The organism is Pseudomonas sp. GD03858 (assembly GCF_029840925.1).
In the GTDB taxonomy this organism is placed as follows: Bacteria; Pseudomonadota; Gammaproteobacteria; order Pseudomonadales; family Pseudomonadaceae; genus Aquipseudomonas.
Window position 1 is genome coordinate 1 of the sequence record NZ_JAOCDM010000021.1, and the last position, 57,103, is coordinate 57,103.

Here is a 57,103-nt window from a genome sequence, read left to right on the forward strand (position 1 = left end):
TCAGGTGTAGTTCCACCCGTCGGTTGCGCGCACGGCCCTCGTCGGAGTCATTGTCCGCTACCGGCTCGCTCTCGCCACGCCCTTGGCTGGTCACCTTGCTCGGTGCCAGCCCCTGGCTGATCAGGTACTCGGCAACACCGCTGGCACGGCGCTCGGACAAGCGCTGGTTATAGTTGTCCGAACCCACGCTGTCGGTGAAGCCGATGACCTTGACACTGGCCACGCTAGGGTCGTTGAGCTTGGGCAGCAGGCCTTGCAGACGCTGCTGCGCGCCAGAGGTGAGCTCGGCGGAGTCGAAGGCGAACAGCACCTGCCCCTGGTCATCGAGGGTGATCACCTCGGGCGTCGCCGCCGGCTCCGGCTGCGGCGCGGACGACGGATACTGCGGCAACGGGCAACCCATATGATCGACCTGGGTGCCAGCCGGGGTATCCGGGCAACGGTCGCGGCGGTCGAAGACGCCATCGCCATCCTCGTCGCCGTCCTGGGCATAGCAGATCAGGCCACCGGTGATGGCTCCCAGAACGCCCGCACCGGCCGCCCAGCTGGAACTTTCGATGGCGCCCAGGCCACCACCGACCAGTCCGCCGAGCAGACTGCAGATGGGCCAGGTCCGTTGATTGAGGGGCGCGCTGCCATCGCTGTGGGTGGCGCAGCCTGCCAGCAGGCTCGTGGCCACCACCAGCGGCAGTGCCGCCTTCGACAAAACACTCATGGTGCATGCTCCTGTGTCACCGGCCGCTACCGGTCACTCAGGAGTAAAGACGCGCCCGCGCCACTTCTCAAGGCGCGGGCGTACAACGGTCAGCGTTGGATCTTGATCTCGGTACGGCGGTTCATGGCACGACCATCGGCAGTGGCGTTGTCAGCGACTGGCTGCGTCTCGCCCGCCCCTACGACCGACACGAAGCTGGCGCGCGGCACGCCGCTCTCGACCAGGTAGTTGGTCACCGACTGGGCCCGGCGCTCGGAGAGCTTCTGGTTGTAGCTGTCCGAGCCGACGCTGTCGGTGTGGCCGCTGACACTCAGGCGGGCGCTCGGCGCTTCCTGCTTGAGGCGCGTGGCAATGGTATTGAGGCGTTCCTTGTCCGCCGCGGTCAGGCGCGCCGAATCGAACTCGAAGTGCACGTCACGGATGACGATGACTTCTTCCTTCTGCACCACGACCTCCTCGACCACCGCCACCGGCTCCGGCGGGCAGCCATTGGCGTCGACCTGGACACCGCGCGGTGTGCCAGGGCATTTGTCGCGGCTGTCCGGCACGCCATCGCCGTCTTCGTCGCCATCGCCATGGGCCCAGCAGTAGCCGGCCGCCAGGCCGCCACCGAGCAAGGCGCCCCAGCCAGCCCAGCTGGAACTCTCGATGGCACCAAGGGCCGCGCCGCCCACGCCCCCGACGGCAGCACATTTCGGCCAGTCGGTTTTCTGCAAACCTGCACAACCAGTCAACACACTGGTGAGCAGAACCAGGGGTAACGCTGTGCGTACTATGCTCATCTTGTTGCTTCTCCTAGGGGAATCGGTGCAAAACCGATGCTCTGGGAGTAAAGACCGGCGATTACCGCTCTGCCAGCAATAAGCCACGACGTGGCGACGCGCCTCTTTGCCCGATCGCCTGGGACCGCTAGTCTTGAGCGACCTGTACGAGGAATGGCAATGACCAACGCTTTTTCACAACGCACGCCACAGCAGGCGCTGGCCGCGCTACTCGAGCGCTTCACTCCACGCCACCTGCTGTTGGTGGGCAGCCGCTTCCCGGCCCTGGAGGCCTTCGCCGCCGCCCATCCCGAGGCCAGGATCGAAGTAGCCATCCCCGGCCCGCTAGCGCCCGAACAGGCCGCCCGGCGCTTCGACCTGGCAGTGCTGGTCGATTGCCTGGAGCACCTGCCCAAGCGCACCGGCCTGGAGCTGCTGGGCGGCATCCGCAACCTCAACGCCAGCCGCGTCGCGGTGCTGGCGGACCTGAGCGCCTGCGGCTGGCAAGACACCGACTTCTACTCTCTGGCGCTCTCGGCCAGCGAGAAATTCCAGCGCGGTGATCAGGTACTGAGCCTGTTCACCTATGATCTGCATGACTACAAGCAGGTCCCGGACTGGCTCAATGCCAGGTTCTGGGCCAACCCTGAAAATTTCGGCAAGTACTGGTGGTGATTCAATGAGTGTCTCGGTCTGCCCATGCGGCAGCGGCAACCTGCTCGACGCCTGCTGCGGGCATTATCACAGCGGTACTGCGGCGCCAGACGCCCAGACCCTCATGCGCTCGCGCTACAGCGCCTACGTGCTGGGCCTGGTGGATTATCTGGTGGCCACCACCCTGCCCGCCCAGCAGGCCGACCTGGATCGCGCCGGCATGGCGGCCTGGAGCGCGCAGAGCACCTGGCTGGGGCTCGAGGTGGAAAGCGCCGAGGTCTTGGGCGGGCAGCCCGAACACGCCTTCGTCACCTTCACCGCACGCTGGCACGACCTGGAAGGCGATCATCAGCACCGTGAACGCTCGGCGTTCGTCCAGCACGCCGGACGCTGGTACTTCATCGATCCGACCGTGCCGCTCAAGAGCGGGCGCAACGATCCCTGCCCCTGCGCCAGCGGGCAGAAATTCAAGAAATGCTGCGCCAGTTACCTGGGTAGCTGAGCATGTCGCCCCTGGCCCGCCTGCTCTCGCTCAGCCTGCTGCTGGGCTGGCTGACGGGTTGCGTGAGCTGGGGAAGCGACAGCTGGCAGGAGCCCCAGGTACACCTGGTGAAAGTGGAACCGGTGAAGCTGCGCCTGCACCAGCAGGAATTCGTCCTTCACCTGCGCGTCGACAACCCCAACGACAGCCGCCTGTTCATCCGCAACCTCGTCTATTCGATAACGCTGGGCGACCTGCTGCTGGCCCGGGACGAAGTCAGCCTGTGGCGCAGTGTCGGCGGCCATGCCCGGCGCACCTTCAAGATCACCGCGCGGACCAACCTCTGGCAACACCTCAAGCCGCTCGCGAAACTGCTCAAGAGCGGGCAGCCGCTTGACTATCAGCTACGCGGCGAGCTGGCCACGGGGCTGATCGTCTACCGGGACCTGCACTTGTCGCGCAGGGGTGAGATAATCCCCGGTGATCTTCAACCGGAGTAACCCCGCAATGACCCAGCAACCCCATGTCCATGGCCCCGACTGCGACCACGGTCACGACCACCACCACGACCACGGCCATGTGCACGGCCCGCACTGCAACCACGGCCACCAGGAGCCGGTGCGCAACGCCCTGAAGGACGTCGGGCGCAACGACCCTTGCCCGTGCGGCAGCGAGAAGAAATTCAAGAAGTGCCACGGCGCTTGAAGCGCAGCAGATAAGCTGCAAGCTGCAAGCTGCAAGCAAGAACAGATCGGCGCAACGTGCGCTTCTCTCTCGAGGCTTGAAGCTTGCGGCTTGCCGCTGCCGACCATTCGTAAATAAAGCCTCCCGGCACCTTGCACGGCGACCGCGCGCTCACTACCTTAGCGCCTTTCAGAACCCCGCCACGCCCTGCAGGAGCCTAGCCATGGCCGCCCCCGTCCTTCCGCCCTTCCCTCTCCGCCTCGGCAAAGCTGCCACGTTGCTTGGCCTGCTCGCGCTGGGCGGCTGCCAGATGGGTGGCTACCAGGACAGCGTCCTGCCGAGCACCGGCGTGCAACCGCTCAAAGGCCTGGCGCAGAACGTCTCGGTCCGACGCAACGCCATGGGCGCGCCGCTGATCGAGAGCGGCAACTTCCACGACGCGCTGTTCAGCCTCGGCTACCTGCACGCCGCGGACCGCATCGAACAGATGGTCGCCATGCGCCTGCTGGCCCAGGGACGCCTGGCCGAACTGGCCGGGGCCGATGCCCTGGAGATGGATCGCCTGATGCGCGCCGCCAACCTCAAGCAGAGCGCCGGCCAGCTCTACGCCGACGCCTCGCCGCGCCTGAAGCGCTTCTTCGAGGTCTATGCTCGCGGGGTCAACGCCTACCTGTTCCGCTATCGCGACAAGCTGCCAGCGGAACTTGCCCGCAGCGGCTACCGCCCGGAGTACTGGAAGCCCGAGGATTCGGCGCTGATTTTCAGCCTCTATGCCTTCAGCCAGTCGGTGAACCTGCAGGAGGAACTTTCGGCGCTGACCCTGGCGCAGAAAGTCGGCATCGACAAACTGGCCTGGCTGTTGCCCGGCGCGCCCGACGAGCCATTGGCCGAGGCCGAGGCGGACAAGCTCAAGGGCCTGAACCTGGCCAGCCAGTTACCGGGCCTGGCCGCATTGGCCGCCGCCGGCCAGCAGTTGGCCGACCTCGGCGTGCTCGGCAGCCCGGGGTCCGCCAACCTGGCCCTGGCGCCCCAGCGCAGCCGTAGCGGCAAGAGCCTGCTGGCCAGCGACAGCCGCGCCACCTGGGCACTGAGCCCGGTGCAGATCCATACCGGCAAGTACCAGGTCGCAGGCCTGTCCCTGCCGGGCCTGCCGATCGTGCTGGCCGGCTACAACGGCAAGCTGGCCTGGAGCGCCAGCGCGGTGATGGCCGACAACCAGGACCTGTTCCTCGAGCAGGTCCGTCGCCAGGGCAGCCAGCTGACCTACCTCGTCGACGGCAAATGGCAGCAGGCCCGCGCGCGCAACGAGACGTTCTTCGTCCGCGGCCAGCGTCCCCAGCGCGAAGTGATGTACGACACCCGTCACGGCAGCCTGTTGCCCGGCCACGGCAGCCTTGCGCTGGCCTTGCAACTGCCGCAGTCCAAGGGCGATCGCAGCCTCGACGCGCTGTTCGACCTGACCCGTGCCAGCAATATCGAACGGGCCTTCGACAGCACCCGGGAAGTCGGCGCGGCGGCCCTCAACTTCGTGTTCGCCGAGCCTGGGCACATCGGCTGGCAGGTCAGCGGCCGCTATCCCAACCGCCGCGAAGGCCAGGGCCTGCTGCCCTCGCCGGGCTGGGACGGGCGCTACGACTGGGATGGCTACGCCGATGCCATGCTGCACCCCTACGATCAGGACCCGCCAGCCGGTTTCATCGGCCACGCCAACCAGCGCAGCCTGCCCAAAGGCTACGGCATGCAGCTGTCGAGCAGCTGGTACTATCCCGAGCGCGCCGAGCGCCTGGCCCAGCTGGCCGGGAACGGCCGTCACGACAGCCGCAGCCTGATGGCCATGCAGAACGATCAGGTCACTCTGCTGGCGACCAAGCTCAAGCAGATGTTCGAGGCCCCCGGCATGGCCCAGCCGCTCAAGCAGGCCATCGACACCTTGCCCGCCGCCCAGCGCGACAAGGCCCGCGATGCGCTGGCCCGACTCAAGGCCTTCGACGGCCGGCTGAGCCCGGTGTCAGCCGATGCCGCACTGTATGAACTGTTCCTGCAAGAGGTTACCCGGCAGACCTTCCTCGACGAGCTTGGCCCGGAATCCAGCCCGGCGTGGCAGGCGTTCACCGGTAACGCCCAGCGCTCCTACTCTGCCCAGGCCGATCATCTGCTGGGGCGCGACGACAGCCCATTCTGGGATGATCGCACCACCGCGCAGAAAGAAGACAAGGCAGCCATCCTTGCCCGCAGCCTCGCCGCCGTGGTCGACACCGGCACCGCCAGGCTCGGCGCCGATCGTCGTGCCTGGCAATGGGGCAAGCTGCACCAGTACCGTTGGCCGGCGCCGGCCTATCACGGCCTGGGCGACCGCCTCGAGCGTTCGCCCCTGGCGGCAGGCGGTGACTTCAGCACCGTGGCGCTGACCCCGTACGCTTGGGGTAGCGGCTTCGAGACCCAACTGCCGGCCTCGGCACGGATGATCGTCGATTTTGGCCAGGCCGAACCGCTGCAGGTACTGACCAGCAGCGGTCAATCCGGCAACCCGGCCAGCCGCCACCACGCCGACGGGCTGGACGCCTGGTTCAAGGGGCGCTTCATGAGCCTGCCACTGCAACCGCAGAATTTCGCCCGCGCCTATGGCAACCAGCGCTTGACGCTTACACCCGGCCGCTGAGGTGAATACTTCCTGCTGATCAACGGAGCACGGAACGGCCTAGCATCCTTACCCGCCGCACAGGTCCAGCGAGCTGCGCGGCGTTCTCTGATCGACAAGGATGCGTAATATGAGCAACGAAACCCTGAAAATGGAAATTTCCTGGCCCGAGTCTCTGACCGTGCCCGCCGGCACCACCATCAACGCCCAACTGTGGGTCGGCAACGAAACCGCCCCGTATCGCATGATTTCCGCTGGCGATTGTTCGGCACCGGCCAACGGCTCGCCAACGCTGCTGGAAATCGCCTACGCCCCACAGGAGCTGACGCCAGCCGATGCAGACACCACCTGGGGTCACTTCCACGCCTCGCCCTACCTGATGCATGAAGGCCGGCGATTGAATGTCGAAAGACTGGAAAAAATCGGTATCGAACAAGGCAAGGCGGGTGTCTGGAAGGTGAGCCTGTCCTGAGAGAGCGGTCCCTGGGGCTGTCGCACAGCCCCTTCGCGGCACCCGCAATCCTGCGCCTGCCACGTGGACGACAGGTGCGCCCGTTACGAAGTTGTGCTTCTATTCTTGATCCCGGCCCCTGTCGCAGACCGCCTCCATCAGGATCACCATGCACCACTCGACCCATGAACTGCTGTCCCCCGTCCCAGGCATCAGCCGCCAGCTACACAGTTTTCACTTCGGCCCTCGTGGCGGCGGCAAAGTGTATATCCAGGCCTCGCTGCATGCCGACGAGCTCCCGGGCATGCTGGTGGCCTGGCACCTCAAGCAGCGCCTCGTGGAGCTGGAACAGCAGGGTCGCCTGCGTCGGGAAATCATCCTGGTTCCGGTGGCCAACCCGGTCGGCCTGGAGCAGGTGCTGCTGGACGCCCCGCTGGGGCGCTTCGAATTGCAAAGCGGCGAGAACTTCAATCGCCGCTTCGTCGACCTGTCGGACAGCATCGGTGATCAGATCGAAGGGCACCTGACCCAGGACCCGGCGCACAACGTGGCACTGATCCGCGAGTACCTGCGTCGTGGCCTGGATGCCCATCCGGCGCACACGCCCCTGCAGTCCCAGCGCCTGACCCTGCAGCGCCTGGCCTGCGACGCCGACATGGTGCTCGACCTGCATTGCGACTTCGAAGCCGTCGAACACCTCTACACCACCCCGGAAGCCTGGCCCCAGGTCGAGCCTCTGGCACGCTACCTGGGCGTCCAGGCCAGCCTGCTGGCCACCGATTCGGGCGGGCAGTCGTTCGATGAGTGCTTCAGCCTGGTCTGGTGGCAGTTGCAGCAGCGCTTCGGCAAGCGTTATCCGATCCCGCTGGGCAGTTTCTCGGTGACCGTCGAGCTGCGTGGTCAGGCCGATGTCAGTCATGCCCTGGCGACACACGACTGCCAGGCGATCCTCGACTTCCTCGGCCACGCTGGCGTCATCGAAGGCCAGCCGTCGGCGCTTCCGCCACTGCGCTATCCCGCCACGCCGCTCGCCGCCGTGGAGCCTGTCACGACACCTCTGGGCGGGGTGCTGGTGTTCCACGCGAAACCTGGGCAGTACCTGGAAGCCGGGCAATTGATCGCCGAGGTGATCGATCCGATCAGCGATCGCGTCACAGCGCTGCACAATACCCAGGCCGGATTGCTCTATGCCCGCAGTATCCGGCGCATGGCCACGGCAGGCATGGTGGTCGCCCATGTCGCCGGCGAGCAGGTCTGCCGCAGCGGCTACCTGCTGGGCAACTGAATCAGGGCGGTCAGGCGACCGGAGCGGGTGGCGGCTCGTCGGGCAAGGTCGGTTCGCCCGGCTCCATGGGCGGGCGTTCGCCCGGCTCGGGAGGCTGCGGGGTGTCGGGGTCAGGTTGATGCGGCACGCCGCCCGCGCGCATCGGCAGCGGCGTGTGGATCGGCGGGTGCGCCAGCAGCGACCAGACCGGCAAGCCGATCTGGTTCGGCTGCAGGACGGCCAGCTTGGCGCTGATTGCGGGGTCGAGTTTCATGGGCGGCTCCTGAACGAGAGCCGGCATGCGTCATGCACGCCGGGACTGTTAACTCGTTGGAGTGCCGAGCGCGGAAACAATTCCCGCGTTTTGTCGGCTCAGGTACGTGGCAGCGTGACGCCGCGCTGGCCCTGGTACTTGCCACCACGGTCCTTGTAGGACACTTCGCATTCCTCGTCGGACTGCAGGAACAGCATCTGCGCCACGCCTTCATTGGCATAGATCTTCGCTGGTAGCGTGGTGGTGTTGGAGAACTCCAGGGTCACGTGGCCTTCCCACTCGGGCTCGAGCGGGGTGACGTTGACGATGATGCCGCAACGGGCATAGGTGCTCTTGCCCAGGCAGATGGTCAGCACGTCGCGTGGAATGCGGAAGTATTCGACGGTGCGGGCCAGGGCGAAGGAGTTCGGCGGAATGATGCAGACGTCGCTCTTGATGTCGACGAAGCTGCCGGCGTCGAAGTTCTTCGGGTCGACGGTGGCCGAATTGATGTTGGTGAACACCTTGAATTCGTCGGCGCAACGCACGTCGTAGCCGTAGCTGGACACGCCGAAGGAGATGACCCGGCTGTCCTGCTCGCCACGCACCTGGCGCTCGACGAACGGTTCGATCATGCCGTGTTCCTGCGCCATGCGGCGAATCCACTTGTCCGATTTGATGCTCATGGCGGGGTGTCCTGAAGAGTGCAAGGTGAAAAACGAGATGCGCATCTTACCGGTCCCGGCGTCCGGGTTAAAGTTTCGTTGTCCATCCCACGCCAGACGGGGGCTGCGCTGGCCGCCGATCCGAAATTCATCAAAGCGCTTCTTGGCCATTGGCAGGCCGTGGAAAGTGGGTTAAGGTGGCGCCACTGTGCTGCACGTGACACCGAGAATCTCTAGTTTGATGCACGATACTCATCGGCCCATCGCTGAATTTTCTGCTCTCTTTGCGCTCAGTCCCGGCCAGGGTTTTTCCTGACCGTAATCAACTTTGTCCAAGGAGACAGAAACATGTCCAACCGTCAATCCGGTGTTGTCAAGTGGTTCAACGATGAGAAGGGCTACGGCTTCATCACCCCTCAGTCGGGCGACGACCTGTTCGTGCACTTCAAAGCCATCCAAGCTGACGGCTTCAAGACCCTGAAAGAAGGCCAGGCTGTTACTTTCGTCGCTACCCGCGGCCAGAAAGGCATGCAGGCTGAAGAAGTTCAGATCGCCTAAGTCGATCTCGCTTCCTCGCTTTCAAAAAAAACCCGCCATTGGCGGGTTTTTTTGTGCCTGAAACATCGATGGTTTTGCCGGCGCGCCTGTTCGTGGGAGCGGGCTTGCCCCGCGATGGCGCCAACCCAGGTAATCATCATCGCGGGGCAAGCCCGCTCCCACGCCTCTCAGGGCCCACGCCTGGCGAGGTTCAATCCTCGCTGATGGTAATGCTCGGCATCGCCGGCGCCGCCGCTTCCTGCAGCACGATACGCGCGCCCACCTGCCGCGCCAGCTCCTGGTAGACCATGGCGATCTGGCTTTCCGGCTCGGCGATGGCGGTTGGCTTGCCGCTGTCGGCCTGCTCGCGGATCAGCATCGACAACGGCAGCGAGGCCAGCAACTCGACCCCGTACTGCGCCGCCAGCTTCTCGCCTCCACCTTCGCCGAACAGGTGCTCGGCGTGGCCGCAATTGGAGCAGATGTGCACCGCCATGTTCTCCACCACGCCCAGCACCGGGATATTGACCTTGCGGAACATTTCCACGCCCTTCTTGGCGTCCAGCAATGCCAGGTCCTGAGGCGTGGTGACGATCACCGAGCCCGCCACCGGCACTTTCTGCGCCAGGGTCAGCTGGATGTCACCGGTACCCGGCGGCATGTCGATCACCAGGTAGTCGAGATCATCCCAGGCGGTCTGGGTCACCAGTTGCAGCAATGCGCCCGAGACCATCGGCCCGCGCCAGACCATCGGCGTGTTGTCATCGGTGAGGAAGGCCATGGACATGACTTCGACGCCATGAGCCTTGATCGGCACGAACCACTTCTGCTCGCGCACCTGTGGGCGGGTGCCCTCGGCGATGCCGAACATCACGCCCTGGCTGGGGCCGTAGATGTCGGCATCGAGGATGCCGACCCGCGCACCTTCACGGGCCAGGGCCAGGGCCAGGTTGGCGGCGGTGGTCGACTTGCCCACACCGCCCTTGCCCGAGGCCACGGCAATGACGTTCTTCACGTTGGCCATGGCCGGCACCTGGGCCTGGGCCTTGTGGGTGGCGATCACGCAGTCGATGCTGACGCTGGCCGCGGCGACCCCATCGAGGTGCTCGATGGCGGTCTGCAGCACCTGCGCCCAGCCCCCCTTGAACAGGCCTGCGGCATATCCCAGCTGCAACTGCACGCTGACCTGGCCGCCCTGGATATCGATGGCGCGCACACAACCGGCGCTGACCGGGTCCAGGTTCAGGTAGGGGTCGGTGTACTGGCGAAGCACGCCTTCGACGGCGGCGCGGGTAACGGCACTCATGGAGGCTCCCATTGGCAGACTGAATACGGAACAGGCGCCTATGCTAACCCGTCAATCGTCAGTCGATGCGTCGCTGGGGTGAAATATATTTCCCAGCCCTTTATAGTGGCCGATCACCCTCATTTTTACCCGTAGCCAGATAAGTAGCCGAGCCACCATGTCCGAGCCACGCCAGATTCTCGTCACCAGCGCCCTGCCCTATGCCAATGGATCGATCCACCTTGGCCATATGCTGGAGTACATCCAGACGGACATGTGGGTGCGCTTCCAGAAGATGCGTGGCCACCAGTGCATCTACGTCTGCGCCGACGACGCCCACGGCTCGGCCATCATGCTGCGCGCCGAGAAGGAAGGCATCACTCCGGAACAGCTGATCGCCAACGTCCAGGCCGAGCACAGCGGCGACTTCGCCGACTTCCTGGTCGACTTCGACAATTTCCACTCCACGCATAGCGAGGAGAACCGCGAGCTGTCGGGAATGATCTACACCCGCCTGCGCGACGCCGGGCACATCGCCACCCGTTCCGTGACCCAGTACTACGATCCCGAAAAGGGCATGTTCCTGGCCGACCGCTTCATCAAGGGAACCTGCCCCAAGTGCGCGGCCGAAGACCAGTATGGCGACAACTGCGAAAAATGCGGCGCCACCTATGCCCCCACCGAACTGAAGAACCCCAAGTCGGCGATCTCCGGCGCCACCCCGGTGCTGCGCGACTCTCAGCACTTCTTCTTCAAGCTGCCGGACTTCCAGGCCATGCTGCAGCAGTGGACCCGTAGCGGCACCCTGCAGGACGCCGTGGCCAACAAGCTCGCCGAATGGCTGGACTCGGGCCTGCAGGAGTGGGACATCTCCCGCGACGCACCGTACTTCGGCTTCGAGATCCCGGGCGAGCCGGGCAAGTACTTCTATGTCTGGCTCGACGCGCCGATCGGCTACATGGCCAGCTTCAAGAACCTCTGCGCGCGCCGCCCGGAGCTCGACTTCGACGCGTTCTGGAATGCAGACTCCAAGGCCGAGCTGTACCACTTCATCGGCAAGGACATCGTCAATTTCCACGCCCTGTTCTGGCCAGCCATGCTCGAAGGCGCGGGTTTTCGCAAGCCAACCGCGGTCAACGTGCACGGTTACCTGACCGTCAATGGCGCGAAGATGTCCAAGTCGCGTGGCACCTTCATCAAGGCGCGCACCTATCTGGATCACCTGCAGCCGGAATACCTGCGCTACTACTACGCGGCCAAGCTGGGCCGTGGCGTCGACGACCTCGACCTGAACCTCGAGGACTTCGTGCAGAAGGTCAACTCCGACCTGGTTGGCAAGGTGGTCAACATCGCCAGCCGCTGCGCCGGTTTCATTCACAAGGGCAACGACGGCGTGATGGTTGCCGGCGATGCCGCGCCAGAGCTGACCGAGGCCTTCCTCGCCGCCGCGCCTTCGATCGCAGAGGCCTACGAAGGTCGCGACTTTGGCCGTGCCATGCGCGAGATCATGGCCCTGGCCGATCGCGCCAACGCCTGGATCGCCGACAAAGCTCCATGGTCGCTGGCCAAGCAGGAAGGCAAGCAGGACGAGGTACAGGCCATCTGCGCCCAAGGCATCAACCTGTTCCGCCAGCTGGTGGTCTTCCTCAAGCCTGTGCTGCCGGTCCTGGCGGCCGATGCCGAGGCATTCCTCAACATCGCCCCGCTGACCTGGAACGATCACCTGTCGCGCCTGGAAAACCACAAGCTCAACCCGTTCAAGGCGTTGATGAGCCGTATCGAGCCGAGCAAGGTCGAGGCCATGGTCGCCGCGAGCAAGGAAGACCTGCTCGCCGCCGAGGCCAAGGCCCCGGTCGGCAACGGCGAACTGGCCAAGGATCCGCTGTCGGCCGAAATCGAGTTCGACACCTTCGCCGCCGTCGACCTGCGCGTGGCGCTGATCGTCAAGGCCGAGGCCGTCGAAGGCGCCGACAAGCTGCTGCGCCTGACCCTGGACATCGGCGATGAGCGCCGCAACGTGTTCTCGGGCATCAAGTCGGCCTACCCTGAACCGTCCCAACTGGAGGGACGCCTGACCATGATGGTGGCCAACCTCAAGCCCCGCAAGATGCGCTTCGGCATCTCCGAAGGCATGGTCATGGCCGCCGGCCCTGGTGGCGAGGAGATCTACCTGCTCAGCCCGGACAGCGGCGCCAAGCCCGGTCAACGCATCAAGTAATGCCCACCTGCCCCGGCCAACTGGCCGGGGCATTTGCATCCAGCGCCCGCTGCCCGATAATCAAGGCATCCTCCTGTTCTCGGCTATCTCATGAGCGACTACGTCCTGGTCCTGGTCGGCGCGGCGCTGGTCAACCACCTGGTTCTGCGACCTGAACGCAAGCGCCTACAGGCGCTAGGCCTGTGCAGCGCCCTGCTGATCCTGGTCGCCTTGCCAGCCGGCGTGTTGCTCCAACTCGCGACACCACGGCTCCAGGACCTGCGCCTGTTCCTGCTGCTGCCCCTGATCGCCGTACTGGCCTGGGCAGTGCCACAGATACTGCGCAAGGCCCGCCCCAAATGGCCTGTCGATGGCCTGACCGGCATCCTGGCGGGCAATGCCGTGGTGCTAGGCTTGTCATTGCAGTTCGCGACCGACACCGATGATCTGCGGCAAGCCTTGATCCAGGGCCTGATGGGCGGACTGGGTTTCTGGCTTGCGTTGACACTGTTCGCCGATTTGCGAGCACGTAGCCAGCACCCCGATATCCCGTCGGCACTGCGCGGGCTGCCTATCGAACTGATCGGCGCCGGCCTGATGGCCATGGCGCTGTCCGGGTTCAACGGACTGTTCGCACAATGAAAACCGCCCGGTACGCCTCTTGAAGAGCCACAACCCCATGCCCGCGACCGACCCTCGCCTGCGCAGCGCCATGAACCTGGTCATGCTGGCCTGCCTCCCAGGTTTGCTGGCATTGGTCTGGTTGCAGGGCTGGGGAACACTGATCAATCTGCTGCTGTGCGCCGGCGCGGCCCTCACCACCGAAGCGCTGCTGCTGGCCTGGCGCCGACAGCCCGCAATGGAGGCCCTTGGCGACGGCAGCGCACTGGTGACCGCTGTGCTGCTCGGCGCGGCGCTTCCCAGCCAGGCGCCGTGGTGGCTGCCGGCCATCGCGGCAAGCGTCGCCATCGGCCTGGGCAAGCAAGCCTTCGGCGGCGTGGGGCGCAATCCGTTCAACCCGGCCATGGTCGGCTATGCCTTCGTCCTGCTGAGCTTTCCCCAACAGATGAATCATTGGCCCGGCGACACCCCGGGCCTGCTGGACAGCCTGCAGCGGAGTTTCGTCGACAGCACGCAGGTCGACGCCTGGGCGACACCGACAGCGCTCGACACCCTGCGCCACAACCGTAGCCTGACCATCGACGAATTGTTCGCCAGCCATTGGGCCTTCGGCCATGTGGGCGGACGTGACAGTGAGTGGGTGAATCTCGCCTTCCTGCTCGGCGGGTTGTTCCTGTTGCAGCGCAAGGTCTTCAGCTGGCATGCGCCGGTCGGCCTGCTCGGCGCCCTGTGCCTGATCAGCCTGCTGGGCTGGAACGGCTCCGGTTCGGACTCCAACGGCTCACCGCTGCTGCACCTGTTCTCGGGATCGACCATGCTGGCGGCCTTCTTCATCGCCACCGAGCCGGTCTCCGGCTGTCGGCGCCCGCTGGCGCGACTGCTGTTCGGGATCGGCACCGGCGTGCTGATCTATGTCATCCGCACCTGGGGCAGCTATGCCGATGGCACGGCGTTCGCCATCCTGTCGATGAACCTGGCCGCGCCAGCCCTGGATCGCTGGGTCGAACATCGACAGCAGGCCATGCCATGAACACTCGCTGGCGCAGCGCCTTGCTGCTGTCGCTGGTGGTCGGCCTGGCGATCGCCGCGACCCTGGCCTGGCAACGCTGGACCGCCTCCTCGATCGCCGAGGGCACACGCCAGCTGCAACAGCAGCAATGGCTCGCGGCGCTCCCTCAAGGCAGCTATGACAACCAGCCGCTGGACACGCCCCTCCCCCTGGTCGACGCCAGACTGCGGCACAGCCACCTGCTCGCCGGCTACCGCGCCAGCCTGTCTGGCTTGCCCGTCGCCGTGCTGTTGCACAGCAGTGTCCAGGGCTATGCGGCCCCCATCAGGCTAATCATTGCCATCGATATCCAGGGCCGCCTGCTGGGCGTACGGGTGCTCGAGCAGCAGGAAAGCCCCGGCCTGGGCAACCGACTGGTCGACCCGGCCCTGCACTGGCTCGATCAGTTCACCGGCAAGGCGCTGGGCGATACAGCCGAGCCACGCTGGGCGATCAAGCGTGATCATGGCGCCTTCGACCAGTTAGCCGGCGCGACCGTGACCTCTCGGGCCGTGATCGATGCCGTTCAGGATGCCCTGCGCTACTTTGACGAACATCGCGCGTCTCTGCTTGGCGAGACGAGACCATGAACAGATTCCGGCTGCTCTGCGCCGCCCTGGCCCCCGTGCTCGGCGCCACCGCCACGTTCGCCCAGGCCCTCTCGATCGCCCTCGGCGCAGTGGCACTCACGAGCGTTCATCAGCTGCTGATGACTCCGCTGCGTCATCGCCTCGAAGCCCCGGCGCGCCACTGCGCGAGCCTGGCACTGGCTTGCGCGCTCACGATTTGCCTGCAACTGGGCTTGCAGGCCTGGGCCTTGCCACTGGCACAGGCGCTGGGTCACTTTCCGGCGTTGCTGGTCCTGACCTGCCTGGCCACCGAGCAGTTGCTGCCGAACGAGCAGCGCTGGCGCACGCTGCTCACGGGGCTGAGCGCCCTGCTGACGGCCAGCCTGGCCATGGGCCTGTGCCGCCAACTGCTGGCAGAGTACCTGGGCCTGCACATCGTCCGCCTCGCTCCTGGTGCGCTGATACTGCTCGGCCTGCTGCTGGGCTTGTACAATTACCTGCGTCCCCAGCCCAATCCACCACGCCGTCAAGGAAGCCTTTGACCCCATGAATGCTGCCAAACGCCTGGAGATCTTTCGCAGGCTGCACGAAGACAATCCTGATCCAAAGACCGAGCTGGCCTACACCACCCCATTCGAACTGCTGATCGCGGTCATCCTCTCGGCCCAGGCGACCGACGTCGGGGTCAACAAGGCCACTGCCCGACTGTTTCCGGTGGCCAATACGCCAGAAGCCATTCACGCCTTGGGCGTGGACGGCTTGAGCGAATACATCAAGACCATCGGCCTCTACAACAGCAAGGCCAAGAACGTCATTGAAACCTGTCGCCTGCTGGTCGAGCAGCACGGCAGCGAGGTACCGCAAACCCGCGAAGCGCTGGAAGCATTGCCCGGCGTTGGCCGCAAGACCGCCAATGTCGTGCTCAACACAGCCTTCCGACAACTGGCCATGGCCGTCGATACGCATATCTTCAGGGTAAGCAATCGCACCGGGATCGCGCCTGGCAAGACCGTGCTGGAAGTCGAAAAGAAACTGTTGAAGTTCGTGCCCAGGGACTATCTGCTCGATGCCCACCATTGGCTGATCCTGCATGGCCGTTACGTGTGCCAGGCCCGCAAACCACGCTGTGGCAGTTGCCGCATCGAAGACTTGTGCGAGTACAGGCACAAGACGTCGGACGATTGAGGCAATAGTTGAAACCGACGTATCGCGATTGAAAAAATCTTTTTTACCCGCTCAGGGAATCCCGCTATAAGGACGGCCAATGGCCCTTTGGCTTGGAGTGACGCATGAGCACCGATAAAGAAGACCTGGCTATCGACGAAGACTTCCCGGCGACGGACGATGACGGTGAGGCGCAGCCTGAACCGGCCAAGACCAACCTCAGCAAACGCCGTACCATCGACAACATGCTCGAAGAGCGGCGCCTGAAGAAACAGCTGGCCGACTTCGACTACGACCTGTAGCGAACGTAGAAAAGCCTCCCGAGCGGAGGCTTTTTACCTTCAGGCCAACCCGTGTCGTTGCGCAAGCTCGATAAGGTCGACCAGCGAACGTGCGTTGAGCTTGAGCAACAGGCGGGTCTTGTAGGTACTTACAGTCTTGTTGCTGAGGAACATGCTATCAGCAATTTCCTTGTTGCTCTTGCCACGCGCGAGTTGCTGCAACACCATCATTTCCCGCCCGGAGAGCCGTTCGACCATCTCGATTTCCGTACCACCTCCCACACCTGAGCGCCCCTTGTGCAGCGCCTGGTTTGGGAAATAGCTGTACCCGGAAAGCACTGCCTTGATGGCACTCAACAGCTCGGTCAACTCCTGCTGTTTGCACACATATCCGGCAGCACCGGCCTGCATGCAGCGCATGGAAAAATGCCCAGGCGCCTGGGACGTCAGCACCAGCACCTTGCTTGCGGGGCTTATCAGCGTCATTCGCGCAATGACTTCAAGCCCGTCCAGCTTGGGAATCCCGATATCCAGAATGACGATGTCCGGCAGATGCTCCCGCGTAAGTTGCAAGGCGTCCACACCGTTGTCGCTCTCCGCCACTACCTCGTAGCCATGCCGTTCCATCAGCATGCGTACGGCCAGGCGAATGACCGGGTGATCATCCACGATCAGCACTTTATTCATGCGATTTCCATTGATACGTTATTTTTAATCCAATAGCCCACCATAACCGAACATAACGATTATTAATGCAACGGTTTCCCTGGCTGAACCACCGAAAGAAATGGACTACGAACTTTAAGGACTATTCCTACACAAGCCTGTTGCCCAAAAAACAATAAGCTCATGCTCTTTCACAACGACCGGAAAATTAACAGGCCCCCTCATGGGATCCAAGTACTGGTGACTTACTCTTCGTGCAGGAAAATTCAACTCCGAGCACAAGATATTGAGTACTGCCGAACCAAGGAGGATCAAGTTTCCAACCTTGGAAAAACCGCACCGTTATCCCAGCCACGCAAACAGGTTACTGATGAGCAAAGCATGCCCGGGCACTCACCATGAGCCAAGAATCCATCAGTCCACTCACCCTCATCGCTGTATTCGCCGGCGTAATCGAAGCTTCGGCACTGGCGTCGCTGCCATTCCTGAGCGATGACAGCCAGATCATCTATACATGGTTTCTGGTGGTATTCCCGTTCTTCCTGACCGTGCTGTTCTTCCTGACACTCAATTTCAATGCAGGCTCGCTGTTCGCCCCCGACAAGCACGAACCCGCCCAGACCTGTTCAGGCCCCACTGCGCTGCATGCGAACCCGGCCTCGACAACAGAAGAACACCACCCCCCTCGAGCCTCGGCAGCCGAGATACCCACCGAGCAGGATGGCAGCATCATCATCGCCATCTCAGGCCCGGACAGCCGCAGGATGATCGAGAACCACATACTGCGAATGATCGAGACCCCCCAAGCCACGGCCCGACACTGGACCTTGTACAACCTCGACACGCGTGCGTGCATCCATCTTTCGGCAGGCCCCATGGGCGAGGATTCCGAGGTGCCATTCGCCACCGATCAGGCACGCTGAATCACAGGCAAAAAAAACCCGGCCGCAGCCGGGTTCTTTCTGTGACCGAACTCAGAGCAGCGAACGCCCCTTGTTCGCCGCAATGCGCATGCGCAGAGCGTTGAGCTTGATGAAGCCGGCGGCGTCAGCCTGGTTGTAGGCACCACCATCTTCCTCGAAGGTCGCGATGTTGGCATCGAACAGAGAATCGTCCGACTTGCGACCGACAACGGTCACGTTGCCCTTGTACAGTTTCAGGCGAACGACGCCGTTCACGTTGACCTGCGAAGCGTCGATCATCTGTTGCAGCATCAGGCGCTCCGGGCTCCACCAGTAGCCGGTGTAGATCAGGCTGGCGTACTTCGGCATCAGCTCATCCTTCAGGTGAGCGACTTCGCGGTCCAGGGTGATCGACTCGATGGCACGGTGCGCCTTGAGCATGATGGTACCGCCCGGGGTCTCGTAGCAGCCGCGCGACTTCATGCCCACGTAACGGTTCTCGACGATATCCAGACGGCCGATGCCGTTGGCGCCGCCGATGCGGTTGAGATCGGCCAGTACGGTAGCCGGAGTCTTCTCGACACCGTCGATGGCGACGATATCGCCGTTGCGATAGGTCAGCTCGATGTAGGTGGCCTGGTCAGGGGCGTTCTCCGGCGAGACGCTCCAACGCCACATGTCTTCCTCGTGCTCGGTCCAGGTATCTTCCAGGACACCGCCTTCGTAGGAGATGTGCAGCAGGTTGGCGTCCATCGAGTAGGGCGATTTCTTCTTGCCGTGGCGCTCGATCGGGATACCGTGCTTCTCGGCGTAGTCCATCAGTTTCTCGCGGGACAGCAGGTCCCACTCGCGCCATGGGGCGATGACCTTGACACCCGGCTTGAGCGCGTAGGCACCCAGTTCGAAACGCACCTGGTCGTTACCCTTGCCGGTCGCACCGTGGGAAATGGCGTCAGCGCCAGTTTCGTTGGCGATCTCGATCAGGCGCTTGGCGATCAGCGGACGAGCGATGGAGGTACCCAGCAGGTACTCACCTTCATAGACGGTGTTGGCGCGGAACATCGGGAACACGAAATCACGCACGAATTCTTCGCGCAGGTCGTCGATGTAGATCTCTTTCACGCCCATCGCCTGAGCCTTGGCACGGGCCGGCTCGACCTCCTCGCCCTGACCCAGGTCAGCGGTGAAGGTCACCACTTCGCAGTTGTAGGTGTCCTGCAGCCACTTGAGAATCACCGAAGTATCAAGGCCGCCGGAATACGCCAATACGACCTTTTTTACGTCCGCCATGCCATCACTCCACGGGGTTGTACGGAAAGCCGATGATTCTACCGGCCTTGCCGAAAAATTTACAATGGGGCGACAGCTTGTGACGACAAAGCGACAGGAACTGTCGAGGGCGCGACCAGCGGTCGCACTCAGGACTTGATGGCAGGAGCCGGCTGAGCGGTGCCTGTGGCAGGGGCTGCTGGCGAGGGCGCAGGCACCGTGGGGGCAGGCAGCTTCTCGACCGGTTTCTCGATCGCAGCCACTCGATCGAGCTGAATGTTCACCCGACGATTGCGCGCGCGGTTGGCGGCCGTATTGTTCTTGGCGACGGGATAGCGCTCGCCATGGAAGCGCACGGTAATCTGCGCCTCCGGCACGCCATGGGCCGTGAAGTACTCGGCCACGGCCAATGCGCGCCGGCGCGACGTGTCGCGATTGGTCAGGCGGTTGCCGCTGTTGTCGGAATGGCCGTTCAGTTCGATGTGATTGACCGTCGGGTCGGCCTTCAGGTAGTCGAGAATCAGATCCAGACGAGCCCGCGCCGAACTGTCCAGTTCGATCCCGCCGCCTGGAAAGCCAACCTGAGTCTGGCGAATCTGGTCATAGTTCATCGGCAGCAGCTTGGCCGCGCACAGCTGATAATCGCTATAGGCCTTGGCGAAGCTGACCGGCATCACATGCACCTCCATGGGACGGCCACCTTCACCGCGGTAATTGCGCACCACCGTGCTGCGCCCGTCGAGCAGTCCGTTGATCAGGCGGCTGGCCTGGCCCTGGCTGGAGGTGAACAGCACCCCCGTGCGGGCCATCTGCACCGAACCGAGGTTGACATCCCCTCGCCCCGGCTGCCAGGGCGCCGCGGCGGCAAGCAAGGTGGCGGGGCCGGCGCCCAGGACGTTGCTGGCCGAACGCAGCTGGAAGGTCGGCTGCTCTCCCGCGCGGCGCACGAACTCGCCGCTGCCAAAGCCATCGATCGGCTGGACCAGGCGACACTCGAACTGGTCACCCTCGACTTTCCAGGCGACGTTCTCCACGCGAGTCTGGAAGGTCAGCGCCCCGGCCGGCAGGCTGGCGACAAGGGTGAACAGGGCTAGGTAACGCTGGCGCACGGGCGGCTCCACAGATTCTGACGGCTTACCTGAACGCTATCGGACGCCCGCGAGAAAACTTGATAGCCGTGCTCGAACAGGGGTTTTCCGGTAGCATTGGCTTCTGAGTTCGACCCGCCTGGAATCCCCAATGTCCGATCGCCTGACCCTCCTGCGCCCCGACGACTGGCACATCCATCTGCGCGATGGTGCCGTCCTGCCACATACCGTCGGTGACGTGGCGCGCACCTTCGCCCGCGCCATCATCATGCCCAACCTGGTTCCGCCGGTGCGCAACGCCGTCGAGGCCGCGGCCTACCGCGAGCGCATCCTTGCCGCACGCCCCGCTGGCAGCCGCTTCGAGCCGCTGATGGTGCTCTACCTTACCGACCGCACCAGCGCCGACGACGTGCGTGCCGCCAAGGCCAGCGGGATCGTGTACGCCGCCAAGCTCTACCCGGCCGGGGCCACCACCAACTCCGATTCGGGCGTGACCAGCATCGACAATATCTTCCCGGCGATCGAGGCCCTGGCCGAGACGGGCATGCCGTTGCTGGTCCACGGTGAAGTCACGCGCAGCGAGATCGACGTGTTCGACCGCGAGAAGCGCTTCATCGACGAGCACATGCGCCGCCTGGTGGAACGCTTCCCGACCCTGAAAGTGGTATTCGAGCACATCACCACCAGCGACGCCGCGCAGTTCGTCAGCGAGGCGCCGACCAACGTCGGGGCGACCATCACCGCCCAGCACCTGCTGTACAACCGCAACCACATGCTGGTCGGCGGTATCCGCCCGCACTTCTACTGCCTGCCGATCCTCAAGCGCAACACCCACCAGGTGGCACTGCTGGATGCCGCCACCAGTGGCAACGCGAAGTTCTTCCTTGGCACCGACTCGGCGCCGCATGCCAAGCATGCCAAGGAAGCCGCCTGCGGCTGCGCCGGTTGCTACACCGCGTATGCCGCCATCGAGATGTACGCCGAGGCGTTCGAGCAGCGCAACGCGCTGGACAAGCTCGAAGGCTTTGCCAGCAAGCACGGTCCGGACTTCTACGGCCTGCCGCGCAACACCGACACCATCACCCTGGTGCGCGAAGAATGGACCGCGCCGGACAGCCTGCCGTTTGGCGACAACACCGTGATTCCGCTGCGTGCCGGCGAGAAGCTGCGCTGGCGCCTGCTGGAGGACAACGCGTGAGCGAAGATATGTACGAAGACGACCAGGACAGTTCGGTCAGCAGCGGCTCGCGCCACCCGATGGCCGAGCGCTTCCGCGGTTACCTGCCGGTTGTGGTGGACGTCGAGACCGGTGGTTTCAACAGCGCCACCGACGCCCTGCTGGAAATCGCCGCGGTGACCATCGGCATGGATGAAAAGGGTTTCCTGTTCCCCGAGCACACCTACTTCTATCGGGTCGAGCCGTTCGAAGGCGCGAACATCGAACAGGCTGCGCTGGAGTTCACCGGCATCAAGCTGGACCACCCGCTGCGCATGGCGGTGAGCGAGGAAAGCGCGCTGACCGATATCTTCCGCGGCGTGCGCAAGGCACTGAAGGCCAACGGCTGCAAGCGAGCGATTCTGGTCGGGCACAACAGCAGCTTCGACCTGGGTTTCCTCAATGCGGCCGTGGCGCGCAACGATATCAAGCGCAATCCGTTCCATCCGTTCTCCAGCTTCGACACCGCCACCCTCGCCGGCCTCGCCTATGGCCAGACGGTGCTGGCACGGGCCTGTCAGAGCGCGGACATCGATTTCGACGGCAAGGAAGCGCACTCGGCGCGCTACGACACCGAAAAGACGGCCGAGCTGTTCTGCGGCATCGTCAACCGCTGGAAAGAAATGGGCGGCTGGCGCGATTTCAACGATTGAGCTGCAAGCCACAAGCTTCAAGCGACAAGGAAAAGCAGGCCGCAAGTACTTTGCTTCTTTCTTGCCGCTTGAAGCTTGAAGCAAAAAAAACCGGCCACCAGGGCCGGTTTTTTTATGCGCTTGGCAATTACAGCTTGCCAGCGTTCTCGCTCAGGTAGGCGGCAACGCCTTCCGGCGAAGCGTTCATGCCCTTGTCGCCTTTTTTCCAGTTGGCAGGGCAGACTTCGCCGTGCTCTTCGTGGAATTGCAGGGCGTCGACCAGACGCAGCAGCTCGTCCATGTTGCGACCCAGCGGCAGGTCGTTGACGATCTGCGAACGCACGACACCGTTGGTGTCGATCAGGAAGGCGCCACGGAAGGCCACGCCGCCTTCGGACTCGACGTCGTAGGCCTTGCAGATTTCGTGAGTCATGTCGGCAGCCAGGGTGTACTTGACCTGACCGATGCCGCCACTGTTGACCGGCGTGTTGCGCCAGGCGTTGTGGGTGAAGTGCGAGTCGATCGACACGCCGATCACTTCCACGTTGCGTGCCTGGAAGTCAGGGATGCGGTTGTCCAGGGCGATCAGCTCGGACGGGCAGACGAAGGTGAAGTCCAGCGGGTAGAAGAACACCAGGCCGTACTTGCCTTTGATGGCCGAGGCCAGGTTGAAGCTGTCGACGATCTCGCCGTTGCCCAGCACAGCTGGAACGGTGAAGTCAGGGGCTTTTTTGCCAACGAGTACGCTCATTCGATTTCTCCTGATGAGGGGTGAAGAACCTTGCCCGGGAGAATGCTTTCCCCCGGAATCAGCAAAGGCCGACCATCATACACAGCTTTGCGTGACAGGCCGAATTCCAACCGCCGGTCGCTCAAGGGCGGGGCTTACACAAAGTGTTTTGACAAGCATTCTCATTACCATTAATCTCCAACCCATCGACTCAACCCGTGATGGTCAGCCTTTATGTATGTGTGTCTTTGTGTCGGTGTCACCGACGGACAGATTCGCGATGCGATCTACGAAGGATGCTGCAGTTACAAGGAAGTTCGAGCCGCCACCAATGTTGCCAGCCAATGCGGCAAGTGCGCCTGCCTCGCCAAGCAGGTGGTGCGTGAAACGCTCACCGAGTTGCAGGTCAGCCAGCAGGCGGCACTGCCCTACCCCGTTGAATTCAACGCGGCCTGATTTTCCCGATTTCCAAGAACCGGACCTTGTGTCCGGTTTTTTTATGCCTGAAATTCAATCAGTTAGCGCCATAACGCGGTTCACAAACATTCTTATTCCGATTAAATTTCACTTATTATTCAACAACTTAGGTTTGACATAGGTAGTTGTCGGGCTCAGACTTGAATTCATTGGCTCAACTTCTACAGGGCAGGACCCCATCATGAAAGGCGACGTAAGCGTCATCCAGCATCTCAACAAGATCCTCGGAAACGAGCTGGTCGCGATCAACCAGTACTTCCTGCACGCACGCATGTACGAAGATTGGGGCCTGAACAAGCTCGGCAAGCACGAGTACAAGGAATCCATCGACGAGATGAAGCACGCTGACAAGCTGATCAAGCGTATTCTCTTCCTCGAAGGCATTCCCAACGTCCAGGACCTGGGCAAGCTGCTGATCGGCGAGCACACCAAGGAAATGCTCGAATGCGACCTGAAGCTCGAGAAGAAAGGCCACGCCGACCTGAAAGCGGCCATTGCCCATTGCGAGACCTCGGGCGACTTTGGCTCCCGTGAGCTGCTCGAGGACATCCTCGAGTCCGAGGAAGAGCACATCGACTGGCTGGAAACCCAGCTGGGCCTGATCGACAAGATCGGCATCGAGAACTACCTGCAATCGCAGATGGGCGAAGAGTAAGTTCTTCATCGAAGAGCATCGCCGGCTCGCCGGCATGCTTTTTCAAGGCCCAACAAAAAGCCCCGCGGATGCGGGGCTTTTGCATTCCGGCGACAACCGCGGAATCAGGCCTCGGAAGCCTTGGCCTTGGCGGCCGCTTCCTTGATCAGGGTCTGCAGCTCACCCTTCTCGAACATTTCCAGCATGATGTCGCTGCCGCCGACCAGCTCACCGGCCACCCACAGTTGCGGGAAGGTCGGCCAGTTGGCGTACTTGGGCAGGTTGGCGCGGATTTCCGGGTTCTGCAGGATGTCGACATAGGCGAACTTCTCGCCACAACCCATCACTGCCTGCGAAGCCTTGGCCGAGAAGCCACACTGCGGCGCATTCGGCGAACCTTTCATGTAAAGCAGAATGGTGTTGTTGGCAATCTGCTCTTTGATTGTATCGATGATATCCATGAAGCACCTCGGCTGAACTTTCCGACGTGGTCGTCGGCACGGTGACGCATTGTATCGGAAAGCCGAGCGGCGTGCTCGGCCTTGGCGACGCTCATGCGGCCTCGACCTGCACCGGCACGCCATTGAGCGCCGCGTTGCCCGAGACATCGTCACGCAGAAGCTCGTCGGTAAGGTCATTGGCACTCACCCCAGGCTGTGCGCTGGCGATCTGCAGTTGCGCGCCTCGACGTCCATGACCATAGCCATGCGGCAGGCTCACCACCCCCGGCATCATTTCGTCGCTGGCCTGCACCTGTACCTCCAGTACGCCGGTACGCGAGCGGATGCGCACGGTCTGGCCATCCTGCAACTGGCGTTGACGCAAGTCGTCGGGGTGCATCAACAACTGATGGCGCGGCTTGCCTTTGACCAGCCGATGGTAGTTGTGCATCCACGAGTTGTTGCTGCGCACATGGCGGCGACCGATCAACAGCAATTGACCGGGCATCGGCGGCATCTGCCGGGCAAGGCGTTGCAGGTCCGCCAGCAAGGCCGTGGGCGCCGCGGCCACTTTCCGATGCTCGGTGCGCAGGCGCGTCGCCAGGTTCGGGCGCAGTGGCCCGAGATCCAGGCCATGGGGATGCTCATCGAGGGTCTCGACCGACAGTTTCCAGGCCGACTCATCGCCGTAGGCCCCTTTACGCAGGGCGAAATCGATCATCCGAGCAGGTGACAGGGTCGCCTTGAGTTCGACCTGCGCCCGCCTTGCATAAGCCTGCGCCAGCCCGACGAAAATCTCCCAGTCGTGCAGCGCACCCTCGGGCTTGGGCAGGATCGCGCGGTTGAAGCGGGTGACATTGCGCACCGCCAGCAGGTTGAAGGTGGAGTCGTAATGATCGTTCTCCAGCGCGGATGTCGAAGGCAGGATCAGATCGGCATGCCGGGTGGTCTCGTTGATGTACAGGTCAATGCTGAGCATGAAGTCCAACCCGTCCAGCGCTTGATCCAGACGCCGCCCGTTGGGGGTGGACAACACCGGATTGCCAGCGACGGTCACCAGTGCCCGCACCTGCCCCTCGCCAGGCACAAGGACTTCTTCGGCCAAGGCCGAGACCGGCAGCTCACCGCCATACTCCGGCAGCCCCGAGACCCGACTGCGCCAGCGGTTGAAATGTCCACCGGAGGTCGAGGCGACCAGGTCCACCGCGGGTTCCGTGCACAAGGCACCGCCCTCGCGATCGAGGTTGCCGGTAACCAGGTTGATCAGTTGCACCAGCCAATGGCACAGCGAACCAAAGGCCTGGGTCGACACCCCCATCCGGCCATAGCACACGGCCTTGTCGGCAGCGGCAAAATCACGGGCCAGCTGGCGAATGTCCTGTGCGGCAATACCGCAGATCCCGCTCATCGCCTCGGCATCGAACGGCAGCAGCGCTTCACGCACCTGCTCCAGCCCGTCGACCGGCAGGTGCGAACCCCGGGCGAGGTCCTCGGCGAACAAGGTATGCAGCAGGCCGCACAGCAACGCCGCATCCCCACCGGGGCGGATGAACAGATGCAGGTCGGCGATGGCGGCCGTTTCGCTGCGCCTGGGATCCACCACCACAAGGCGCCCGCCTCTGGCCTTGAGCGCTTTCAGGCGCTTTTCCACATCCGGCACGGTCATGATGCTGCCGTTGGAGGCCAGCGGATTGCCGCCGAGGATAAGCATGAAACCGGTGTGGTCGATGTCGGGGATCGGCAGCAACAGCCCGTGCCCGTACATCAGATGGCTGGTCAGGTGCTGGGGCAGTTGGTCCACGGAAGTCGCGGAGAAGCGGTTGCGCGTCTTCAGCAGGCCGAGGAAGTAGTTGCTGTGGGTCATCAGCCCGTAGTTGTGCACGCTCGGATTGCCCTGGTACACCGCCACGGCATCGCGACCGTGGGCTTGCTGAACTGCCCACAAGCGCTCGGCGGCAAGCTCGAAGGCCTCGTCCCAGCCAATGGCCTGCCACTGCTCGCCGATGCGCCGATGCGGCTGACGCAAGCGATCCGGATCTTCCTGGATATCCTGCAGGGCGACCGCCTTGGGGCAGATATGGCCACGGCTGAACGGATCCTGCGGGTCGCCCTTGATCGAACCGATACGCGCCCGACCGTCGGTCTCATGGGTGACTTCGATGTTCAGGCCACAGATGGCCTCGCACAGGTGACAGGCACGGTGATGCAGGGTCTTGGTCATGGCCGCCTCTGCTTGTTGTTCTGGACGTTCGACTATGGGCCTGCACGACCTGGCCTGGCCAGTGACGTTCGCGGCGTGAATCGGGCGACATCAGGCGGGCGATTCGCGACAGCGGGTTTGCCAAAGGCGCGCCCAGCCGTGTACAACCGCTGTAGCAAATAAAAAACAGCTGCCCGCCAATGGCTTACGACACCCTTTGACACAGAGGCGCTGTTTCCCCTCTTGGTTTGAGGCGACATTTAATTATAGTATTGCGCCTTTCCCTATTTCGTCCGCCCCGTGCGGCTTACGCCGCAGGTCACCCCCGTTGTCAACAAAAACCATACGGTCGACCTGCATACCGTTGCAGATAAGGTAGTCAATCATGAGCGCAAGGCACTTTCTCTCCCTGCTGGACTTCACCACCGACGAACTGCTCGGGGTGATCCGCCGAGGCATCGAGCTGAAGGACCTGCGCAAGCGCGGCGTGCTGTTCGAACCGCTGAAGAATCGCGTACTGGGCATGATCTTCGAGAAATCCTCGACCCGTACCCGGGTGTCGTTCGAAGCCGGCATGATCCAGCTCGGCGGTCAGGCCATCTTCCTGTCGCCCCGTGACACCCAGCTGGGCCGCGGCGAGCCGATCGCCGACAGCGCCATCGTGCTCTCGAGCATGGTCGATGCGGTGATGATCCGGACCCACGCCCACAGCACCCTCACCGAGTTCGCCGCCCACTCGAAGGTGCCGGTGATCAACGGCCTGTCCGACGAATCGCACCCCTGCCAGTTGCTGGCCGACATGCAGACGTTCTTCGAACACCGTGGCTCGATCCAGGGCAAGACCGTGGCCTGGGTCGGCGACGGCTTCAACATGTGCAACTCCTATATCGAAGCTGCCCGCCAGTTCGATTTCCAACTGCGCATCACCTGCCCTGAAGGCTACGAGCCTGATCAACGCTTCCTGGCACTGGGCGGTGACCGCGTGCAGATCATCCGTGATCCGCAGGAAGCCGTGCGCGGCGCCCACCTGGTGACCACGGATGTCTGGACTTCCATGGGCCAGGAGGAGGAAACTGCACGGCGCCTGGCGCATTTCGCGCCTTACCAGGTCACCCGCGAACTGCTCGACCTGGCGGCACCCGACGCCCTGTTCATGCACTGCCTGCCCGCCCACCGTGGCGAGGAAATCAGCCAGGATCTGCTCGACGACCCTCGTTCGGTCGCCTGGGACGAAGCTGAGAACCGCTTGCATGCACAGAAGGCCCTCCTGGAATTCCTTGTAGAACCGGCTTACCACCACGCATGAGTCAACAGCTACTGCTCAACCTGCGCAACCTGGCCTGCGGCTACGGCGACCAGCGCATCGTCCAGAACCTCAACCTGCACCTGAACGCAGGCGACATCGGTTGCCTGCTGGGGTCCTCCGGTTGCGGCAAGACCACCACACTGCGGGCTATCGCCGGCTTCGAACCAGTTCACGAAGGCGAGATCCAGCTGGCCGGCGAAGTCATCTCCCGCGCCGGGTTCACCCTGGCGCCGGAGAAACGCCGAATCGGCATGGTGTTCCAGGACTATGCGCTGTTCCCGCACCTCACCGTGGCGCAGAACATCGCCTTCGGCATCGGCAAGCACCCTGAACAAGCGGCGGTGGTCGAGGAGATGCTCGAGCTGGTCAAGCTCGGCGGCCTGGGCGGGCGCTACCCGCACGAGCTGTCCGGTGGCCAGCAGCAGCGGGTTGCCCTGGCCCGGGCACTGGCGCCGGAGCCGCAGTTGCTGCTGCTCGACGAGCCGTTCTCCAACCTCGACGTGGAACTGCGCCGGCGCCTGAGCCACGAAGTCCGCGACATTCTCAAGAGTCGGGGCACCAGCGCCATCCTCGTTACCCACGACCAGGAGGAGGCCTTCGCCGTCAGCGATCACGTCGGCGTGTTCAAGGAGGGCCGCCTGGAGCAGTGGGATACACCCTACAACCTCTATCACGAGCCGCAGACCCCCTTCGTTGCCAGCTTCATCGGCCAGGGCTACTTCATTCGTGGCCAGATGAGCAGCCATGAAGCGGTAGCCACGGAACTGGGCGAACTGCGTGGCAACCGCGCCTACACCATGGCCCTGGGAAGTTCGGTTGACGTATTGCTGCGCCCCGATGACATCATCCACGCACCCGACAGCGCCCTGCGCGCGCGGATCGTCGGCAAGAGCTTCCTCGGCGCCTCCACGCTCTATCGCCTGCAGCTGCCCACTGGCAGCCAGCTCGAGGCGATCTTCCCCAGCCACAACGACCATCAGGTCGGCCAGGACGTCGGCATCGCGGTAGCGGCGGACCACCTGGTGCTGTTCGCGGTACCCGGCAGCGTCGCCGCGCAGCTGGCCAGCCATGAGCAAGGCGTGCGGCGGGTCAGTTCCGCCCATTGATGGGTAGGCAGTACCTGGTCTGACAGCCCCGCGATCGCGGGACAAACCCGCTCTCATGGGAAAAACCATAACTCATTGATTTAGTTCGACTCGGTGGGAGCGGGCTTGCCCGCGAACACCGGCGAAGCCGGTGCCAGGCACCGTGGTGCCTGCTTCGCGGGCAAGCCCGCTCCCACAGGGATAACAGTTCCCTGCGCGACAGCGCAGCCCCAAAGGGCTGGGCGATCTCCTATAAAGATCTCATGGTCACAACAGCAGCGTGCCGCTGGCCACGCGCCGGGCCTGGCCACCGATCTTCACCCGCTGCCCCTCCAGCCGACAGAACAGCTCACCGCCCCGCGCCGAGCGCTGGAACGCACGCAGCTCGGTCTTGTCCAGGCGTTCGGCCCAGTAGGGAATCAACGAACAATGGGTCGAACCGGTCACCGGATCCTCGGGGATGCCAATGCCCGGAGCGAAGTAGCGCGAGACGAAATCATGCTCGCGCCCCGGCGCGGTGACGATCACGCCCAACCCAGGCAAGCGTGCCACCGCCGCCATGTCCGGCGCGCAGTCAAGCACCACCTGCTCGGACCGCAGCACCACGAACAGTTCCTTGGTCCGGTATACCTCGACCACCTCGCAGCCCAGCGCCGCGGCCACCGCCAACGGCTCTACCAACGGCTGCGGGTCGATACGCGGAAAGTCGAGCCACAAGCGATCACCTTCACGGCTGACGCTCAGCAATCCAGACTGGCTATGAAAGTCCAGGCGCGCCCTGGTCTCGCCATACACCTCGAACAGCACATGGGCACTGGCCAGGGTGGCGTGACCGCACAAGGGCACTTCGGTGCTCGGGGTGAACCAGCGGATCCGATAGTCCTCGCCCTGGGCCACTACGAAGGCTGTTTCGGCGAGGTTGTGCTCGGCGGCGATGCGCTGCATCAGCGCTTCGTCGAGCCACTGCTCCAACAGGTAGACCATGGCGGGATTGCCGGCGAACGGTCGATCACTGAAAGCATCGACCTGATGGAAGTGCAACTGCATGACCCGATCCCTCTGTCTTGTCGGAAAGCGGCCGAGCATGGGGCATGGCAGACTGACCGTACAGTGACAGACCGGTGGATTTTCCCACCATACAGATGCTCAGCCGCGACCGATCTCGGCAAACTGTGCCTGGGTATGGGCAGCGAGTACCGAAGCGGCGAGTTCAACTTCGAGTCCACGGCGTCCGGCGCTGACATGAATCGTTTCATGTTGTTGCGCCGACTGGTCGATGAACGTACGCAGGCGCTTCTTCTGGCCCAGCGGGCTGATGCCACCGACCAGGTAACCCGTGGCGCGCTGGGCGACCTGCGGGTCGGCCATTTCGCATTTCTTCACCCCTGCCGCGTGGGCCAAGGCCTTCAGATCGAGGGTGCCGACCACCGGTACCACCGCCACCAGCAGCTCGCCCTTCTCGCTGCTGGCCAGCAGCGTCTTGAACACGCGTAATGGCTCAAGGCCCAGCTTTTCGGCTGCTTCCAGGCCATAGGAGGCGGTCTTGGGATCATGTTCGTAACTGTGCACGCGGTGCTCGGCGCGCGCCTTCTTCAGCAGGTCCAGGGCGGGGGTCATGCAGGGCTCCAGTCGATCACGTTTCGGCGGCTACTTTAGGGCAAATGCCACCTTCCAGCCAGCGCAGCCCCCAGGCCAGAGCAGCGGCCGCCGATTCGGCGATGGGCCTGACTGTCAGATTGTGACCGGGCGTTCATTTTCGACCTTTGACATCAGCGTTTCTTGTCTATATTTTTTCGTTTATGAATAAATGGTGCACCTATAAGGTGCACTTCCTGTATCCGCCCGGCGTCAATGGGGATCGACTCCGGGCTTTTTGCTGTCGAGCGCCCAGCGCCTCACAACAACAAGAACCGAGGTCAAACATGACGACTGCTCTACGACAACCGACGCTTTACGCCCAATGCCTGGCCGAATTCCTCGGCACCGCCCTGCTCATCTTCTTCGGTACCGGTTGCGTCGCCGCGCTCAAGGTCGCCGGCGCCAGCTTCGGCCTGTGGGAGATCAGCATCATCTGGGGGGTCGGCGTGAGCATGGCGATCTACCTCAGCGCCGGCGTCTCCGGCGCGCACCTGAACCCGGCCGTGAGCATCGCCCTCGCCGTGTTCGCCGGCTTCGACAAGCGCAAGCTGCCGTTCTACATCCTCGCCCAGGTAGGCGGCGCCTTCTGCGGCGCGGCGCTGGTGTACTTCCTGTACAGCAACCTGTTCTTCGATTTCGAACAAAGCCACGCCATGCTGCGCGGCAGCCAGGCCAGCCTGGAGCTGGCCTCGGTGTTCTCGACGTATCCGCACCCGGCGCTGTCCACCGGCCAGGCGTTTCTCGTCGAAGTGATCATCACCGCCATCCTGATGGCCGTGATCATGGCCCTGACCGACGACAACAACGGCCTGCCCCGTGGCGCCACCGCCCCGCTGCTGATCGGCCTGCTGATTGCCGTGATCGGCAGCGCCATGGGCCCGCTGACCGGCTTCGCGATGAACCCGGCACGGGATTTCGGTCCCAAACTCATGACATTTTTCGCCGGCTGGGGCGAAATCGCCTTCACCGGCGGTCGCGACATCCCCTATTTCCTGGTGCCCGTCTTCGCACCGATCCTCGGCGCCAGCCTCGGCGCGGCCCTGTACCGTGGCCTGATCGCCCGCAACCTGCCGACCGCGCAAGCCGAGAACCCGCAGACAGACGATAATCCTCAGGGCGACACCCAGGTTTCCTGATGCCAGCGCCGGGCCCAGGCTGAGACGCCGGGCCCGCCACGCCCTGACCTACTCCCTTATTCGTGCAAGGCCATCGACATGACAGACACCCTGGACAAGAACTACATCATCGCCCTGGACCAGGGCACCACCAGTTCGCGCGCCATCATCTTCGATCGCGATGCCAATGTGGTCGGCACCTCGCAGCGCGAATTCGCCCAGCACTACCCGCAGGCGGGCTGGGTCGAGCACGACCCGATGGAAATCTTCGCCACCCAGAGCGCGACCATGGTCGAGGCCCTGGCCCAGGCCGGCATCAGCCACGCCCAGGTCGCCGCCATCGGCATCACCAACCAGCGCGAAACCACCGTCGTCTGGGACAAGGAAACCGGTCGCCCGGTGTACAACGCCATCGTCTGGCAATGCCGGCGCAGCACCGACATCTGTGCCCAGCTCAAACGCGACGGCCATGAACAGTACATCCGCGAAGCCACCGGCCTGGTCACCGACCCGTACTTCTCCGGCACCAAGCTCAAGTGGATCCTCGACAATGTCGAGGGCGCCCGCGAGCGCGCCGAGCGTGGCGAGCTGCTGTTCGGCACCATCGATACCTGGCTGATCTGGAAGTTCTCCGGCGGCAAGGTGCACGTCACCGACTACACCAACGCCTCGCGCACGCTGATGTTCAACATCCATACGCTGCAGTGGGACGAGAAGCTGCTCGATATCCTTGGCATTCCACGCCAGATGCTGCCTGAGGTACGCCCGTCGTCCGAAGTCTATGGCAAGACCAAGAGCGGCATCGACATCGCCGGTATCGCCGGCGACCAGCAATCGGCGCTGTTCGGCCAGATGTGCGTCGAGCCGGGCCAGGCCAAGAACACCTACGGCACCGGCTGCTTCCTGCTGATGAACACCGGCGACAAGGCCGTCCAGTCGTCCCACGGCCTGCTCACCACCATCGCCTGCGGCCCGCGCGGCGAAGTGGCGTACGCTCTCGAGGGCGCGGTGTTCAACGGTGGCTCCACCGTGCAGTGGCTGCGCGACGAACTGAAGATCGTCAACGACGCCTACGACACCGAATACTTCGCCAGCAAGGTCAAGGACAGCAATGGCGTGTACCTGGTCCCGGCCTTCACTGGCCTGGGCGCCCCCTACTGGGATCCGTATGCCCGCGGCGCGCTGTTCGGCCTGACCCGCGGCGTCAAGGTCGACCACATCATCCGCGCGGCGCTGGAGTCCATCGCCTATCAGACCCGCGATGTGCTCGACGCCATGCAGCAAGACTGCGGCCAACGCCTCTCCGAGCTGCGCGTGGACGGTGGCGCGGTGGCCAACAACTTCCTGATGCAGTTCCAGGCGGACATCCTCGGCACCTGCGTCGAGCGCCCGAAGATGCGCGAAACCACGGCCCTGGGCGCCGCCTACCTGGCAGGCCTGGCCTGCGGTTTCTGGAGCGGCCTGGACGAACTGCGCGACAAGGCGATCATCGAACGCGAGTTCAGCCCGCAGCTGGATGAGGCGGCGAAAGAGAAACTGTACAAGGGCTGGCGTAAAGCAGTAGATCGCACCCGCGACTGGGAAGATCACGACGCCTGATCCCACAAGCATCGCGGGGCAAGCCCACTCCCACGATCAAGCGCCGCCAAGCAGCGCTTTTCGTGGGAGCGGGCTCGCCCCGCGATGGGCTCTTGCGCAATAACCAGGCTGGTCCTACACCACGACCTACGGCATCATTGCAGAATTTGTCCGGCAGCCCCAAAGGACCGCCCATGAATCTGCCCCCACGCCAACAACAAATCCTCGAACTGGTTCGCGAACGCGGCTATGTCAGCATCGAGGAAATGGCGCAGCTGTTCGTCGTCACCCCGCAGACCATCCGCCGCGATATCAACCAGTTGGCCGAGGCCAACCTGTTGCGGCGCTACCATGGCGGCGCAGCCTATGACTCGAGCATCGAGAACACCGCCTACGCCATGCGCGCCGACCAGATGCGCGATGAAAAGCAGCGCATTGCCGAAGCCGTGGCCCGGCAGATCCCCGACCATGCCTCGCTGTTCATCAACATCGGCACCACCACCGAATCCATCGCCCGGGCCCTGCTCAACCACAATCACCTGAAGATCATCACCAACAACCTGCACGTGGCGGCCATCCTTGGCGCCAAGGACGATTTCGAGGTGCTGGTGGCTGGCGGCACGGTGCGCCGCGACGGTGGCGTGGTCGGCCAGGCCAGCGTCGACTTCATCAGCCAGTTCAAGGTCGACTTCGCCGTGGTGGGCATCAGCGGCATCGACGAAGACGGTAGCCTGCTGGACTTCGACTACCAGGAAGTGCGCGTGTCCCAGGCGATCATTGCCAACGCCCGCCAGGTGATCCTCGCCGCTGACTCGAGCAAGTTCGGCCGTAACGCCATGGTTCGCCTGGGCTCGATCAGCCTGATCGACTGCCTGGTGACCGACCAGGCACCGTCCCCTGCCCTCACCCAGCTGCTCAATCAACACAAGATCCGTCTCGACGTGGTTTGAGCGCTACAAGCTTCAAGCGCTTAGCCGCAAGAAAAAGCCGGACCGCGACAGGCTGTCAGTTGCAGTCCGGCTTTTTCTTGCAACGTGAAACATGCAGCTTGCTCATCACTTTCGTTTTTGTTCATTTCCTTGCCATTCGATCAGTATTTTCTATGAAGACTGACTGGCGACCGCTGGTTCATTGCGCTAATATTTTCGAATTCGAACATAGATGTTCATATTCGATGTGAACAGCCCAGGAGGCCTTGCCGTGTCCCAGCCCGTTTCGCCCCAAACCATCGACTGCTATGACCTCGCCGTGATCGGCGGTGGCATCAATGGCGTGGGCATCGCAGCCGATGCCGCCGGGCGTGGCCTCAAGGTGTTCCTTTGCGAAAAGGACGATCTGGCCCAGCACACTTCATCGGCCAGCAGCAAGCTGATCCACGGCGGCCTGCGCTACCTCGAACACTACGAATTTCGCCTGGTGCGCGAAGCCCTGGCCGAGCGCGAAGTCCTGCTGGCCAAGGCGCCACACATCGTCAAGCCGATGCGCTTCGTCCTGCCGCACCGCCCGCACCTGCGCCCGACCTGGATGATCCGCGCCGGCCTGTTCCTCTATGACCACCTGGGCAAGCGCAAGCGCCTGGGCGCCTCGCGCAGCCTGCGCTTCGGGCCGGGCTACCCGCTCAAGCCAGCCATCACCCGCGGCTTCGAGTATGCCGACTGCGCCGTGGACGACGCCCGCCTGGTGGTGCTCAACGCCATGGCCGCACGCGAGAAAGGCGCGCACATCCACACCCGCACCCGTTGCCTGCGCGCCGAACGTATCGATGGCCTGTGGCAGGTGGAACTGCAGCACGCCGACGGCAGCCTGCAAAGCATTCGTGCCCGCGCCCTGGTCAACGCCGCCGGCCCCTGGGTGGCCAGCTTCATCAAGGATGACCTCAAACTCGATGCGCCGTACGGCATCCGCCTGATCCAGGGCAGCCACCTCATCGTGCCGCGCCTGTACGAAGGCGAGCATGCCTACATCCTGCAGAACGAAGACCAGCGCATCGTCTTCTGCATTCCGTACCTGGAACGCTTCACCCTGATCGGCACCACCGACCGCGAATACAGTGGCGATCCGGCCAAGGTGGCGATCACCGAGCAGGAAACCGACTACCTGCTCAAGGTGGTCAACGAGCACTTCAACCACCAGCTCAGCCGTGCCGACATCCTGCACACCTACTCCGGCGTGCGCCCGTTGTGCAACGACGAGTCGGACAACCCATCGGCGGTGACCCGCGACTACACTCTGGCGCTGTCCGCCAGCGAGGGCCAGGCTCCGCTGCTGTCGGTATTCGGCGGCAAGCTGACCACCTACCGCAAGCTGGCCGAATCGGCCATGGCCGAGCTGCACCCGTTCTTCACCCAGATGCGCGGCAGCTGGACCGCCGCCGCCCCGCTGCCAGGCGGCGAGAGCATGACCAGCGCGCAGGCCCTGGTCGAAGCGCTGGTGGCGCGCCATGCCTGGCTGCCGCTGGATATCGCCAGGCGCTGGGCGAGCACTTATGGCAGCCGTGTCTGGCGCCTGCTCGAAGGCGTCAACGGCCCTGAAGACCTCGGCCAGTCGATTGGTGGTGGCCTGTTCACCCGCGAGGTCGACTACCTGTGCAGCGAAGAATGGGCCAGCAGCGCCGACGACATTCTCTGGCGCCGCACCAAGCTGGGCCTGTTCACCAGCGTGGTCGAGCAACAGGCACTGGCCGATTACTTGCAGCAGGCCCTGGCCAACCGCGTGCAGGCGGCCTGAGGCCAAACCGGTAAGACTCAATGGGGCCGCTGTGCGGCCCCATTGCGTCAGACTGACGCCCCTGCGCGCAGTCATTCGTTCGGATTCCCGAACGATCCGCTCGCACCCTTTCGGAAAGCCGTACGACACATACTGTCGTAAAGGCATCAAAAAAGATTAATTCCCAGTATTTTCGCGGCGTTATGATCAATGTCGGGGCTTGGCACGAGTCATGCTCTACACTTGGGAGCCGAATGCACCACGCTTCATGCTGTATTCGTTGAACGAAAGAGTCCGCCAACGGCTCCATAAAAAAAACAAACACGTCGAGGAAAATTTGATGCGCATCGTTCGTCAATTGCTGGGCGCCGCCATCGCGGCAGCGGTCATCTCGTCGCCGGTCATGGCCGAAGAGCTGACCGGCACCCTGAAGAAGATCAAGGACTCCGGCACCATCACCCTGGGCCATCGCGACTCCTCCATCCCGTTCTCCTACCTGGCCGGCAAACCGGAACCAGTAGGCTACTCCCACGACATCCAGCTGGCCGTCGTCGAAGCCCTGAAAAAGCAACTGGGCACCGACATCAAGGTCAAGTACAACCTGGTCACCTCGCAGACTCGCATCCCGCTGGTGCAGAACGGCACCGTGGACCTGGAGTGCGGCTCCACCACCAACAACGTCGAGCGCCAGCAGCAGGTCGGCTTCTCGGTGGGCATCTTCGAAGTCGGCACCCGCCTGCTGACCAAGGTCAAGGATGGCCAGCCGTCCTATAAAGACTTCGCCGACCTGGCCGGCAAGAACGTGGTGACCACCGCCGGCACCACCTCCGAGCGCATCCTCAAGGCGATGAACGCCGACAAGCAGATGAAGATGAACGTGATCTCCGCCAAGGACCACGGCGAAGCCTTCAACATGCTCGAAAGCGGCCGCGCCGTGGCGTTCATGATGGACGACGCCCTGCTGGCCGGTGAAATGGCCAAGGCACGCAAGCCGTCCGACTGGGTCATCACCGGCACCCCGCAATCGTACGAGATCTACGGTTGCATGGTGCGCAAGGACGATCCGGCCTTCAAGAAAGCGGTCGACGAGGCCATCGTCGCCTACTTCAAGTCGGGTGAAGTCAACAAGAGCTATGACAAGTGGTTCCAGCAGCCGATTCCGCCAAAAGGCCTGAACCTGCAGTTCCCGATGAGCGACGAGCTGAAGAAGCTGATCGCCGAGCCGACCGACAAGGCGGCGGACGAGAAGAAGTCCTGATCTTCCATAGCCATGGATAGTGGCCTGTAGCGCATCCGCGCGATTCGATCGAACAGGCCACCCATTAGTGTCTACCCTTTCATCCGAGGGCGTTCAACGCCCTTGGATGCTCGAAGGTGCCCGTGAAACAACCGTCTGAGGGGAAATCCCGATGAATTACAACTGGGACTGGGGCGTGTTCTTCAAGTCCACCGGCGTGGGCAGCGAGACCTATCTGGACTGGTACATCACCGGTCTGGGCTGGACCATCGCCATCGCCATCTCCGCCTGGATCATCGCCTTGCTGCTGGGCTCGCTGCTCGGCGTGATGCGTACCGTGCCCAACCGTCTGGTGTCAGGGATCGCCACCGCCTACGTCGAACTGTTCCGCAATGTGCCGCTGCTGGTACAGCTGTTCATCTGGTACTTCCTGGTGCCGGACCTGCTGCCCGAAGGCCTGCAGGAATGGTTCAAGCAGGACCTCAACCCGACCACCTCGGCGCTGATCAGCGTGGTCATCTGCCTGGGCCTGTTCACCGCCGCCCGTGTCTGCGAGCAGGTGCGCACCGGCATCCAGGCGCTGCCCCGTGGCCAGGAGGCGGCCGGGCGCGCGATGGGCTTCAGCCTGCCGCAGATCTACATGAACGTGCTGCTGCCCCAGGCCTACCGGATCATCATTCCACCGCTCACCTCGGAGTTCCTGAACGTGTTCAAGAACTCCTCGGTGGCCTCGCTGATCGGCCTGATGGAGCTGCTGGCGCAGACCAAGCAGACCGCCGAATTCTCGGCCAACCTGTTCGAGGCCTTCACCCTGGCCACCCTGATCTACTTCACCCTGAACATGGGCCTGATGCTGCTCATGCGCGCTGTCGAGAAAAAAGTCGCCGTACCGGGCCTGATTTCCGTGGGAGGCAAGTAAATGGACATGGATTTCAGCGAAATCATCCCCGCCCTGCCCGCCCTCTGGGAAGGCATGGTCATGACCCTCAAGCTGATGGTCATGGGCGTGGTCGGCGGTATCGCCCTGGGCACCATCCTGGCCCTGATGCGCCTGTCGTCGAACAAGCTGCTGTCGAACGTGGCCGGCGCCTACGTCAACTACTTCCGCTCGATCCCGCTGCTGCTGGTGATCACCTGGTTCTACCTGGCGGTGCCGTTCGTGCTGCGCTGGATCACCGGCCAGGACACACCGGTGGGCGCGTTCACCTCCTGCGTCGTGGCCTTCATGATGTTCGAGGCGGCCTACTTCTGCGAGATCGTGCGGGCCGGCGTGCAGTCGATCTCCAAGGGCCAGATGGGCGCCGCGCAGGCGCTGGGCATGAGCTACGGCCAGTGCATGCGCCTGATCATCCTGCCTCAGGCGTTTCGCAAGATGACCCCGCTGCTGCTGCAGCAGAGCATCATCCTGTTCCAGGACACCTCGCTGGTCTACACCGTCGGCCTGGTCGACTTCCTCAACTCGGCCCGCTCCAACGGCGACATCATCGGGCGCTCCCACGAGTTCCTGATCTTCGCCGGTGTCGTCTACTTCCTCATCAGCTTCTCCGCTTCCTGGCTGGTCAAGCGCCTGCAAAAAAGGATCACCGTATGATTTCCATCAAGAACGTCAACAAGTGGTACGGGGACTTCCAGGTACTGACCGACTGCAGCACCGAGGTCAAGAAGGGTGAAGTGGTGGTGGTCTGCGGCCCGTCCGGCTCGGGCAAGTCCACCCTGATCAAGTGCGTCAACGCGCTGGAGCCGTTCCAGAAGGGCGACATCGTGGTCGACGGCACCTCCATCGCCGATCCGAAGACCAACCTGCCCAAGCTGCGTTCGCGAGTGGGCATGGTGTTCCAGCACTTCGAGCTGTTCCCGCACCTGTCGATCACCGAGAACCTGACCATCGCCCAGCGCAAGGTGCTCGGTCGCAGCGAGGCGGAAGCCACCAAGAAGGGCCTGGCCCTGCTCGACCGTGTGGGCCTCGGCGCCCACGCCAAAAAACACCCCGGCCAGCTGTCCGGTGGCCAGCAGCAGCGCGTGGCGATCGCCCGCGCCCTGTCGATGGACCCGATCGTCATGCTGTTCGACGAACCGACCTCGGCGCTGGACCCGGAAATGGTCAACGAAGTACTGGACGTGATGGTCGAGCTGGCCCACGAAGGCATGACCATGATGTGCGTGACCCACGAGATGGGCTTCGCGCGCAAGGTCGCCAACCGGGTGATCTTCATGGACAAGGGCAACATCATCGAGGACTGCCAGAAGGAAGACTTCTTCGGCAGCCCGGAGAAGCGTCACGAACGCACCCAGCACTTCCTCAGCAAGATCCTGCAGCACTGAGCAGGTACGGATTCCGCTGCCCTGACGGGCAGCGGAAGCTGGTCGTGACAAGGCCACTGTGATGAAATGCGACCCTTCGCTCCTTCGCCCTGCCCAGCCCGCCGTGAAATCCCGTCTGATCCGTCAACTGCTCGTCCCGCCCCTGGTCATCCTGCTGATGGTCGGGCTCGGCCTGGCCGGCTATCTGATCAGCGAGAGCAACGGCATTCGCAGCCTCAGCGAGAACGGCGAGCGCCAGCTGGAGCTGCATGCCCGTACCGTCGAAAGCGAAATCAGCAAGTACACCTACCTGCCCAGCCTGCTGGAGCTGGAGGACAGCGTCTCGCGCCTGCTCACCGACCCCGAGGCCGGTGACCGCCAGGCCGTCAACGAATACCTCGAAGGCCTGAACCGGCGCAGCCGCAGCCGGGCGATCTTCGTCCTCGACACCAATGGCCGGGTCCAGGCCACCAGCAACTGGCGCGATGCCGACTCCTTCCTCGGCGAGGACCTGGCCTTCCGTGCCTATTTCCAGACCGCCGTGCGTGGCGAGCCCGGGCGCTTCTATGGCATCGGCAGCACCACCGGCGAGGCCGGCTACTACCTGGCCCATGGCCTGGAGGAGCACGGCAAGATCATTGGCGTGGCGGTGATCAAGGTGCGCCTGGACACCCTCGAGGAACGCTGGCAGCGTGCCCGCCTGGAAGCCTTCGTCAGCGACGAGAACGGCATCATCATCCTTTCCAGCGACCCATCCCGGCGCCTGAAATCGGTGCGTCCGCTCAACCCGCAGATCAAGGAGCGCCTGGCGCGCAGCCTGCAGTACTACTGGTGGCCGCTCAACGAGCTGCAACCGCTGGCCCGCGAGACCCTGGCCGACGGCGTGGAAAAGCTCACCTTCCCGGCCAACAGCGAGACCGACAAGGGCAAGCAGCGCGAAGTCGCGTACCTGGCCCAGACCCGGCGCCTGGCCGACACGCCGTGGCATTTCACCCTGCTCACCCCGCTGCAGGACCTGCGCCGCGAATCGATGGTGCAGGGCATCCTGGTGGGCGTGGCCTTCGCCCTGCTGGCGATCCTGGCCATCGCCTGGAACGAGCGGCGCAAGGTGATCGCCACCCGCCTGGCCGCCCGCGAGGCACTGGAAGAAGCCAACAGCCAGCTGGAGCGCAAGATCACCGAGCGCACCGCCGACCTGCGCGCCAGCAACGAACGGCTCAAGGGCCAGATTCGCGAACGCCGCCACGCCGAGCAGACCCTGCGCCATGCCCAGGACGAACTGGTCCAGGCCGGCAAGCTGGCGGCCATCGGGCAGATGTCCACCAGCATCGCCCATGAGCTCAACCAACCCCTGGCGGCCTTGCGCACCCTATCCGGCAACACCGTGCGCTTCCTCGAACGCGGCGCGCTGGAAACCGCCAGCGCCAACCTGCGCACCATGAACGACCTGATCGACCGCATGGGCCGCATCACCGCCAGCCTGCGCTCGTTCGCCCGACGTGGCGACGACAGCGGCCAGGCCTCACTGGAAAAGGCCGTGCAAGCCTCCTTGCAAGTGCTGGCCAACCGCATCAGCGCCTGCCACCTGCAACTGCACCGGCAGTTCGACGACCAGCTGCTGGCCATCGACCAGACCCGCCTGGAGCAGATTCTGGTCAACCTGATCGGCAACGCCCTCGACGCCATGGCCACCCAACCCCTGCCGCAACTGTGGCTGGAAGGTGAGGTGCAGGGCGACAAGTACCGCCTGCGGGTGCTCGACAACGGCCACGGCATCGATGCCGAAGCGCGCAAGCACCTGTTCGAACCCTTCTTCACCACCAAACCGGGCGAGCATGGCCTGGGCCTGGGCCTGACCTTGTCGGCGAGCCTGGCCGCCGCCGCCAAGGGTACACTGAGCGTCGAACACCCTGCCGGCGGCGGTACCGCGTTCGTCCTTGCCCTGCCCCTGGTCACGCCCCCTAGCGAATTGGCTGAGCCTCTATGAAACAAGCACCTCTCACCGTCCTGATCGTCGAAGACGACCCGCACGTGCTGCTCGGCTGCCAGCAGGCGCTGGCCCTGGAAGACATCGCCTGCGAAGGCGTCGGCAGCGCCGAACAGGCCCTGGAGCGCATCGGCGACGATTTCGCCGGCATCGTCGTCAGCGACATCCGCCTGCCGGGCATCGATGGCCTGGAACTGCTCAACCGCCTCAAGGCCCGCGACCGCAGCCTGCCGGTGGTGCTGATCACCGGCCACGGCGACATCGACATGGCGGTCGGCGCCATGCGCAACGGCGCCTACGACTTCATGGAGAAGCCCTTCTCACCGGAACGTCTGGTCGACGTGGTACGCCGGGCGCTGGAACAGCGCGGCCTGTCCCGCGAGGTATTCGCCCTGCGTCGCCAGTTGGCCGAACAGAGCAGCCTGGAGGGACGCATCATTGGCCGCTCGCCGGCCATGGAGCACCTGCGCGAACTGATCGCCAACGTCGCCGATACCTCGGCCAACGTGCTGATCGAAGGCGAAACCGGCACCGGCAAGGAGCTGGTCGCACGCTGCCTGCACGACTTCAGCCGGCGCCAGGGCCAGCCGTTCGTGGCGCTGAACTGCGGCGGCCTGCCGGAGAACCTGTTCGAAAGCGAGATCTTCGGCCACGAGGCCAACGCCTTCACCGGCGCCGGCAAACGCCGCATCGGCAAGATCGAGCACGCCAACGGCGGCACGCTGTTCCTCGACGAAGTCGAGAGCATGCCAATCAACCTGCAGATCAAGCTGCTGCGCGTGCTGCAGGAGCGCACCCTGGAGCGCCTGGGCTCGAACCAGAGCATCGCGGTGGACTGCCGGGTGATCGCCGCGACCAAGGCCGACCTTGCCACGCTCGGCCAGAGCGGCCAGTTCCGCAGCGACCTGTACTACCGCCTCAATGTCGTCACCCTGGAGCTGCCGCCGCTGCGTGAGCGCCGCGAAGACATCCTGCAACTGTTCGAGCACTTCCTGCAGCAATCGGCCCTGCGCTTCGACCGCGAGGCACCGGAGCTGGACAGCCAGACCTTGTCGCGGCTGATGGCCCACGACTGGCCGGGCAACGTGCGCGAACTGCGCAACGTCGCCGAGCGTCATGCCCTGGGCCTGCCCGCGTTCAAGAAAGGCTCCAGCGGCGGCGCCAGCCAGGGCCTGGGCTTTGCCGAGGCGGTGGAGGCGTTCGAACGCAACCTGCTCGGCGACGCCCTGCAGCGCACCGGCGGCAACCTCAGCCAGGCCAGCCAGGAGCTGGGCATGGCCAAGACCACGCTGTTCGACAAAGTGAAGAAGTACGGCCTCGGCTGAATCAGCAACCCTATCCTGGAAGTTCAACGTGGACCTGGTATTCAAAGCGGCCCTGGGCGCCGGCGTGGTGGTGCTCCTGGCGATCCTGTCGAAGACCCGCAACTACTACATCGCAGGGTTGGTGCCGCTGTTTCCCACCTTTGCCCTGATCGCCCACTACATCGTCGGCAAGGGTCGCTCGCTGGAAGACCTGAAGACCACCATCCTGTTCGGGATGTGGTCGATCATTCCCTATTTCGTCTACCTGGCGACGCTGTATGTGCTGGTCGAGCGCATGCGCCTGGAGGCGTCACTGGCCCTGGCCACGGTGGCCTGGCTGGTGGCGGCGACGGTGCTGGTGAGCGTTTGGGTGCGGATGCATTGAACGAATCGCGGGGCAAGCCCGCTCCCACGAATGTTGCGCAGGGCTATCGTGGGGGCGGGCTTGCCCCGCGATGTGCTCTAGAGCCGGGCGATGTGCGTGACATCCTGCCGATGCGCCTGCAGGTAGGGTAGGACCGCCCCCAGCAACGGCGCCTTGAACGGTTCCTGGAAGCGATGCGCCAACCCCGGGATCAGCCGCAGCTGACTGCCCTGGATGTGCGCCGCCAGATGCACTCCATGCATCACCGGCAGCAGTGGATCGGCCGTGCCATGCACCACCAGCGTCGGCACCCGTAGCTGGTTGAGCAACTCGACCCGGCTTGGCTCGGCGAGAATCGCCATGATCTGGCGCTTCACCCCCTCCGGATTGAACGCCCGGTCATAGGCCACTGCCGCCTGCTGCCGCAGGACGGCCCGGTCATCGTGCACGTCAGGACTGCCCAGAGCCGCCAGCAGATCGGCCTGCTGCTCGATGGCCACCTCACGGCTCGGAGCGCCACGCCGCGCCAGCAGCTGCAGCAACGCCGGATCCGGTGTCGGCAAGCCGGCAGCGCCCGAACTGGACATCACCAGCGTCAGACTCCGCACTCGCTCTGGGGCCATGGCCGCCAGGTGCTGGGCGATCATGCCGCCCATGCTCACGCCCAGCACATGGAACTGGCGGATCCCCAGGGCATCCATCAGGCGCAAGCCGTCACCGGCCATGTCGGTGAGGGTATAGGGCGCCGACACCGGCAGGCCCAGCTTGTAGCGCAGCAGTTCGACGCTCAGGTTGGCCGAGGCCGGCAACTGGTTCCAGCGCGACAACCCGACATCGCGGTTGTCATAGCGGATCACCCGAAACCCCTGGAGGCACAGGGCCTCGACCACATCGTCCGGCCAATGGATAAGCTGCCCGCCCAGGCCCATGACCAGCAGCAAGGCCGGATCGCGCGGGGCGCCGACGCTCTGGTAGACCAGGCTCAGCTCACCCAGCTCGGCCCGTTGCACCGGCACGTGAACGTCGCAGCGGCCATCGGCGAAGCTCGCCGGCACGCTGACCAACAGAAAGAAGAAAAGTAGAAAAGCCCGCATGAAAAGAAACACCAGAATGCAGATCCCCAGTAGAGCGCGAGTCTGATGAAATTCGTTCGGGCGCGCTGCCACAAAACCGTGACAGTTTCGTGAACCTTGCCGAGCGGTCGCGCACATCCATCTGTCGACAGCACAGGGCAACATGAGGGAAACTCAACGCCACCTAGTTTTAGACCACAGAATGCTCACGGAGCCGTCGTGCTGGAAATCCGCCACCTGAAAACCCTTCATGCCCTACGCGAAGCCGACAGCCTGGTGGAGGCCGCCGAGCGGCTGCACCTGACCCAGTCAGCGCTGTCGCACCAGTTCAAGGAGCTGGAGGAACGCCTGGGCCTGGCGCTGTTCGTGCGCAAGACCAAACCCATCCGCTTCACCAGCGCCGGCTTGCGCCTGCTGCAACTGGCCGACGCCACCCTGCCGCTGCTGCGCGGCGCCGAACGCGACATCGCCCGCCTGGCCGGTGGCACCGCCGGGCGCCTGCACATGGCCATCGAATGCCACAGCTGCTTCCAGTGGCTGATGCCGACCATCGACCAGTTTCGCGACGCCTGGCCGGAGGTGGAGCTGGACCTGGCCTCGGGCTTCGCCTTCGCCCCACTGCCGGCCCTGGCCCGTGGCGACCTGGACCTGGTGGTGACCTCCGACCCGGTGGACCTGGCCGGCATCACCTACGTGCCGCTGTTCACCTACGAGGCCATGCTCGCGGTGGCCAACCAGCACCCGCTGGCCGGCAAGCCGTACATCGTGCCCCAGGACCTGCTCGACCAGACCCTGATCACCTACCCGGTGGAACGTGACCGCCTGGACATCTTCACCCGCTTCCTGGAACCGGCCGACATCGAGCCGGCCGCGGTGCGCACCTCGGAGCTGACGGTGATGATGATGCAACTGGTGGCCAGCGGCCGGGGCGTGTGCGGCATGCCGCACTGGGCATTGCACGAGTACAGCTCGCGGGGCTACGTGAAGGGCAAGCGCCTGGGCGAAAAGGGTCTGTTCGCCACGCTCTACGCGGCGGTGCGCACCGACATGCTGGATGCGCCGTACATGCGTGACTTCCTGCTGACCGCCAAGGACACCTCGTTCGCCACCCTCGACGGGGTCAGCGCGGTGCGTTGAGGCCCTCGCGCCACAGCGGCAGGATCAGGTCGCGGGTCAGGGGGGCCAGATCCAGCGTTGGCGCCTGGTCGGCGGCCAGCCAGGTCAGCTCTTCGATTTCCGCCGCCGGGGTTACCGTCTCGGCGCAATGCACGCAATACAACTCGGCCTGCACCTCGAAGCCCGGTTCGTTGGCTGCCGGGGCGCTGAAACGGCCCAGGTGAATGGCCTGGGCCGGATCGACGCGCAGGCCCAGTTCCTCGTGCAGCTCGCGCACCAGCGCCTGGACCGGTGATTCACCTGTATCGATCTTGCCACCGGGCTGCATGAACGCCTGGGTGCCACGCTTGCGCACCAGCAGGGTGCGGCCTTGCGCATCGATCAACAGGGCGGCGGCGATGCGGATGGTGTTGGACATGGAGGACTCCGCGTGAGTGAAGGGGCGCAGGATACCTGACAAGACGCTGTCGCGGGGCAAGCCCGCTCCCACGACAGCACTGCCGAGTACGCGTGGGAGCGGGCTTGCCCCGCGATCGGCTTCCCGGACGAACGGCCCCTTGCCAACTCGCCATCGCCCCTCCATAACCAATCCATGAACCTGCCAGCCCATCCGCACCCGGTGCTCGACCTGTTCCACCCCGCCGTCGCCACCTGGTTCCGCCAGCATTTCGCCACGGTCACCGACGCCCAGGCCAACGCCTGGCCATTGATCCACGCCGGCCAATCGATGCTGCTCGCGGCGCCGACCGGCTCGGGCAAGACCCTCAGCGCGTTTCTCGCCGTGCTCGACGAGTTGTTCCGCCAGGGCCTGGAAAACGACGGCGAGCTGCCGGCGCGGACCCAGGTGGTGTATGTCTCGCCGCTCAAGGCGCTGTCCAACGACATCCACCTGAACCTCGACACGCCGCTGGAGGGCATCAGCCGCCATATCGAACAGCTCGGCCTGAAGGCCCCGCGCATCACCACCGCCGTACGCACCGGCGACACGCCGCAAAAGGAACGCGCGGCCATGCGCAAGCTGGCGCCGCACATCCTGGTGACCACGCCAGAATCGCTGTACGTGCTGATGGGCTCGGCCTCGGGCCGCGCGGGTCTGGCCTGCGTGCACACTGTGATCGTCGACGAGATCCACGCCCTGGCTGGCAACAAACGCGGCTGTCACCTGGCCTTGACCCTCGAGCGCCTGCAGGCGCTGGCAGGCCGGCCGTTGCGGCGCATCGGCCTGTCCGCCACCCAGCGCCCGGTGGCGCGCGTCGCGCAGTTCCTGGTGGGGCGCGAGCGCCCGTGCGCCATCGTCGATATCGGCCATGCGCGCCAGCGCGACCTGGCGCTGGAGCTACCGCCCGTGCCGCTGGGCGCGGTGATGGCCACCGATGTCTGGGACCTGGTCTACGACCGCCTCGCCGCCCTCGCCCGCGAACATCGCACCACCCTGGTGTTCGTCAACACCCGGCGCCTGGCCGAGCGCCTGACACGGCACCTCGGCGAGCGCCTGGGCAACGAGGCGGTGGCCGCGCACCACGGCAGCCTGGCCAAGGAACACCGACTGGCCGCCGAGCAACGGCTCAAGGCCGGTGAACTGCAGGTACTGGTGGCCACCGCTTCGCTGGAACTGGGCATCGATATCGGCGAGGTCGAGCTGGTCTGCCAGATCGCTTCGCCGGGCTCGATCGCCGCATTCCTGCAACGGGTCGGGCGCTCCGGACACCAGGTCGATGGCGTGCCCAAGGGGCGGCTGTTCCCCACCACCCGGGACGAGCTGATCGAGTGCGTGGCGCTGCTCGACTGTGCGCGCCAGGGCGAACTGGACACGCTGCAGGTGCCCCATGCGCCACTGGACGTGCTGGCGCAGCAGATCGTCGCCGAAGTCAGCAACCAACCCTGGGCCGAGCGCGCGCTGTTCGACCTGCTGCGTCGGGCCATGCCCTACGCCGACCTCGATGAAGGCCATTACCAGGCGCTGCTGCGCATGCTCGCCGAAGGCTTCAACGGGCGCCAGGGCGTGCGCAGCGCCTACCTGCACCGCGACGCGGTGAATGGCACCTTGCGCGGGCGCCGGGGCAGCCAGCTGACCGCGCTGACCAGCGGCGGCACCATCCCGGAGACCGCCGACTACGCGGTACTGCTCGAACCCCAGGCGCTGAACGTCGGCAGCGTCAATGAAGACTTCGCGGTGGAAAGCATTGCCGGCGATATCTTCCAGCTGGGCAATGCGTCCTACCGCATCCTGCGAGTCGAACCCGGCCGGGTGCGGGTCGAGGACGCCCATGGGCTGCCACCGACCATTCCGTTCTGGCTCGGCGAGGCGCCGGGGCGCAGCGACGAGCTGTCCACCGCAGTGGCGCGCCTGCAGCAACGCATCGACCAGCAATTGCAAGCCAGTGATGGTGAGCAGGTACTGAGGTGGTTGCAGGCGACCTATGCAATCGATGACGCCTGCGCCCGTCAGTTGCTCGACTACCTCGGCCGGAGCTGGCAGGTGCTGGGTGCCCTGCCCTCGCAGCAGACGCTGGTGATGGAGCGCTTCTTCGACGAGTCCGGCGGCACCCAGCTGATCATCCACTCGCCCTACGGCAGCCGCATCAACCGCGCCTGGGGCCTGGCCTTGCGCAAGCGCTTCTGCCGCACCTTCAACTTCGAACTGCAGGCGGCGGCCAGCGAAGACGCCATCGTGCTGTCGCTGTCCACCAGCCACAGCTTCGAACTGGACGAGGTCTGGCGCTACCTGAACAGCCACACGGCCGAGCCGATCCTGCTCCAGGCCCTGCTCGATGCGCCGTTGTTCGGCGTGCGCTGGCGCTGGTGCGCGGCCATCGCCCTGGCCCTGCCGCGCTACGTGGGCGGGCGCAAGGTGGCGCCGCAAATCCAGCGGATGAAAAGCGAGGACCTGGTGGCGGCGGTATTCCCCGACCAGATCGCCTGCCTGGAGAACATCGTCGGCGAGCGACAGATCCCGGACCATCCGCTGGTGCAGCAGACACTCGACGACTGCCTGCACGAGGCCATGGACAGCGAGGGTTGGCTGGCGCTGCTGCGGCGCATGGAAAACGGCGAAGTGCGCCTGCTCAGTCGTGACCTGCCCGCCCCCTCGCCACTGGCCTCGGCGATTCTCAACGCCCGGCCCTACTCCTTCCTCGACGACGCGCCGCTGGAGGAGCGCCGCACCCAGGCCGTGCTCAACCGGCGCTGGAACGACGTGAGCGACAGCGACGACCTCGGCGCGCTGGACATCGACGCCATCGCCGCCGTGCAGGCCGAGGCCTGGCCGCAACCGAGCAATGCCGATGAAATGCACGAGGCCTTGATGAGCCTGGGTGCCATCAGCCAAACCGAAGTCAAGGCCAACCCCGAATGGCAAGCGCTGCTGGAGGCCCTTGCGGCGAGCGGACACGCCTGCCGCCTGAACAGCCACGGGCTACACCTGTGGTTCGCCCGCGAGCGCCAGGACCTGCTCATGGCACTGTACCCCGATGCCCAGCTTGACCCGTGCCTGCCGCTGCTGCCGGGGTTCGACCAGGCCCCCACGCCGGACAGCGCGCTGACCGAACTACTGCGCGCGCGCCTGGGCGGTTCTGGTCCGCTGACGCTGGCCCGGATCGCCGCGCCACTGGGCCTGGCCCCCGGCGATTGCGAACAGGCCCTCGCCCGCCTGGAGAGCGAGGGCTATGTGCTACGCGGTCGCTTCGACCCTGGCCAAGGCGAGCTGCAGTGGTGCGAGCGGCACCTGCTGGCACGCATCCACCGCTATACGGTCAAGCGCCTGCGCCGGGAAATCGAGCCGGTAAGCCTGCAGGACTTCATGCGGTTTCTGTTCGACTGGCAGCACCTGACCGACGAAACCCGCCTGCGCGGTCCCCAGGCGGTGGGCGACGTACTGAATCAACTGCAAGGCTATCCTGGCGCCGCCGGGGCCTGGGAGGCCGAACTGCTGCCGGCCCGGATCAAGGACTACAGCCCGCACTGGCTGGACGATAGCTGTCGCAGCGGCCAGTGGGCCTGGAGCCGACTGGCCTCCACGCGGTCAGCCACCACCCTGAGCAGCACGCCACTGGTACTGCTGCCCCGCGAACACTTGGGGCTGTGGCGCAGCCTGGCCCCGGCATCCGAGGTCGAGCATCTGGGCGCACGCGCACAGCGGGTCTGGCAGAGCTTGCAGGAACAAGGCGCGCTGTTCTTCGATGAGTTGGCCCATGAAGCCCACCTGCTGCCCAGCGAGCTGGAGTCGGCCCTGCAGGAGCTGGTCGGTTCGGGGCTGGCCAGCGCCGATGGTTTCAGCGGCCTGCGCAGCCTGATCACCCCGGCCGCCAAACGCACCTCGCGCAACAGCCGCCGCGGCTACCCTGGGCTGTCGAGCAGCATGGTCCATGCCGGGCGCTGGGCGCTGCTGCGCCGCGCAAGTACCGCCGTGGATGCCGAGCAGCGCCTGGAGCACGTAGCTCGCAGCCTGCTGCGACGCTATGGCGTCATATGCTGGCGCCTGCTGGAACGCGAGAGCGACGTGCTGCCGCCGTGGCGTGACTTGCTGCGTTGCTACCACCGCCTCGAAGCTCGCGGCGAGATCCGGGGCGGACGTTTTATCGCCGGGCTGGCCGGCGAGCAGTTCGCCTTGCCCGAGGCGGTGGAATTGTTGCGCCAGGTGCGCAGGCGGGCATTGGATGGGGCGCTGGTGGTGGTGAGTGCCTGCGACCCGTTGAACCTGGTCGGGAGCCTGTTGCCGGGGACCAAGGTCCCGGCAGTGGCAGGCAACCGCGTGCTGTACCGGGAGGGTGTCGCGGTGGCCACCCGGGTGGCGGGCAAATACCAGTTTCTTGCCGAGGCGACAGCCAGCGAACAGGCGCAATGGCGCCAACTTCTGTTGCGCGACACACCACCGCTACAGCAATAGCGTTGCAGCACCGTCAGCGTGGGAGCGGGCTTGCCCCGCGATCACCGGCAAAGCCGGCGCCACGCACCTTGATCGCGGGGCAAGCCCGCTCCCACGCTGGTGCTGCTTGCAATCGCCTACCGATCAACGCTTGGCCTGGAAACCGGCGAAGCGCTTGTTGAACCCAGCGACTCGCCCCTCGACCGTGGTCTTGCGTTGCTGCCCGGTGTACACCGGATGCGAGGCGCTGGACACATCCAGTGCCACATAAGGGTAGGTCTGGCCGTCGCTATGCACCTGGGTGCGATCGGTATCGACGGTCGAGCCGATCAGGAAGTACACATCGGCAGCCGTGTCGTGGAACAGCACCGGACGATATTCGGGATGGATGCCAGCTTTCATGGGGAAACTCCTCGGGGTCGAAATGTTATTTTATAACATACATTATCGAGAATGATTTTCGATACCCTAATTTTCATTTTTACCCCGTCGGCCAACCGGGCTATGGTCGGACTTTGCCCCAGGCCCTGAGCCTGACCGAGCCATTCGCAAGGACACCGTATGAGCCTGTCACTTCTCAGCCGTTACGCCTTCTTCGCCGCCTGCGTGCTGTTCACCCTCGCCAGCCTGCCGTTCCTCGAACACGACTGGCTGTGGCCGTTCACCCTGACTACCGGGGTGCTCAGCCTGATCGGCGTGTTCGACCTGCTGCAGCAGCGTCATGCGGTACGCCGCAACTACCCGATCCTGGGCAACATCCGCTACCTGGTCGAAGGCATCCGCCCGGAAATCCGCCAGTACCTGCTGGAGTCCGACAGCGACGCCCTGCCCTTCTCCCGCGCCCAGCGCTCGCTGGTCTACGCCCGGGCCAAGAACGAAGCCTCGGACAAACCCTTCGGCACATTGATCGATGTCTACGAGTCGGGCTTCGAATTCATCGGCCACTCCATGCGTCCGGCGCCGTTGGCCGACCCGGCCAGTTTCCGCGTCAGCGTCGGCGGCCCGCAGTGCAGCCAGCCGTATTCGGCGTCGATCTTCAACATCTCGGCCATGAGCTTCGGCTCGCTCAGCGCCAACGCCATCCGCGCGTTGAACCAGGGTGCCAAGCTGGGCAACTTCCACCACGACACCGGCGAGGGCAGCATCAGCCCCTACCATCGCGAACATGGCGGCGACCTGGTCTGGGAACTGGGCAGCGGCTACTTCGGCTGCCGCACCGCGGACGGCCGCTTCGACCCCGAGCGCTTCGCCGCCCAGGCGCAGAACCCGCAGGTGCGGATGATCGAGATCAAGATGAGCCAGGGCGCCAAGCCCGGCCATGGCGGTATCCTGCCCAAGCACAAGGTGACCCAGGAAATCGCCGACACCCGTGGCGTACCGATGGGCGAGGACTGCATCTCGCCATCGCGCCACAGCGCCTTCTCCACTCCGATCGAGATGATGCGGTTCATCGCCCAGCTGCGTGAACTGTCCGGCGGCAAGCCAGTGGGCTTCAAGTTCTGCCTGGGCCACCCGTGGGAATTCATGGGCATCGCCAAGGCCATGCTGGAGACCGGCATCCTGCCCGACTTCATCGTCGTCGACGGCAAGGAAGGCGGAACCGGCGCCGCCCCCGTGGAGTTCACCGACCATATCGGCGTGCCACTGCGCGAGGGCCTGCTGTTCGTGCACAACACCCTGGTCGGCCTGAACCTGCGCGACAAGATCAAGCTCGGCGCCAGCGGCAAGATCGTCAGTGCCTTCGACATCGCCAGCGTGCTGGCCATCGGCGCCGACTGGGCCAACTCGGCGCGCGGCTTCATGTTCGCCATTGGCTGCATCCAGTCGCAGAGCTGCCACACCAACAAGTGTCCGACCGGCGTGGCCACCCAGGATGCCCTGCGCCAGCGTGCCCTGGTGGTGCCGGACAAGGCCCAGCGGGTGCTCAATTTCCACCACAACACCCTGCGCGCCCTGGCCGAGATGCTGGCGGCGGCAGGGCTGGAACACCCGGCGCAGCTGGAGGCCAAGCACCTGGTGCGGCGGATCTCGGCCACCGAGATCAAGCTGTTCTCGCAGATGCACGTGTTCCTCAAGCCGGGCGAGCTGCTGACCGGCGAGGTCAATGGACAGTTCTATTCGCGGATGTGGCAGCTGGCGCGGGCCGACAGTTTCGAGCCGCACAGCGAGGTGGCGGCCTGATCAGGCCTTATCGCGGGGCAAGCCCGCTCCCACGCCCATGGGGCTGGCGTGGGAGCGGGCTTGCCCCGCGATGAGAGCCATACAAAAACGAAGCCCCGGCACTGGCCGGGGCTTCGTTGATCAGGAGGCGGTACTCGCCACGCCCTGCGCCTCTTTCGGCGCCAGGCGGAAGGTGTAGTACAGCACGGTCAGCAGCACCAGGAACGCCGGGCCGATGTACAGGGCCACGCGGGTATCCGGGAAGTACGCCATCAGCCCCACCACCAGCACCAGGAACGCCAGCGCCAGGTACGAGCTCAACGGCCACAGCCACATGCGGTACTTCAGCGCGTTACGCTCGGCAGTGGACAGACCGGCACGGAACTTCAGCTGCGCCAGCAGGATCATCACCCAGGTCCAGATCGCGCCGAAGGTGGCGATCGAGGTCACCCAGACGAACACCTTCTCCGGCACCAGGTAGTTGGCCAGCACGCCCAACAGCAGCGCGCCGATCGACAGCAGCAAGGCATTGCGCGGCACGCCGTTCTTCGAGGTACGGGCGAAGGTGGCCGGGGCCTGGCCATTCTGCGCCAGGCTGTAGAGCATGCGCCCGGTGCTGAAGATGCCGCCGTTGCACGACGACAGCGCGGCGGTGATCACCACGAAGTTGATGATGCCGGCAGCGGTCTTGATGCCGAGGCGCTCGAAGGTCATGACGAACGGGCTGCCCTGGCTGCCGATCTCGTTCCACGGGTAGATCGACAGGATCACGAACAGCGCGCCCACATAGAACAGCAGGATGCGCCAGAACACCGAGCCGATGGCCTGGGGGATGGTCTTCTGCGGGTTGCGCGCCTCGCCGGCGGTCAGGCCGATCATTTCCACGCCCAGGTAGGCGAACATCACCATCTGCAGCGACATCAGCACGCCGGTCACGCCGTTGGGCATGAAACCACCGTTGCTCCACAGATTGGAGATGCCCATCGCCACGCCGTCGTTACCGAAGCCGAAGGCGATGATGCCGATGCCGCCCAGGACCATGGCGATGATGGTGACGATCTTGATCAGGGCGAACCAGAACTCGAACTCGCCGAACGCCTTGACCGCGATCAGGTTGATCGCGCCCATGCTGCCCAGGGCCATCAGCGCCCAGATCCAGCGCGGCACATCGGGGAACCAGATGCCCATGTAGATGGCCACGGCGGTGATCTCGGCGACACAGGTCACCAGCCACAGGAACCAGTAGTTCCAGCCGGTGAGGAAGCCCGCCAGGGGGCCGAGGTAGTCTTGCGCATAGCGGCTGAAGGAGCCAGCGACCGGGTTGTGCACGGCCATCTCGCCGAGGGCGCGCATGATCACCAGGATCGCCAGGCCACCGATAATGTAGGAAAGCATGATGGCGGGGCCGGCCATTTCGATGGCCTTGGCCGAACCGAGGAACAGACCGACGCCGATACAGGCGCCAAGGGCCATCAGACGGATGTGCCGTTCGCCCAGCTCGCGCTTGAGCGGGCCGCCCTGGGCGGACTCGTCGTGGGCAGGGTGGTTGCCGACTGGCATAGCAATACAACCTCATTTTGTTATTGGATTTGACCTTCGTGCAGCACCGGCCTCGCCGATAGGCAGGGCGTCGTCTCGCCAGGCCGCCTCGTGGGCGAACCTGTCCACCGGGCACGCGGTGCCGGCGGGTCGAAGGGGGCGAGCAGTATAGGAAGCCACTTGCAGGGCTTTTCACCATATACAACAGGAAATTTGGCGAGAATTCTCGGCCAAAACCCCTTTCATGGAGGGGCATCACCGCCTCACTCCACCCATGCACAGGAATGGGGCAGCTACCTTAGCAACATTGCCGAAGAATGGAAGTCGCACCAAAGGCGCATGTTCATACCCAACTCTTCGAAGCTTCCTACAAATTTTTCACCAAACCCGACCAACGTCTAAGCTTCAGACAAGCAACGCGAAAAGTACCTGGCCGGACTCAAGACTATGGGCGCACTGTGGCAATCGGAATCAACCAGTACGGAAGCACCCAAAGCACCTCAGGCTGAATCCCCCTTGCCCAGGACCCCACGTCAACGCCGCCTGTGGTGGCGCCTGATCCTGCTCATCCTGGTAGTGGGCGTGGTCGCGGTGGGCTTCGCCGCCTACGACGAATTCCAGACCTCGCGCCTGCAATCGCGGGAATTCAGCCGCCTGGCCGGGACCCTGACCTATGCCCTCGAACCTGGCCCGAGCGATGCCATCGTCTACCCCGGCGAAGGCCCCTTCGACAAGCGCCTGGGCTACAGCGCCCTGGGCGAGTTCCTGCCACGCCTGCTCAAGCGCGATTACCTGATCAACCAGCAGGTGCATTTCTCCCCGGCGCTGATGAACTACGTCGATCACGGCCTGTTCGCGCCCTACGTGGAGAAGATCCAGGCCGGCCTGTCGATCACCGACTGCCGTGGCGACACGCTCTACCAGTACAACTACCCACAGCACCTGTATCCGGACTTCGCCGCGATCCCGCCGGTGATCGTCAACAGCCTGCTGTTCATCGAGAACCGAGACCTGCTCGACCCGAAGGACCCGCAGAACAATCCGGCGGTGGACTGGCCACGCTTCGCCAAGGCGGCCTACAGCCAGGTGGCCAAATACTTCGCCCTGCCAGGCCAGTCCGCTGGCGGCAGCACCCTGGCCACCCAGCTGGAAAAGTACCGCCACTCGCCGGACGGGCTGACCGTCTCGGGCGCCGAGAAGATCCGCCAGATGATTTCCGCCAGCGTGCGCGCCTACCAGGGCGGCCCCGATACCACCGAGGCCCGCGAGCGCATCGTGCGCGACTACCTCAACAGCGTGCCGCTGTCGGCGGTGCCCGGCCATGGTGAGGTTCACGGCATGGCCGAAGGGCTGCGGGTCTGGTACGGCGCCGACTTCGACCAGGTCAACCAGGCGCTGACGTCCACCGCCAGCGACGACAAGAGCATGGCCGAGCGCGGCCTGGCCCTGCGCCAGGTGCTGTCGCTGATGATTGCCCAGCGCCGGCCTTCGCATTACCTGTCCAAGGGCCGCATCGAGCTGGCGGAGCTGACCGACTCGCACATCCGCGTCCTCGCCGCCAACGGCATCATCGACCGCCCGCTGGCCGACGCCGCCCTGGCCAGCAAGGCGATCTACCGCGACTGGGTGGCCCAGCCAACCATCGTGCCGATCATCACCAACAAAGGCATCAGCCTGGCCCGCAACCGCCTGGCGGCAATGCTCAACCGACCGTTGTACGACCTCGATCGCCTCGACCTGTCGGCCACCAGCACCTTGCAGGCCGACCTGCAGGTGCAGGTCAGCCAGTACCTGAAGAACCTCGCCGATCCGGCGTTCGCCACACAGATCGGCCTGATCGGCGAGCGCCTGCTCACCGCCAAGACCACCGACCAGGTGAGCTACAGCTTCACCCTGTTCGAGCGCACCGCCGACGGCTCGCGGGTGCGGGTGCAGACCGACAGCACCAACCAGCCCTTCGACATCAACGAAGGCAGCAAGCTGGAGCTGGGCTCCACCGCCAAGCTGCGGGTACTGACCACCTACCTGGAGATCATCGCCGAGCTGCACGACAAGTACGCCGGCAAGCCGGCGGCCGAGCTGAAGAAGGTGCCGGTGGCCGAACTCGACCGCATCACCCTGTGGTCGCTGGAATGGCTGATGCTCAACAGCAAGAACCAGAGCCTCGACGCCATGCTCGACGCCGCGCTGGAGCGCAAGTACTCGGCCAATACCGGCGAGGCCTTCTTCACCGGCGGCGGCATGCATGTGTTCAACAACTTCCGCAAGGAAGACAACAACCGCAACCCGACCCTCAAGGATGCCCTGCGCGAGTCGATCAACCTGCCGTTCATCCGCCTGATGCGCGACATCGTGCGCTACGTCACCTACCAGCAGCCGTTCAACCGCGAACCCTTGCTCAAGGATGACAGCGACCCGCGCCGCCAGGAGTACCTGGCGCGCTTCGCCGACCGCGAAGGCAGCAACTACACCATGCGCTTCTGGAAGAAATACCAGCGCAAGACCTCGCAGCAGCGCCTGGACACCTTCCTCGACAGCATGCGCGTGACCCCGCAGCGCCTGGCCGCCGCGCACCGCTACCTGTTCCCCGAGGCCAGCCAGGAAACCTTCAACGCCTTCGTCCGCGCCCACAGCAAGGGCGACAAGCTGGCCATGGCCAAGCTCACCGACGGGCGCCTGGTGGAAATGTACGACGCCTATGGCCCCGGCAAGTACGACCTGCCCGACCAGGGCTATATCGCCAAGGTCCATCCGCTGGACCTGTGGCTGCTCGGCTACCTGCTGAAGAACCCCGGCGCCTCGCTCAAGGATGCCCTCAACGCCAGCCGCTTCGAGCGCCAGGAGGTCTACAGCTGGCTGTTCAAGAGCCGCCACCAGGGCGCCCGCGACAGCCGCATCCGCACCATGGTCGAGATCGAGGCGTTCACCGACATCCACCAGCGCTGGAAGCGCGTGGGCTATCCGTTCGATCACCTGGTGCCGTCGCTGGCCACCGCCATCGGCAGCTCCGGCGACCGCCCTGCCGCCCTGTCGGAACTGGTCGGGATCATCCAGAACGATGGCGTGCGCCTGCCGACACTGCGTATCGATACCCTGCATTTCGCCCAGAACACACCTTACGAAACGCAACTGATCAGTGACCCGGATCGCGGCCAGCGGATCCTCCCGGTGGAAGTCGCCCGGGCGCTGAAAGGCGCCATGTCGCAGG

The 57,103-nt window shown here is 64.3% G+C and carries 54 protein-coding genes (1 of these 54 cut by a window edge); 37 read left to right on the plus strand and 17 right to left on the minus strand.

Annotated elements, in window-relative coordinates:
* A partial coding sequence (locus N5D48_RS08425) for an OmpA family protein (RefSeq protein WP_279883019.1) occupies positions 1-715 on the minus strand: 715 nt, incomplete at its 3' end.
* A gap of 89 nt (positions 716-804) precedes the next feature.
* Positions 805-1,497, minus strand: coding sequence for an OmpA family protein (locus N5D48_RS08430; RefSeq protein WP_279883021.1), 693 nt, complete (start codon positions 1,495-1,497; stop codon positions 805-807).
* 159 nt (positions 1,498-1,656) lie between these two features.
* Between N5D48_RS08430 and N5D48_RS08435 the strand changes: the two genes are divergently transcribed.
* The 7 genes from N5D48_RS08435 (at position 1,657) to N5D48_RS08465 (ending at position 7,669) form a co-directional block, all read left to right on the plus strand.
* Positions 1,657-2,151, plus strand: coding sequence for a DUF6231 family protein (locus N5D48_RS08435; protein WP_279883023.1), 495 nt, complete (start codon positions 1,657-1,659; stop codon positions 2,149-2,151).
* Positions 2,152-2,155: 4 nt separating this feature from the next.
* A complete protein-coding gene (locus N5D48_RS08440; RefSeq protein ID WP_279883025.1) occupies positions 2,156-2,632 on the plus strand; it encodes a YchJ family protein in 477 nt (158 codons plus the stop codon).
* 2 nt (positions 2,633-2,634) lie between these two features.
* Positions 2,635-3,111, plus strand: coding sequence for an LEA type 2 family protein (locus N5D48_RS08445; protein ID WP_279883027.1), 477 nt, complete (start codon positions 2,635-2,637; stop codon positions 3,109-3,111).
* 7 nt (positions 3,112-3,118) lie between these two features.
* Positions 3,119-3,316: an SEC-C metal-binding domain-containing protein gene (locus N5D48_RS08450; RefSeq protein WP_029613223.1), complete on the plus strand. Its 198-nt coding sequence runs from the start codon at positions 3,119-3,121 to the stop codon at positions 3,314-3,316.
* A 202-nt stretch (positions 3,317-3,518) separates the two neighbouring features.
* The gene (locus N5D48_RS08455) at positions 3,519-5,954 is read left to right on the plus strand and encodes a penicillin acylase family protein (RefSeq protein WP_279883031.1); all 2,436 of its coding nucleotides are present in this window, start codon (positions 3,519-3,521) and stop codon (positions 5,952-5,954) included.
* A gap of 109 nt (positions 5,955-6,063) precedes the next feature.
* Entirely contained in the window at positions 6,064-6,405 is a 342-nt protein-coding gene (locus N5D48_RS08460) for a hypothetical protein (protein ID WP_279883033.1), read from the plus strand.
* Positions 6,406-6,553: 148 nt separating this feature from the next.
* Positions 6,554-7,669, plus strand: coding sequence for a M14 family metallopeptidase (locus N5D48_RS08465; protein ID WP_279883035.1), 1,116 nt, complete (start codon positions 6,554-6,556; stop codon positions 7,667-7,669).
* Between the two features lie 10 nt (positions 7,670-7,679).
* On the opposite strand, the gene N5D48_RS08470 is transcribed toward N5D48_RS08465, so the two are convergent.
* Both N5D48_RS08470 and dcd read right to left on the minus strand, forming a co-directional pair.
* Positions 7,680-7,922 (minus strand): hypothetical protein, encoded by a 243-nt coding sequence (locus N5D48_RS08470; protein ID WP_279883037.1) that lies wholly within the window; start codon positions 7,920-7,922, stop codon positions 7,680-7,682.
* A 98-nt stretch (positions 7,923-8,020) separates the two neighbouring features.
* On the minus strand, positions 8,021-8,587 hold the full coding sequence (dcd, locus tag N5D48_RS08475; RefSeq protein WP_003258001.1) for a dCTP deaminase: 567 nt from the start codon (positions 8,585-8,587) through the stop codon (positions 8,021-8,023).
* Between the two features lie 327 nt (positions 8,588-8,914).
* Between dcd and N5D48_RS08480 the strand changes: the two genes are divergently transcribed.
* On the plus strand, positions 8,915-9,124 hold the full coding sequence (locus N5D48_RS08480; protein WP_003254922.1) for a cold-shock protein: 210 nt from the start codon (positions 8,915-8,917) through the stop codon (positions 9,122-9,124).
* A gap of 190 nt (positions 9,125-9,314) precedes the next feature.
* Here the strand turns inward: N5D48_RS08480 and apbC are convergent, their stop codons facing one another.
* Positions 9,315-10,409, minus strand: a complete 1,095-nt coding sequence (gene apbC, locus N5D48_RS08485) for an iron-sulfur cluster carrier protein ApbC (protein ID WP_279883039.1) — start codon at positions 10,407-10,409, stop codon at positions 9,315-9,317.
* A gap of 157 nt (positions 10,410-10,566) precedes the next feature.
* On the opposite strand from apbC, the gene metG reads away from it, so the two are divergent.
* The 7 genes from metG to N5D48_RS08520 all read left to right on the plus strand — a co-directional run bounded on the left by metG (position 10,567) and on the right by N5D48_RS08520 (position 16,289).
* Positions 10,567-12,606, plus strand: a complete 2,040-nt coding sequence (gene metG, locus N5D48_RS08490; protein ID WP_279883041.1) for a methionine--tRNA ligase — start codon at positions 10,567-10,569, stop codon at positions 12,604-12,606.
* Positions 12,607-12,696: 90 nt separating this feature from the next.
* Positions 12,697-13,227 carry an Rnf-Nqr domain containing protein gene (locus tag N5D48_RS08495; protein ID WP_279883043.1) on the plus strand — a complete coding sequence of 177 codons (531 nt, stop codon included), beginning with the start codon at positions 12,697-12,699 and terminating at the stop codon, positions 13,225-13,227.
* 37 nt (positions 13,228-13,264) lie between these two features.
* The gene (locus N5D48_RS08500) at positions 13,265-14,236 is read left to right on the plus strand and encodes an RnfABCDGE type electron transport complex subunit D (protein WP_279883045.1); all 972 of its coding nucleotides are present in this window, start codon (positions 13,265-13,267) and stop codon (positions 14,234-14,236) included.
* Positions 14,233-14,844 (plus strand): RnfABCDGE type electron transport complex subunit G, encoded by a 612-nt coding sequence (locus N5D48_RS08505; RefSeq protein WP_279883047.1) that lies wholly within the window; start codon positions 14,233-14,235, stop codon positions 14,842-14,844. The genes N5D48_RS08500 and N5D48_RS08505 overlap by 4 nt, the downstream gene beginning before the upstream one ends.
* Entirely contained in the window at positions 14,841-15,365 is a 525-nt protein-coding gene (locus N5D48_RS08510; protein WP_279883049.1) for an Rnf-Nqr domain containing protein, read from the plus strand. Before N5D48_RS08505 ends, N5D48_RS08510 begins: the two co-directional genes overlap by 4 nt.
* A gap of 4 nt (positions 15,366-15,369) precedes the next feature.
* Complete coding sequence (gene nth, locus N5D48_RS08515) at positions 15,370-16,008, plus strand: endonuclease III (RefSeq protein ID WP_279883051.1); 639 nt, start codon at positions 15,370-15,372, stop codon at positions 16,006-16,008.
* Between the two features lie 104 nt (positions 16,009-16,112).
* The gene (locus N5D48_RS08520) at positions 16,113-16,289 is read left to right on the plus strand and encodes a hypothetical protein (RefSeq protein ID WP_279883053.1); all 177 of its coding nucleotides are present in this window, start codon (positions 16,113-16,115) and stop codon (positions 16,287-16,289) included.
* Between the two features lie 39 nt (positions 16,290-16,328).
* Here the strand turns inward: N5D48_RS08520 and N5D48_RS08525 are convergent, their stop codons facing one another.
* Positions 16,329-16,955 carry a response regulator transcription factor gene (locus tag N5D48_RS08525; protein ID WP_279808088.1) on the minus strand — a complete coding sequence of 209 codons (627 nt, stop codon included), beginning with the start codon at positions 16,953-16,955 and terminating at the stop codon, positions 16,329-16,331.
* Positions 16,956-17,332: 377 nt separating this feature from the next.
* Between N5D48_RS08525 and N5D48_RS08530 the strand changes: the two genes are divergently transcribed.
* Entirely contained in the window at positions 17,333-17,857 is a 525-nt protein-coding gene (locus N5D48_RS08530; protein WP_279883055.1) for a hypothetical protein, read from the plus strand.
* Positions 17,858-17,908: 51 nt separating this feature from the next.
* Here N5D48_RS08530 and N5D48_RS08535 read toward each other — a convergent pair whose 3' ends face one another.
* Together N5D48_RS08535 and N5D48_RS08540 are read right to left on the minus strand one after the other, a co-directional pair.
* Entirely contained in the window at positions 17,909-19,126 is a 1,218-nt protein-coding gene (locus N5D48_RS08535; RefSeq protein ID WP_013973956.1) for an argininosuccinate synthase, read from the minus strand.
* Between the two features lie 128 nt (positions 19,127-19,254).
* Positions 19,255-20,214, minus strand: coding sequence for an OmpA family protein (locus tag N5D48_RS08540; protein ID WP_279883058.1), 960 nt, complete (start codon positions 20,212-20,214; stop codon positions 19,255-19,257).
* Positions 20,215-20,344: 130 nt separating this feature from the next.
* Between N5D48_RS08540 and pyrC the strand changes: the two genes are divergently transcribed.
* On the plus strand, positions 20,345-21,391 hold the full coding sequence (gene pyrC, locus N5D48_RS08545) for a dihydroorotase (protein ID WP_279883060.1): 1,047 nt from the start codon (positions 20,345-20,347) through the stop codon (positions 21,389-21,391).
* The gene (gene rnt, locus N5D48_RS08550; protein WP_279883062.1) at positions 21,388-22,062 is read left to right on the plus strand and encodes a ribonuclease T; all 675 of its coding nucleotides are present in this window, start codon (positions 21,388-21,390) and stop codon (positions 22,060-22,062) included. Before pyrC ends, rnt begins: the two co-directional genes overlap by 4 nt.
* Before the next feature lie 127 nt (positions 22,063-22,189).
* Here the strand turns inward: rnt and N5D48_RS08555 are convergent, their stop codons facing one another.
* A complete protein-coding gene (locus N5D48_RS08555; RefSeq protein ID WP_279808083.1) occupies positions 22,190-22,792 on the minus strand; it encodes a peroxiredoxin in 603 nt (200 codons plus the stop codon).
* Positions 22,793-23,005: 213 nt separating this feature from the next.
* Between N5D48_RS08555 and N5D48_RS08560 the strand changes: the two genes are divergently transcribed.
* Together N5D48_RS08560 and bfr are read left to right on the plus strand one after the other, a co-directional pair.
* Positions 23,006-23,227, plus strand: coding sequence for a bacterioferritin-associated ferredoxin (locus N5D48_RS08560; RefSeq protein WP_279808082.1), 222 nt, complete (start codon positions 23,006-23,008; stop codon positions 23,225-23,227).
* A gap of 202 nt (positions 23,228-23,429) precedes the next feature.
* Positions 23,430-23,903 carry a bacterioferritin gene (gene bfr, locus N5D48_RS08565; protein WP_279883064.1) on the plus strand — a complete coding sequence of 158 codons (474 nt, stop codon included), beginning with the start codon at positions 23,430-23,432 and terminating at the stop codon, positions 23,901-23,903.
* A 104-nt stretch (positions 23,904-24,007) separates the two neighbouring features.
* Here bfr and grxD read toward each other — a convergent pair whose 3' ends face one another.
* A complete protein-coding gene (grxD, locus tag N5D48_RS08570) occupies positions 24,008-24,343 on the minus strand; it encodes a Grx4 family monothiol glutaredoxin (RefSeq protein WP_016713741.1) in 336 nt (111 codons plus the stop codon).
* Positions 24,344-24,434: 91 nt separating this feature from the next.
* A complete protein-coding gene (locus N5D48_RS08575) occupies positions 24,435-26,543 on the minus strand; it encodes a molybdopterin oxidoreductase family protein (RefSeq protein ID WP_279883068.1) in 2,109 nt (702 codons plus the stop codon).
* A gap of 364 nt (positions 26,544-26,907) precedes the next feature.
* Here N5D48_RS08575 and argF point away from each other — a divergent pair, with 364 nt between their 5' ends.
* A complete protein-coding gene (argF, locus tag N5D48_RS08580) occupies positions 26,908-27,828 on the plus strand; it encodes an ornithine carbamoyltransferase (RefSeq protein ID WP_279883070.1) in 921 nt (306 codons plus the stop codon).
* Positions 27,825-28,934, plus strand: coding sequence for an ABC transporter ATP-binding protein (locus tag N5D48_RS08585; protein WP_279883072.1), 1,110 nt, complete (start codon positions 27,825-27,827; stop codon positions 28,932-28,934). Before argF ends, N5D48_RS08585 begins: the two co-directional genes overlap by 4 nt.
* 246 nt (positions 28,935-29,180) lie before the next feature.
* On the opposite strand, the gene N5D48_RS08590 is transcribed toward N5D48_RS08585, so the two are convergent.
* Positions 29,181-29,960, minus strand: a complete 780-nt coding sequence (locus N5D48_RS08590) for a PhzF family phenazine biosynthesis protein (RefSeq protein ID WP_279883074.1) — start codon at positions 29,958-29,960, stop codon at positions 29,181-29,183.
* A gap of 99 nt (positions 29,961-30,059) precedes the next feature.
* Positions 30,060-30,530: a Cys-tRNA(Pro) deacylase gene (gene ybaK / locus N5D48_RS08595; protein WP_279883076.1), complete on the minus strand. Its 471-nt coding sequence runs from the start codon at positions 30,528-30,530 to the stop codon at positions 30,060-30,062.
* A 305-nt stretch (positions 30,531-30,835) separates the two neighbouring features.
* Here ybaK and N5D48_RS08600 point away from each other — a divergent pair, with 305 nt between their 5' ends.
* From N5D48_RS08600 to N5D48_RS08650, 11 genes are all read left to right on the plus strand, one after another.
* The gene (locus tag N5D48_RS08600; RefSeq protein WP_279883078.1) at positions 30,836-31,687 is read left to right on the plus strand and encodes an aquaporin; all 852 of its coding nucleotides are present in this window, start codon (positions 30,836-30,838) and stop codon (positions 31,685-31,687) included.
* 78 nt (positions 31,688-31,765) lie between these two features.
* Positions 31,766-33,265, plus strand: coding sequence for a glycerol kinase GlpK (glpK, locus tag N5D48_RS08605; RefSeq protein ID WP_050704018.1), 1,500 nt, complete (start codon positions 31,766-31,768; stop codon positions 33,263-33,265).
* A gap of 173 nt (positions 33,266-33,438) precedes the next feature.
* A complete protein-coding gene (gene glpR, locus N5D48_RS08610) occupies positions 33,439-34,194 on the plus strand; it encodes a DNA-binding transcriptional repressor GlpR (RefSeq protein ID WP_279883081.1) in 756 nt (251 codons plus the stop codon).
* A gap of 250 nt (positions 34,195-34,444) precedes the next feature.
* Entirely contained in the window at positions 34,445-35,971 is a 1,527-nt protein-coding gene (glpD, locus tag N5D48_RS08615) for a glycerol-3-phosphate dehydrogenase (protein ID WP_279883083.1), read from the plus strand.
* A 319-nt stretch (positions 35,972-36,290) separates the two neighbouring features.
* Complete coding sequence (locus N5D48_RS08620) at positions 36,291-37,208, plus strand: glutamate/aspartate ABC transporter substrate-binding protein (protein ID WP_279883085.1); 918 nt, start codon at positions 36,291-36,293, stop codon at positions 37,206-37,208.
* A 151-nt stretch (positions 37,209-37,359) separates the two neighbouring features.
* Entirely contained in the window at positions 37,360-38,106 is a 747-nt protein-coding gene (locus N5D48_RS08625) for an amino acid ABC transporter permease (RefSeq protein ID WP_279883087.1), read from the plus strand.
* Complete coding sequence (locus tag N5D48_RS08630) at positions 38,107-38,778, plus strand: ABC transporter permease subunit (protein WP_279883089.1); 672 nt, start codon at positions 38,107-38,109, stop codon at positions 38,776-38,778.
* Positions 38,775-39,509 (plus strand): amino acid ABC transporter ATP-binding protein, encoded by a 735-nt coding sequence (locus N5D48_RS08635; protein ID WP_279883092.1) that lies wholly within the window; start codon positions 38,775-38,777, stop codon positions 39,507-39,509. The genes N5D48_RS08630 and N5D48_RS08635 overlap by 4 nt, the downstream gene beginning before the upstream one ends.
* Before the next feature lie 61 nt (positions 39,510-39,570).
* Entirely contained in the window at positions 39,571-41,475 is a 1,905-nt protein-coding gene (locus tag N5D48_RS08640) for an ATP-binding protein (RefSeq protein WP_279883094.1), read from the plus strand.
* On the plus strand, positions 41,472-42,800 hold the full coding sequence (locus tag N5D48_RS08645) for a sigma-54 dependent transcriptional regulator (protein ID WP_279883096.1): 1,329 nt from the start codon (positions 41,472-41,474) through the stop codon (positions 42,798-42,800). The genes N5D48_RS08640 and N5D48_RS08645 overlap by 4 nt, the downstream gene beginning before the upstream one ends.
* 28 nt (positions 42,801-42,828) lie before the next feature.
* Positions 42,829-43,164: a GlpM family protein gene (locus tag N5D48_RS08650; RefSeq protein WP_279883098.1), complete on the plus strand. Its 336-nt coding sequence runs from the start codon at positions 42,829-42,831 to the stop codon at positions 43,162-43,164.
* 77 nt (positions 43,165-43,241) lie between these two features.
* Here the strand turns inward: N5D48_RS08650 and N5D48_RS08655 are convergent, their stop codons facing one another.
* Positions 43,242-44,237 (minus strand): alpha/beta hydrolase, encoded by a 996-nt coding sequence (locus N5D48_RS08655; RefSeq protein ID WP_279883100.1) that lies wholly within the window; start codon positions 44,235-44,237, stop codon positions 43,242-43,244.
* 198 nt (positions 44,238-44,435) lie between these two features.
* On the opposite strand from N5D48_RS08655, the gene metR reads away from it, so the two are divergent.
* Positions 44,436-45,353 carry a transcriptional regulator MetR gene (metR, locus tag N5D48_RS08660; protein WP_279883102.1) on the plus strand — a complete coding sequence of 306 codons (918 nt, stop codon included), beginning with the start codon at positions 44,436-44,438 and terminating at the stop codon, positions 45,351-45,353.
* Here the strand turns inward: metR and N5D48_RS08665 are convergent.
* The gene (locus tag N5D48_RS08665) at positions 45,337-45,750 is read right to left on the minus strand and encodes an NUDIX domain-containing protein (RefSeq protein WP_279883104.1); all 414 of its coding nucleotides are present in this window, start codon (positions 45,748-45,750) and stop codon (positions 45,337-45,339) included. The genes metR and N5D48_RS08665 overlap by 17 nt on opposite strands.
* A gap of 174 nt (positions 45,751-45,924) precedes the next feature.
* Between N5D48_RS08665 and N5D48_RS08670 the strand changes: the two genes are divergently transcribed.
* Positions 45,925-50,217 (plus strand): DEAD/DEAH box helicase, encoded by a 4,293-nt coding sequence (locus N5D48_RS08670; protein WP_279883106.1) that lies wholly within the window; start codon positions 45,925-45,927, stop codon positions 50,215-50,217.
* 123 nt (positions 50,218-50,340) lie between these two features.
* On the opposite strand, the gene N5D48_RS08675 is transcribed toward N5D48_RS08670, so the two are convergent.
* Complete coding sequence (locus N5D48_RS08675; protein WP_134693467.1) at positions 50,341-50,598, minus strand: type B 50S ribosomal protein L31; 258 nt, start codon at positions 50,596-50,598, stop codon at positions 50,341-50,343.
* A gap of 159 nt (positions 50,599-50,757) precedes the next feature.
* Between N5D48_RS08675 and N5D48_RS08680 the strand changes: the two genes are divergently transcribed.
* Complete coding sequence (locus N5D48_RS08680) at positions 50,758-52,377, plus strand: FMN-binding glutamate synthase family protein (RefSeq protein ID WP_279883116.1); 1,620 nt, start codon at positions 50,758-50,760, stop codon at positions 52,375-52,377.
* 120 nt (positions 52,378-52,497) lie between these two features.
* Here N5D48_RS08680 and N5D48_RS08685 read toward each other — a convergent pair whose 3' ends face one another.
* Positions 52,498-53,916, minus strand: coding sequence for an amino acid permease (locus N5D48_RS08685; RefSeq protein WP_279883118.1), 1,419 nt, complete (start codon positions 53,914-53,916; stop codon positions 52,498-52,500).
* Between the two features lie 426 nt (positions 53,917-54,342).
* Here N5D48_RS08685 and N5D48_RS08690 point away from each other — a divergent pair, with 426 nt between their 5' ends.
* Positions 54,343-57,103 carry the 5' portion of a transglycosylase domain-containing protein gene (locus N5D48_RS08690; RefSeq protein WP_279883120.1) on the plus strand. Its footprint extends 359 nt past the window's final position, so only the first 2,761 of its 3,120 coding nucleotides appear in the window; its start codon is at positions 54,343-54,345; its stop codon lies off the right edge, out of view.

Coding starts and splice junctions, on each gene's coding strand:
- N5D48_RS08430 (WP_279883021.1), bottom strand. CDS start 1,497: ATGAGCATAGTACGCACAGCGTTACCCCTGGTTCTGCTCACCAGTGTG.
- N5D48_RS08435 (WP_279883023.1), top strand. CDS start 1,657: ATGACCAACGCTTTTTCACAACGCACGCCACAGCAGGCGCTGGCCGCG.
- N5D48_RS08440 (WP_279883025.1), top strand. CDS start 2,156: ATGAGTGTCTCGGTCTGCCCATGCGGCAGCGGCAACCTGCTCGACGCC.
- N5D48_RS08445 (WP_279883027.1), top strand. CDS start 2,635: ATGTCGCCCCTGGCCCGCCTGCTCTCGCTCAGCCTGCTGCTGGGCTGG.
- N5D48_RS08450 (WP_029613223.1), top strand. CDS start 3,119: ATGACCCAGCAACCCCATGTCCATGGCCCCGACTGCGACCACGGTCAC.
- N5D48_RS08455 (WP_279883031.1), top strand. CDS start 3,519: ATGGCCGCCCCCGTCCTTCCGCCCTTCCCTCTCCGCCTCGGCAAAGCT.
- N5D48_RS08460 (WP_279883033.1), top strand. CDS start 6,064: ATGAGCAACGAAACCCTGAAAATGGAAATTTCCTGGCCCGAGTCTCTG.
- N5D48_RS08465 (WP_279883035.1), top strand. CDS start 6,554: ATGCACCACTCGACCCATGAACTGCTGTCCCCCGTCCCAGGCATCAGC.
- N5D48_RS08470 (WP_279883037.1), bottom strand. CDS start 7,922: ATGAAACTCGACCCCGCAATCAGCGCCAAGCTGGCCGTCCTGCAGCCG.
- dcd (WP_003258001.1), bottom strand. CDS start 8,587: ATGAGCATCAAATCGGACAAGTGGATTCGCCGCATGGCGCAGGAACAC.
- N5D48_RS08480 (WP_003254922.1), top strand. CDS start 8,915: ATGTCCAACCGTCAATCCGGTGTTGTCAAGTGGTTCAACGATGAGAAG.
- apbC (WP_279883039.1), bottom strand. CDS start 10,409: ATGAGTGCCGTTACCCGCGCCGCCGTCGAAGGCGTGCTTCGCCAGTAC.
- metG (WP_279883041.1), top strand. CDS start 10,567: ATGTCCGAGCCACGCCAGATTCTCGTCACCAGCGCCCTGCCCTATGCC.
- N5D48_RS08495 (WP_279883043.1), top strand. CDS start 12,697: ATGAGCGACTACGTCCTGGTCCTGGTCGGCGCGGCGCTGGTCAACCAC.
- N5D48_RS08500 (WP_279883045.1), top strand. CDS start 13,265: ATGCCCGCGACCGACCCTCGCCTGCGCAGCGCCATGAACCTGGTCATG.
- N5D48_RS08505 (WP_279883047.1), top strand. CDS start 14,233: ATGAACACTCGCTGGCGCAGCGCCTTGCTGCTGTCGCTGGTGGTCGGC.
- N5D48_RS08510 (WP_279883049.1), top strand. CDS start 14,841: ATGAACAGATTCCGGCTGCTCTGCGCCGCCCTGGCCCCCGTGCTCGGC.
- nth (WP_279883051.1), top strand. CDS start 15,370: ATGAATGCTGCCAAACGCCTGGAGATCTTTCGCAGGCTGCACGAAGAC.
- N5D48_RS08520 (WP_279883053.1), top strand. CDS start 16,113: ATGAGCACCGATAAAGAAGACCTGGCTATCGACGAAGACTTCCCGGCG.
- N5D48_RS08525 (WP_279808088.1), bottom strand. CDS start 16,955: ATGAATAAAGTGCTGATCGTGGATGATCACCCGGTCATTCGCCTGGCC.
- N5D48_RS08530 (WP_279883055.1), top strand. CDS start 17,333: ATGAGCCAAGAATCCATCAGTCCACTCACCCTCATCGCTGTATTCGCC.
- N5D48_RS08535 (WP_013973956.1), bottom strand. CDS start 19,126: ATGGCGGACGTAAAAAAGGTCGTATTGGCGTATTCCGGCGGCCTTGAT.
- pyrC (WP_279883060.1), top strand. CDS start 20,345: ATGTCCGATCGCCTGACCCTCCTGCGCCCCGACGACTGGCACATCCAT.
- N5D48_RS08555 (WP_279808083.1), bottom strand. CDS start 22,792: ATGAGCGTACTCGTTGGCAAAAAAGCCCCTGACTTCACCGTTCCAGCT.
- N5D48_RS08560 (WP_279808082.1), top strand. CDS start 23,006: ATGTATGTGTGTCTTTGTGTCGGTGTCACCGACGGACAGATTCGCGAT.
- bfr (WP_279883064.1), top strand. CDS start 23,430: ATGAAAGGCGACGTAAGCGTCATCCAGCATCTCAACAAGATCCTCGGA.
- grxD (WP_016713741.1), bottom strand. CDS start 24,343: ATGGATATCATCGATACAATCAAAGAGCAGATTGCCAACAACACCATT.
- N5D48_RS08575 (WP_279883068.1), bottom strand. CDS start 26,543: ATGACCAAGACCCTGCATCACCGTGCCTGTCACCTGTGCGAGGCCATC.
- argF (WP_279883070.1), top strand. CDS start 26,908: ATGAGCGCAAGGCACTTTCTCTCCCTGCTGGACTTCACCACCGACGAA.
- N5D48_RS08585 (WP_279883072.1), top strand. CDS start 27,825: ATGAGTCAACAGCTACTGCTCAACCTGCGCAACCTGGCCTGCGGCTAC.
- N5D48_RS08590 (WP_279883074.1), bottom strand. CDS start 29,960: ATGCAGTTGCACTTCCATCAGGTCGATGCTTTCAGTGATCGACCGTTC.
- ybaK (WP_279883076.1), bottom strand. CDS start 30,530: ATGACCCCCGCCCTGGACCTGCTGAAGAAGGCGCGCGCCGAGCACCGC.
- N5D48_RS08600 (WP_279883078.1), top strand. CDS start 30,836: ATGACGACTGCTCTACGACAACCGACGCTTTACGCCCAATGCCTGGCC.
- glpK (WP_050704018.1), top strand. CDS start 31,766: ATGACAGACACCCTGGACAAGAACTACATCATCGCCCTGGACCAGGGC.
- glpR (WP_279883081.1), top strand. CDS start 33,439: ATGAATCTGCCCCCACGCCAACAACAAATCCTCGAACTGGTTCGCGAA.
- N5D48_RS08620 (WP_279883085.1), top strand. CDS start 36,291: ATGCGCATCGTTCGTCAATTGCTGGGCGCCGCCATCGCGGCAGCGGTC.
- N5D48_RS08625 (WP_279883087.1), top strand. CDS start 37,360: ATGAATTACAACTGGGACTGGGGCGTGTTCTTCAAGTCCACCGGCGTG.
- N5D48_RS08630 (WP_279883089.1), top strand. CDS start 38,107: ATGGACATGGATTTCAGCGAAATCATCCCCGCCCTGCCCGCCCTCTGG.
- N5D48_RS08635 (WP_279883092.1), top strand. CDS start 38,775: ATGATTTCCATCAAGAACGTCAACAAGTGGTACGGGGACTTCCAGGTA.
- N5D48_RS08640 (WP_279883094.1), top strand. CDS start 39,571: ATGAAATGCGACCCTTCGCTCCTTCGCCCTGCCCAGCCCGCCGTGAAA.
- N5D48_RS08645 (WP_279883096.1), top strand. CDS start 41,472: ATGAAACAAGCACCTCTCACCGTCCTGATCGTCGAAGACGACCCGCAC.
- N5D48_RS08655 (WP_279883100.1), bottom strand. CDS start 44,237: ATGCGGGCTTTTCTACTTTTCTTCTTTCTGTTGGTCAGCGTGCCGGCG.
- N5D48_RS08665 (WP_279883104.1), bottom strand. CDS start 45,750: ATGTCCAACACCATCCGCATCGCCGCCGCCCTGTTGATCGATGCGCAA.
- N5D48_RS08670 (WP_279883106.1), top strand. CDS start 45,925: ATGAACCTGCCAGCCCATCCGCACCCGGTGCTCGACCTGTTCCACCCC.
- N5D48_RS08675 (WP_134693467.1), bottom strand. CDS start 50,598: ATGAAAGCTGGCATCCATCCCGAATATCGTCCGGTGCTGTTCCACGAC.
- N5D48_RS08680 (WP_279883116.1), top strand. CDS start 50,758: ATGAGCCTGTCACTTCTCAGCCGTTACGCCTTCTTCGCCGCCTGCGTG.
- N5D48_RS08685 (WP_279883118.1), bottom strand. CDS start 53,916: ATGCCAGTCGGCAACCACCCTGCCCACGACGAGTCCGCCCAGGGCGGC.